At 47.8% G+C, this 57,671-nt stretch carries 40 protein-coding genes and 1 tRNA gene (1 of these 41 running past the window's edge); 31 read left to right on the top strand and 10 right to left on the bottom strand.

All coding sequences use genetic code 11. The features are described 5' to 3' along the window. Positions 1 to 92 carry the 5' end (the start) of a YceK/YidQ family lipoprotein gene (locus tag Xvie_RS13045; RefSeq protein WP_086109746.1) on the bottom strand. 301 nt of this gene lie to the left of the window's left edge, so only the first 92 of its 393 coding nucleotides appear in the window; the start codon lies at positions 90 to 92; its stop codon lies off the left edge, out of view. A gap of 458 nt (positions 93 to 550) precedes the next feature. Here Xvie_RS13045 and Xvie_RS13040 point away from each other — a divergent pair, with 458 nt between their 5' ends. After that, positions 551 to 2,209, top strand: coding sequence for a putative transporter (locus Xvie_RS13040; RefSeq protein WP_086109745.1), 1,659 nt, complete (start codon positions 551 to 553; stop codon positions 2,207 to 2,209). Between the two features lie 406 nt (positions 2,210 to 2,615). Here Xvie_RS13040 and Xvie_RS13035 read toward each other — a convergent pair whose 3' ends face one another. Then, positions 2,616 to 3,872, bottom strand: a complete 1,257-nt coding sequence (locus tag Xvie_RS13035; RefSeq protein WP_086109789.1) for a valine--pyruvate transaminase — start codon at positions 3,870 to 3,872, stop codon at positions 2,616 to 2,618. Positions 3,873 to 3,980: 108 nt separating this feature from the next. Then, on the bottom strand, positions 3,981 to 4,532 hold the full coding sequence (locus tag Xvie_RS13030; protein WP_208612587.1) for a DNA-3-methyladenine glycosylase I: 552 nt from the start codon (positions 4,530 to 4,532) through the stop codon (positions 3,981 to 3,983). Positions 4,533 to 4,739: 207 nt separating this feature from the next. On the opposite strand from Xvie_RS13030, the gene glyQ reads away from it, so the two are divergent. From glyQ to Xvie_RS12980, 10 genes are all read left to right on the top strand, one after another. Further along, entirely contained in the window at positions 4,740 to 5,678 is a 939-nt protein-coding gene (glyQ, locus tag Xvie_RS13025; protein ID WP_086109743.1) for a glycine--tRNA ligase subunit alpha, read from the top strand. A gap of 9 nt (positions 5,679 to 5,687) precedes the next feature. Continuing rightward, a complete protein-coding gene (gene glyS, locus Xvie_RS13020; RefSeq protein ID WP_086109742.1) occupies positions 5,688 to 7,757 on the top strand; it encodes a glycine--tRNA ligase subunit beta in 2,070 nt (689 codons plus the stop codon). A gap of 219 nt (positions 7,758 to 7,976) precedes the next feature. Next, positions 7,977 to 8,053 (top strand) — tRNA-Pro (locus tag Xvie_RS13015). 666 nt (positions 8,054 to 8,719) lie between these two features. Beyond that, positions 8,720 to 10,330 carry a dipeptide ABC transporter periplasmic-binding protein DppA gene (gene dppA, locus Xvie_RS13010; RefSeq protein WP_086109741.1) on the top strand — a complete coding sequence of 537 codons (1,611 nt, stop codon included), beginning with the start codon at positions 8,720 to 8,722 and terminating at the stop codon, positions 10,328 to 10,330. A 145-nt stretch (positions 10,331 to 10,475) separates the two neighbouring features. Next, on the top strand, positions 10,476 to 11,495 hold the full coding sequence (gene dppB, locus Xvie_RS13005) for a dipeptide ABC transporter permease DppB (protein WP_086109740.1): 1,020 nt from the start codon (positions 10,476 to 10,478) through the stop codon (positions 11,493 to 11,495). Between the two features lie 10 nt (positions 11,496 to 11,505). Then, a complete protein-coding gene (dppC, locus tag Xvie_RS13000) occupies positions 11,506 to 12,408 on the top strand; it encodes a dipeptide ABC transporter permease DppC (protein WP_086109739.1) in 903 nt (300 codons plus the stop codon). A gap of 12 nt (positions 12,409 to 12,420) precedes the next feature. Continuing rightward, a complete protein-coding gene (gene dppD / locus Xvie_RS12995) occupies positions 12,421 to 13,401 on the top strand; it encodes a dipeptide ABC transporter ATP-binding protein (RefSeq protein WP_086109738.1) in 981 nt (326 codons plus the stop codon). Further along, the gene (gene dppF / locus Xvie_RS12990; RefSeq protein WP_086109737.1) at positions 13,398 to 14,432 is read left to right on the top strand and encodes a dipeptide ABC transporter ATP-binding subunit DppF; all 1,035 of its coding nucleotides are present in this window, start codon (positions 13,398 to 13,400) and stop codon (positions 14,430 to 14,432) included. Before dppD ends, dppF begins: the two co-directional genes overlap by 4 nt. 203 nt (positions 14,433 to 14,635) lie before the next feature. Next, positions 14,636 to 15,343: a HAMP domain-containing protein gene (locus tag Xvie_RS12985; RefSeq protein ID WP_086109736.1), complete on the top strand. Its 708-nt coding sequence runs from the start codon at positions 14,636 to 14,638 to the stop codon at positions 15,341 to 15,343. 106 nt (positions 15,344 to 15,449) lie between these two features. Then, positions 15,450 to 16,925: an insulinase family protein gene (locus Xvie_RS12980; RefSeq protein ID WP_086109735.1), complete on the top strand. Its 1,476-nt coding sequence runs from the start codon at positions 15,450 to 15,452 to the stop codon at positions 16,923 to 16,925. Positions 16,926 to 17,653: 728 nt separating this feature from the next. On the opposite strand, the gene Xvie_RS12970 is transcribed toward Xvie_RS12980, so the two are convergent. From Xvie_RS12970 to Xvie_RS12950, 5 genes are all read right to left on the bottom strand, one after another. Beyond that, positions 17,654 to 17,860, bottom strand: coding sequence for a 2-hydroxymuconate tautomerase family protein (locus Xvie_RS12970; protein WP_086109733.1), 207 nt, complete (start codon positions 17,858 to 17,860; stop codon positions 17,654 to 17,656). 91 nt (positions 17,861 to 17,951) lie between these two features. Continuing rightward, entirely contained in the window at positions 17,952 to 18,893 is a 942-nt protein-coding gene (gene yhjD, locus Xvie_RS12965; RefSeq protein ID WP_086109732.1) for an inner membrane protein YhjD, read from the bottom strand. A gap of 266 nt (positions 18,894 to 19,159) precedes the next feature. Next, complete coding sequence (locus tag Xvie_RS12960) at positions 19,160 to 23,569, bottom strand: hemagglutinin repeat-containing protein (RefSeq protein ID WP_086109731.1); 4,410 nt, start codon at positions 23,567 to 23,569, stop codon at positions 19,160 to 19,162. Between the two features lie 129 nt (positions 23,570 to 23,698). After that, entirely contained in the window at positions 23,699 to 25,387 is a 1,689-nt protein-coding gene (locus tag Xvie_RS12955; RefSeq protein ID WP_086109730.1) for a ShlB/FhaC/HecB family hemolysin secretion/activation protein, read from the bottom strand. 627 nt (positions 25,388 to 26,014) lie between these two features. Continuing rightward, a complete protein-coding gene (locus Xvie_RS12950) occupies positions 26,015 to 26,533 on the bottom strand; it encodes an Hcp family type VI secretion system effector (RefSeq protein WP_086109729.1) in 519 nt (172 codons plus the stop codon). Between the two features lie 919 nt (positions 26,534 to 27,452). On the opposite strand from Xvie_RS12950, the gene tssB reads away from it, so the two are divergent. The 19 genes from tssB to Xvie_RS12855 all read left to right on the top strand — a co-directional run bounded on the left by tssB (position 27,453) and on the right by Xvie_RS12855 (position 54,937). Then, a complete protein-coding gene (gene tssB / locus Xvie_RS12945) occupies positions 27,453 to 27,950 on the top strand; it encodes a type VI secretion system contractile sheath small subunit (protein WP_086109728.1) in 498 nt (165 codons plus the stop codon). Positions 27,951 to 27,970: 20 nt separating this feature from the next. Beyond that, complete coding sequence (gene tssC, locus Xvie_RS12940) at positions 27,971 to 29,449, top strand: type VI secretion system contractile sheath large subunit (RefSeq protein ID WP_086109727.1); 1,479 nt, start codon at positions 27,971 to 27,973, stop codon at positions 29,447 to 29,449. A 2-nt stretch (positions 29,450 to 29,451) separates the two neighbouring features. Continuing rightward, positions 29,452 to 29,892 (top strand): type VI secretion system baseplate subunit TssE, encoded by a 441-nt coding sequence (gene tssE / locus Xvie_RS12935; protein ID WP_086109726.1) that lies wholly within the window; start codon positions 29,452 to 29,454, stop codon positions 29,890 to 29,892. Next, complete coding sequence (tssF, locus tag Xvie_RS12930; RefSeq protein ID WP_086109725.1) at positions 29,893 to 31,725, top strand: type VI secretion system baseplate subunit TssF; 1,833 nt, start codon at positions 29,893 to 29,895, stop codon at positions 31,723 to 31,725. After that, positions 31,689 to 32,741, top strand: a complete 1,053-nt coding sequence (gene tssG, locus Xvie_RS12925) for a type VI secretion system baseplate subunit TssG (RefSeq protein WP_086109724.1) — start codon at positions 31,689 to 31,691, stop codon at positions 32,739 to 32,741. The genes tssF and tssG overlap by 37 nt, the downstream gene beginning before the upstream one ends. 5 nt (positions 32,742 to 32,746) lie before the next feature. Beyond that, positions 32,747 to 34,042 (top strand): type VI secretion system-associated FHA domain protein TagH, encoded by a 1,296-nt coding sequence (gene tagH, locus Xvie_RS12920; protein ID WP_086109723.1) that lies wholly within the window; start codon positions 32,747 to 32,749, stop codon positions 34,040 to 34,042. Then, positions 34,026 to 34,580 carry a type VI secretion system lipoprotein TssJ gene (gene tssJ / locus Xvie_RS12915; protein ID WP_086109722.1) on the top strand — a complete coding sequence of 185 codons (555 nt, stop codon included), beginning with the start codon at positions 34,026 to 34,028 and terminating at the stop codon, positions 34,578 to 34,580. The genes tagH and tssJ overlap by 17 nt, the downstream gene beginning before the upstream one ends. Positions 34,581 to 34,582: 2 nt before the next feature. Then, positions 34,583 to 35,935, top strand: coding sequence for a type VI secretion system baseplate subunit TssK (gene tssK / locus Xvie_RS12910; RefSeq protein WP_086109721.1), 1,353 nt, complete (start codon positions 34,583 to 34,585; stop codon positions 35,933 to 35,935). Between the two features lie 2 nt (positions 35,936 to 35,937). Further along, a complete protein-coding gene (gene icmH, locus Xvie_RS12905; protein ID WP_086109720.1) occupies positions 35,938 to 36,705 on the top strand; it encodes a type IVB secretion system protein IcmH/DotU in 768 nt (255 codons plus the stop codon). Positions 36,706 to 36,714: 9 nt separating this feature from the next. Then, positions 36,715 to 39,447: a type VI secretion system ATPase TssH gene (gene tssH, locus Xvie_RS12900; RefSeq protein ID WP_086109719.1), complete on the top strand. Its 2,733-nt coding sequence runs from the start codon at positions 36,715 to 36,717 to the stop codon at positions 39,445 to 39,447. Beyond that, the gene (locus Xvie_RS12895) at positions 39,447 to 40,244 is read left to right on the top strand and encodes a Fis family transcriptional regulator (RefSeq protein WP_086109718.1); all 798 of its coding nucleotides are present in this window, start codon (positions 39,447 to 39,449) and stop codon (positions 40,242 to 40,244) included. Before tssH ends, Xvie_RS12895 begins: the two co-directional genes overlap by 1 nt. Then, on the top strand, positions 40,241 to 40,930 hold the full coding sequence (gene vasI, locus Xvie_RS12890; RefSeq protein WP_086109717.1) for a type VI secretion system-associated protein VasI: 690 nt from the start codon (positions 40,241 to 40,243) through the stop codon (positions 40,928 to 40,930). The genes Xvie_RS12895 and vasI overlap by 4 nt, the downstream gene beginning before the upstream one ends. Before the next feature lie 5 nt (positions 40,931 to 40,935). Continuing rightward, complete coding sequence (gene tssA / locus Xvie_RS12885) at positions 40,936 to 42,390, top strand: type VI secretion system protein TssA (protein ID WP_086109716.1); 1,455 nt, start codon at positions 40,936 to 40,938, stop codon at positions 42,388 to 42,390. Further along, entirely contained in the window at positions 42,387 to 46,013 is a 3,627-nt protein-coding gene (tssM, locus tag Xvie_RS12880; protein WP_086109715.1) for a type VI secretion system membrane subunit TssM, read from the top strand. Before tssA ends, tssM begins: the two co-directional genes overlap by 4 nt. Positions 46,014 to 46,099: 86 nt before the next feature. Continuing rightward, positions 46,100 to 47,500 carry a VasL domain-containing protein gene (locus Xvie_RS12875; RefSeq protein WP_086109714.1) on the top strand — a complete coding sequence of 467 codons (1,401 nt, stop codon included), beginning with the start codon at positions 46,100 to 46,102 and terminating at the stop codon, positions 47,498 to 47,500. A 315-nt stretch (positions 47,501 to 47,815) separates the two neighbouring features. Further along, entirely contained in the window at positions 47,816 to 49,660 is a 1,845-nt protein-coding gene (locus Xvie_RS12870; RefSeq protein ID WP_244175638.1) for a type VI secretion system Vgr family protein, read from the top strand. 39 nt (positions 49,661 to 49,699) lie between these two features. After that, entirely contained in the window at positions 49,700 to 50,119 is a 420-nt protein-coding gene (locus Xvie_RS12865; protein ID WP_086109712.1) for a DUF1795 domain-containing protein, read from the top strand. Between the two features lie 12 nt (positions 50,120 to 50,131). Next, entirely contained in the window at positions 50,132 to 54,535 is a 4,404-nt protein-coding gene (locus tag Xvie_RS12860) for an RHS repeat-associated core domain-containing protein (protein WP_086109711.1), read from the top strand. A 21-nt stretch (positions 54,536 to 54,556) separates the two neighbouring features. Next, positions 54,557 to 54,937, top strand: a complete 381-nt coding sequence (locus Xvie_RS12855) for an SMI1/KNR4 family protein (protein ID WP_086109710.1) — start codon at positions 54,557 to 54,559, stop codon at positions 54,935 to 54,937. A 98-nt stretch (positions 54,938 to 55,035) separates the two neighbouring features. Here Xvie_RS12855 and Xvie_RS12850 read toward each other — a convergent pair whose 3' ends face one another. Both Xvie_RS12850 and Xvie_RS12845 read right to left on the bottom strand, forming a co-directional pair. Next, on the bottom strand, positions 55,036 to 55,359 hold the full coding sequence (locus tag Xvie_RS12850; RefSeq protein WP_086109709.1) for a SymE family type I addiction module toxin: 324 nt from the start codon (positions 55,357 to 55,359) through the stop codon (positions 55,036 to 55,038). Between the two features lie 73 nt (positions 55,360 to 55,432). After that, positions 55,433 to 55,831 carry a helix-turn-helix domain-containing protein gene (locus tag Xvie_RS12845; protein ID WP_086109708.1) on the bottom strand — a complete coding sequence of 133 codons (399 nt, stop codon included), beginning with the start codon at positions 55,829 to 55,831 and terminating at the stop codon, positions 55,433 to 55,435. A 97-nt stretch (positions 55,832 to 55,928) separates the two neighbouring features. On the opposite strand from Xvie_RS12845, the gene Xvie_RS12840 reads away from it, so the two are divergent. Next, on the top strand, positions 55,929 to 57,671 hold a 1,743-nt coding region (locus Xvie_RS12840), incomplete at its 3' end, for a CHC2 zinc finger domain-containing protein (protein ID WP_139838857.1).

Raw genomic sequence — 57,671 nt, 5'->3', positions numbered from 1 at the left:
GGGCCGCTGTGTGTCATGATGCTGGAGCAGCCTGTAACAAGTAACCAGCCTATTGTGGTACATAGTAATAGAAACACTTTACAATTTTTCATCGTTTCCATGATCTCAATGAGTTAAGTTGCAATGTCCAGATACTTTATTCACTATTTAACACTACTTTTCCAAAGCAGGACGGGTATAACGCTTTAAAATTGTTTACCCTTAATATTGTTTACTATAGTCAGGTAATATTCAGTTTGCTATAGCACTTATCGTTAAATTTAATAATTTTTTGTGATGTGAATTTAAATCCCTTTTTAAATGTTCTTATTACGAAGGGAGAGTATGTAGAGAGAAAAAACATATAAAAAATAAAAATCTATCCTGAATAAAACCCGTTATATAAAAATGTGTAAAGCATGTGATATGTGGTTTAAGACACATAACTGACTGTTAATTCATGCCAATATTTAATTGATGGTACTACCGATGGTACTGCCATCGTTTTAGGGTTCATGAGGGAAAATGACTCATTTTCCGGATGGCTAACCTTTGATAAAGGAAGCGGGTCATGAGTGATATTGCACTGACAATGAGCTTGCTGGCACTGTCTGCCGCATTAGGGTTGTGGATAGGCAATTGGCGTATACAGGGTATTGGTCTTGGGATTGGCGGTGTTTTGTTTGGCGGGATTATTGTTGGTCATTTTGCCCAGATGTATTCTCTATCTCTCAGTGATGACATGCTGCATTTTATTCAGGAATTCGGCTTAATTCTGTTTGTTTATACTATTGGCATCCAAGTTGGGCCGGGATTTTTTTCTTCTTTGCGGGTTTCTGGCCTTAAATTAAATGGTTTTGCTGTCCTGATTGTCATTATTGGTGGTTTAGTTGCTGCCCTTATTCATAAATTATTTGATGTTCCTTTACCCATTATTTTAGGTATTTTTTCTGGTGCAGTGACAAATACACCATCGTTAGGCGCTGGACAGCAGATTCTGACAGATTTGGGCTCTGAATCTTCACTTGTCAGTCAAATGGGCATGGGATATGCAATGGCCTACCCCATGGGAATTTGCGGTATTTTGCTGGTCATGTGGCTGATACGCCTTTTTTTCAGAGTGAGCATTGAACAGGAGGCCAAATCGTTTGATAACCAAAACAATCAAAGCCGAGAAATACTCCAGACCATGAATATCGCTGTTCGTAATCCAAACTTGCATGGATTAATGATGCGGGATATTCCCTTGCTCAGTAGTGATGAATTGGTATGTTCCCGCCTGAAACGGGAAGGCTTATTGATGGTTCCCCAGCCAACAACAGTGATTCAGAATGGTGATCTTCTTTATCTGGTCGGGCAGCGGGAAGCGCTGAATCAGGTTAGGTTAGTTATTGGGGAAGAGGTTGATGCCTCGCTGTCTACTTCCAGCGGGATTCTTCAGTCGATCAGGGTTGTGGTGACGAACGATGAGGTACTGAGCCAGAGGCTTGGGGCACTCAATTTAAAACAGAAATATGACGTTGTCGTCACACGTCTCAACCGTGCAGGAATTGAATTGGTTGCCAACAATAATGTGAGTTTGCAGTTTGGCGATATCTTGAATATTGTCGGTCGACCTGAAGCCGTAGAGGCTGTCACAAAGCTTTTGGGAAATTCACAGCAAAAACTTCAGCAAGTTCAGATGTTGCCTGTTTTCATTGGGATAGGGTTAGGAGTTTTATTGGGTTCGATCCCTCTATTTATTCCTGGTTTTCCGGCTGCGTTACGCTTGGGATTGGCTGGGGGGCCTCTAGTTATTGCGTTAATTTTGGGACGGATTGGCACTATCGGCAAACTTTATTGGTTTATGCCTCCCAGTGCGAATCTTGCATTACGTGAACTGGGGATTGTTATGTTTCTTGCTGTTGTTGGGCTGAAATCTGGTGGCAATTTCATTAATACGCTGGTGCATGGGGAAGGACTGGCATGGATTGGTTATGGGGCATTGATAACGATAGTTCCCTTGCTGATTGTGAGCCTGCTGGCACGCTTTGTTGTAAAAATGAATTATCTCAGCTTATGTGGAGTTTTGGCGGGTGCCATGACAGATCCTCCCGCCCTGGCTTTTGCTAATGCGATTCATAGCTCCAGTGGGGCAGCGGCGTTGTCATATGCAACAGTTTATCCATTGGCGATGTTTTTGAGGATTATGTCTCCCCAAATTTTGGCTGTTATTTTCTGGGCTTTATGACTTAGATCAATGCGAACTACTTAAGTATAACTCTCTGATTCATTAAATGTGCTTTAGATCACAGAATACTGTGCAATTGCCTTGATTTGACCTTAATTTGAGATAGTAGAGGCAATTTAAAGTCAAAAACTCCTGCTTATTCAATCCATTATAATGTGACTTTTCTGGTTAAATATACGCAGTTCAGGGAAGGTGTAAAAACAAGGATTGTTTTCCTTTCCTATTGTGTGTGTGAAGAATTCTTTTTGGATTCTAATAACTACTGTCCTGTTCTCAGGTAAAAGTCCTCGTTATCATCTTGCTCCCTCCCCCCTAAATGAGGGAGCTTTTTTTTATTTTATTGGTGACAATTTTATTGAAAATCGTCTTAATTGAGGTGGTCTTTCAGGGCTGTTTACGCTGTGGATCAGCGCCCTTCTTCTCTATGCGCTATCTCAATCTCTTCAGATAAAATACGAATGCCTTCTTCGATCTTTTCAATGTCAGGGACATAGTTCATTCGCATACATTGATGGGCATGAGGCCAATTATGTTCCAGGCCTGGGAAGAAGAAATGCCCTGGCACCATCAGCACGTTCCGTTTTTTCAACCGCTGATAAAGCACTTCTGTCGTGATTGGTAAGTTCTTGAACCAGAGCCAGAGGAATATGGCACCTTCCGGTTTATGGATAAGACAGCGATCTTCTGATATGTGGCGACGAATGATTTCAATCACATTATCGACCCGCTGTTTATAAAATGGTTGAATGACGTTTTGTGACAGGCGAAACAGGTCGTTGCGTCTGATCATTTCCAGAGCGATAGCTGGCCCAACTCCGCCGGGGGACAGGCTGATGATGCCATTCATGTTACTGACAGCACTAATGATTTTTTCATTAGCGATGATGATCCCGCAGCGGGAACCCGGCAGACCCAGTTTGGACAGACTCATACACAGAATAATATTGGGATTCCACAGCGGGGTCGCTTCGCTAAAGACAATGCCGGGAAATGGCACACCGTAGGCATTGTCGATCAATAAGGGGATTTGATGTTGTTGAGCCAGACCATCCAAGCGCAGTAATTCTTCGTCGGTAATAACGTTGCCTGTTGGATTGGTAGGGCGAGAGACGCAAATCAGGTTGATATCTTCGGTAATATTCAGGTGATCGAAATCGACGCGATATTTGAATTGGCCGTTGGGCAGTAATTCAATATTCGGTTTATTGGCAACAAATAACCCTTCATCTAAACCTGAATCCGAATAACCAATATATTCCGGAGCCAGGGGAAACAGAACACGTTTCATAGAGCCGTCTTCGGCACGACCAGCCAGTAAGTTAAATAGGTAGAAAAAGGCACTTTGGCTACCATTGGTCAGGGCGATGTTTTGTGGGTGGATTTCCCAGCCGAGCTTTTCCTGTAACTCATGGGCCAATGCCGCTATCAAGGTGTTTTTCCCTTGTGGCCCATCATAGTTGCATAGGGTTTCACTTAATTGACCGTCTAACGCCATGTCAGTCAATATCTGCTGGAAATATTCATCCATCTCTGGGATATGTGCGGGATTGCCACCACCTAACATAATCGCGCCAGGCGTTCTCAGACCTTGGTTGAGATCAGTCATCAGGCGGGTAATTCCTGAATCTTGTGTAAATTTGTTTCCGAATTGCGAAAATTTCATAGTGGCGTTTGCGTCTGTTTTTGTATGAGAAAAAGACACCATACCCCGCTCATTAATGGGGTGCAATGGGGTAAAAGAGGTATTCTGCGTTTTTTAGATACAGGCAATTTATTTTCGGCATAAACAATTTACTAGGTGATCGTTTACCAAACCTGCTGCTTGCATAAAAGCATAGCAAGTGGTGCTGCCAATAAATTTAAACCCGCGTTTTTTCAGCGCCTTTGAAAGTGCATCAGAATTTTCTGTTTTGACAGGAACTTCTGACAAGTTTTGCCAATGGTTAATCTGTGGGGAATCATTAATGAAAGACCAGATAAAAGAGCTGAAATCTTCACCTTGTTCAGCCATTTTCAGGTAAGCGCGGGCGTTGTGAATAATTGCATTGATTTTGGCTTGATGACGCACGATGGTAGGTTCTTTTAGCAGTCGCTCAACGTCCATTTCATCCATTTTGGCGATTTTGACAGGATCAAATTGATGGAAGCACTTTCTATAGCCTTCCCGTTTTTTCAGAATCGTTAACCATGATAAACCCGCTTGTTGCCCTTCCAGACAAATCAGCTCGAAAAGTTGTAGGCTATCTCTCAATGGGGTTCCCCATTCGTTGTCGTGATAGGCCAGATAATCAGGATCGGATGTTACCCAACCGCAGCGAGTTATTTCCTTGATCATAAATCAAATTTCACCTTAGACAGTGGTTAATAAACATACCAATAATAACTGTATAAACATACAAGTAAAGGGAGTCGAATAAGATTTTTTTATACTGCGGCAAAATTGAGAGGTGATCAGTGCTGTATATCTTACATTCAAAGGGTATACTGACCGCTTTCTTTTAAATTCATATGTATCGCGTGCGGATTCAACATGCAAAAGTTTGATACCAAAACCTTTCAGGGAATCATCCTGACACTACAGGACTATTGGGCGCGTCAAGGCTGCACCATTGTCCAACCACTGGATATGGAAGTCGGCGCAGGAACCTCTCATCCTATAACCTGTCTGCGTGCCTTGGGGCCAGAGCCTATTGCAGCAGCTTATGTGCAACCTTCCCGTCGCCCGACTGACGGTCGTTACGGCGAAAACCCAAACCGCCTCCAGCATTACTATCAATTTCAGGTGATCATCAAACCATCTCCAGATAACATTCAGGAACTTTATCTTGGTTCCTTGAAAGCGTTAGGGCTTGATCCGACTGTTCACGATATCCGCTTTGTTGAAGATAACTGGGAAAACCCAACCTTGGGCGCCTGGGGACTGGGTTGGGAAGTCTGGCTGAATGGTATGGAAGTGACTCAGTTCACTTACTTCCAGCAAGTCGGTGGCCTTGAATGTAAACCAGTGACTGGCGAGATCACTTACGGTCTGGAACGTCTGGCCATGTATATTCAAGGTGTGGACAGCATTTACGATCTGGTATGGAGTGATGGCCCGTTGGGTAAAACCACCTATGGTGACATTTACCATCAGAATGAAGTTGAGCAATCGACTTATAACTTTGAGCACGCCGATGTTGATTTCCTGTTTACCTGCTTCGAGCAATACGAAAAAGAAGCACAGGAACTACTGGCGCTGGAAACTCCGCTGCCATTGCCAGCCTATGAGCGTATTTTAAAAGCAGGTCATACCTTCAATTTGCTGGATGCTCGCAAAGCCATTTCTGTGACTGAACGTCAGCGCTATATCCTGCGCATTCGCACCCTGACCAAATCGGTTGCTGAAGCTTATTATGCCTCCCGAGAGGCGCTCGGCTTCCCTATGTGTAATAAGACAATGTCTAACAAGACCGTGTGTAACAAGAACTGAGAGGCCGTCATGACTCAACAGACTTTCCTTGTGGAAATCGGCACAGAAGAGCTGCCACCAAAGGCGCTGCGTTCACTGGCTGAATCCTTTGCGGCCAATTTTGAAACAGAACTGAACAACGCCAATCTGGGTCATGGTGAGGTTAGCTGGTTTGCTGCTCCTCGCCGTTTGGCGCTGAAAATAGTAAATCTGGCGGCAGCACAGGCTGATTGTGAAGTTGAAAAACGTGGCCCTGCGATTGCTCAGGCGTTCGACGCAGAGGGTAAACCAACCAAAGCTGCCGAAGGTTGGGCGCGTGGTTGTGGTATCACCGTTGATCAGGCTGAACGCATGGTAACGGACAAAGGGGAATGGCTGCTCTACCGTGCTCAGGTCAAAGGTCGTGAAGCGAAAGAATTGCTGGCGGGTATGGTGGGCAGTTCTCTGAGTAAATTGCCAATCCCTAAACTGATGCGTTGGGGTGATAAAGAAACCCAATTTGTTCGTCCGGTACATACGGTCACGATGCTGCTGGGCAGCGAAGTGATTAACGGCGAAATTCTGGGGATTAAATCAGATCGCATTATTCGTGGTCACCGCTTTATGGGTGAGGCGGAATTTACCATTGAGAACGCAGAACAGTATCCGGCGATTTTGCACGAGCGTGGTCGCGTTATCGCAGATTACGAAGTACGTAAAGCGATGATCAAGCGTGACGCTGAACAGGCTGCCATGCAGCTGGGTGGTGTAGCTGATTTGAGTGACAGCCTATTGGAAGAAGTGACTTCTCTGGTGGAATGGCCGGTTGTACTGACTGCGAAATTCGAAGAAAAATTCTTGGAAGTTCCTGCTGAAGCATTGGTTTACACCATGAAAGGCGACCAGAAATATTTTCCGGTTTACGACAAAGCCGGCAAATTGATGGCAAACTTTATTTTTGTCACCAATATTGAATCTTCTGACCCTCAGCAAATCATTTCCGGTAACGAAAAAGTTGTTCGCCCGCGTCTGGCGGATGCAGAATTCTTCTTCAAAACTGACCGTAAACAGCGTCTGGAAGACAACCTGCCTCGTTTGGAAACCGTACTGTTCCAGAAACAGTTGGGAACACTGCGTGACAAAACGGATCGCATTCAGGCTCTGGCTGGCTGGATTGCGGAAAAAATTGGTGCAGATGTAAATCATGCGACTCGTGCCGGTTTATTGTCCAAATGTGACCTGATGACCAACATGGTATTTGAGTTCACCGATACGCAGGGCGTGATGGGGATGCACTATGCCCGTCATGATGGCGAAGCTGAGGATGTGGCACTGGCACTGAACGAGCAGTATCAGCCCCGTTTCTCTGGTGATGAATTGCCATCAACGGGAGTTTCCTGTGCCGTAGCCATTGCCGATAAAATGGATACTTTGGCGGGGATCTTCGGTATCGGTCAGCATCCGAAAGGGGATAAAGACCCGTTTGCGTTGCGTCGTGCGGCACTGGGTGTTCTGCGCATTATCGTGGAGAAAAAACTGCCCCTCGACCTCCAGACTTTGGCAGAAGAAGCTGTGCGTTTGTATGGTGACAAGCTGACCAATGAAAAAGTTGTGGATGATGTGGTTGAGTTTATGCTTGGTCGTTTCCGCACTTGGTATCAGGAACTGGGTTACAGTGTCGATACCATTCAGGCAGTACTGGCGCGTCGTCCGACCCAACCCGCAGACTTTGATGCCCGCATGAAAGCCGTGACGCATTTCCGCACTCTGGATGAAGCGGTTTCTCTGGCAGCGGCCAATAAGCGGGTTTCCAACATTCTGGCGAAATCAGAAGAACAGTTGAATGACACTGTTCTGGCTTCTGCATTGAAAGCGGCAGAAGAGATCCAACTGGCGACCCACCTTGTCGTGCTGAAAGAAAAACTGGCTCCTCTGTTTGCCGAAGGCAACTATCAGGATGCATTGGTTGAATTGGCTTCCCTGCGTGAAGTAGTGGATGCGTTCTTCGACAATGTGATGGTCATGGATGAAGACAGGCAAGTCAGGATCAATCGTTTGACATTGTTAAGTGAACTGCGTGAGCTATTCTTGCGTGTCGCGGATATTTCACTGCTCCAGTAATTTCTGATTTATTGGTTTAGTATAAGCTGGTTTAAGTTTGCAAAGCCTTACCTTTTCGGGTGAGGCTTTTTATTGTCTGTAATATTATTGTCTGTAATATTTTTATAGCCTGTAATATATGCAATGACGCCATTTTGGATGGTTTATCGTCAAATAATCACTTATCTTTAAAAAGGTATTGACGGTTTGTGGCTCTGGCAGTAAGATGCGCTTCGTTTTCGGCGAGTAGCGCAGCTTGGTAGCGCAACTGGTTTGGGACCAGTGGGTCGGAGGTTCGAATCCTCTCTCGCCGACCAGCATTCTGAAACCCCGCTCACTAGAGCGGGGTTTTTTCTTATATCCAAAATAAAGATCCTTCAAATTTTTTCTGCATATCACGCCTTTCCTGCATATCAATCAGCTTCGTAACACCATATCGTAACACCATATCGTAACACCATATCGTAACACCATATCGTAACACCATATCGTAACACCATATCGTAACACCATAAATTCTGTGTTAATAAACCAAATTAATAGTAAAAACCGTTAATTTAACAAACAACATGATGAATTTCGCTCTAACAGTTTATATTTTGATCATTTCTCTTGAGTGAATCATCTTCGTATCCTATATATTCCCGCCTTTTCGATAAGCTGAATTGCTCATCATTTACGTAATTGGTCACAAATTCAAAATTATAATCACCAGCGATTAATTCTTTTTATTGGGTTAATTTCCAGTGTATTTGTCTGTTTTTTGTGCATCTCGTCATGTTTTTTAACCATCTTTGTTAATAATTTTTTTCTTTTATGTTTTTCTTATGTTTCGGTTGTTATGTGTGATTATGTTGACGTCCGGCATAACAATTGATTAATTGATAAACGAAAAATAATAAACAAGCTGGGACAGTGGCATTTAGGAAGAAACCCCTGGGCTGGCTAAGATACAAATAAACATCACAAACGGGGTTAACGTAATGACAATCTCCAAGAAAAAACTGTCCGGTTTGTTAAAACTGGGTGTCGGTCTTGTTGCATTGGCTGTAACAGCCGGTATTCAGGCAAAAACACTGGTTTACTGCTCTGAAGGTTCTCCTGAAGGCTTTAACCCACAGCTATTCACCTCTGGCACAACTTATGATGTAACTTCCAGACAAATTTACAACCGTTTGGTGGATTTTAAAGCAGGTTCAACCAGTATCATTCCAAGTCTGGCCGAAAGCTGGGATGTGAGTGACGATGGTAAGGTTTACACCTTCCATTTACGCAAAGGTGTGAAGTGGCAGAGTGATAAGGAATTTAAACCTACCCGTGATTTTAATGCTGATGATGTGATTTTTACTTTTATGCGTCAGAAAGATAAAAATCATCCATACCATCAGGTTTCGGGCGGCAGCTACGAATATTTCATTGGTATGGATATGGGCAATATCATCAACAAAATAGAAAAAGTCGATGATTATACCGTTCGTTTTGTGTTGTCACGTCCTGAGGCACCTTTCATTGCTAATCTAGCGATGGATTTTGCTTCGATTTTGTCTAAGGAATATGCGGATGTGATGATGAAAGCAGGAACTCCGCAGAAAGTTGATCTGAATCCCGTTGGAACAGGCCCATTTCAGCTAGTGCAATACCAAAAAGACTCCCGGATTCTCTATAAGGCATTTAAGGATTATTGGGAAGGGCCAGCGAAAATTGACCGCTTAGTATTTTCTATTACCCCTGATGCTTCTGTCCGCTATGCAAAATTGCAGAAAAATGAATGTCAGATTATGCCATATCCAAACCCTGCGGACATATCCCGCATGAAGCAGGATAAAAACATTGTTTTGATGGAACAGGCTGGTTTGAACGTGGGTTACCTTTCTTTCAATGTTACCAAGAAGCCACTGGATAACGTGAAAGTGCGTCAGGCACTGACAATGGCAGTAAACAAAGACGCCATCATTGAGGCTGTGTATCAGAGCGCAGGACAGAAAGCGAAAAACCTAATCCCTCCTACGATGTGGAGTTATAACAAAGATATTAAAGATTACACCTATGATCCCGCCAAGGCCAAAGAGTTGTTGAAGGAAGCGGGTTTCCCTAATGGTTTTGAAACCGATCTTTGGGCTATGCCATTGCAGCGTCCGTATAATCCGAACGCCCGCCGCATGGCGGAAATCATTCAGGCCGACTGGGCGAAAATTGGCGTTAAGGCCAAGATTGTCAGTTATGAATGGGGTGAATACCTGAAACGAGCCAAAGATGGTGAACCGAAAACGGTCATGATGGGCTGGACAGGGGACAATGGTGATCCTGATAACTTCCTAGGTACTTTGTTTAGCTGTGCCGCTAAAGAAAAGGGTTCCAACTACTCCAAATGGTGTTACAAGCCATTTGAGGACATTATCCAGCCAGCGCGTGAAACTGCTGATATCAACAAGCGTGCAGAGCTTTATAAACAGGCGCAGGTTGTAATGCATGAACAAGTACCCGCATTGATCATTGCTCACTCCACGGTTTATGAGCCTATCCGTAAAGAAGTGAAAGGGTATTTGGTTGATCCACTTGGTAGACACTTTTTCTACAACGTTGATCTCAAATAATTCTTGCTGCTTGGCTGTTGTGATTAACCATCCCCCAGATCTTTCTGTGGGGATGGTTTCGCTTCTCTGATGGGCAAGTCAATTTTTGTATTACACCAAGCGGCCTGAAGAGCCGTAACTGGTATTTAAAAAGAGAATTCAGGATATGCTGCAATTTATCCTCCGGCGTCTGGGATTAGTGATCCCGACGTTTATTGGTATTACGCTGCTAACTTTCGCTTTTGTACACATGATCCCCGGTGATCCCGTTCTGATTATGGCGGGAGAACGTGGTGTTACTGCTGAGCGTCATGCCCAATTACTGACTGAGATGGGGTTGGATAAACCGCTCTGGGAGCAATATTTTCATTACATCAATGGTGTCTTGCATGGTGATTTGGGGATTTCGCTGAAAAGCCGCATTCCTGTGTGGGATGAGTTTGTTCCTCGTTTTCAAGCGACTCTTGAATTGGGCATCTGTGCCATGTTATTTGCCATATCCGTCGGCATTCCGGTAGGGGTTTTGGCGGCGGTCAAACGTGGCTCCATCTTTGATCACACAGCAATTGGTTTGTCATTGACAGGCTATTCCATGCCCATTTTCTGGTGGGGAATCATGCTGATCATGTTGGTTTCCGTCCAGTGGAATTTAACACCTGTTTCTGGTCGAATCGGTGATAGCGTTTTTCTGGATGACAGCAAGCCCCTGACAGGATTTATGTTGATTGATACGCTGATTTGGGGGGAGCACGGTGATTTCACTGATGCAGTGATGCATATGGTTTTGCCTGCAATTGTATTGGGAACGATCCCGTTGGCGGTGATTGTGCGCATGACACGTTCAGCCATGCTGGAAGTATTGGGTGAAGATTATATCCGCACTGCCCGCGCAAAAGGACTGAGCCGCATTCGGGTCATTATCGTCCATGCACTGCGTAACGCTTTGTTACCTGTCGTCACGGTGATTGGCCTGCAAGTGGGCATCATGTTGGCGGGCGCCATTCTGACAGAAACTATCTTTTCATGGCCGGGATTGGGGCGTTGGCTGATTGATGCCTTGCAACGTCGAGATTATCCGGTAGTACAGGGTGGTGTATTGCTGGTGGCGACCATGATTATTCTGGTCAATCTGGTGGTTGATTTACTGTACGGCATCGTCAATCCGCGCATTCGTCATAAGAAATAAGGAACACATGATGACTCAAATAACTGAGCCAGTAGTATCGGGTGCGCCGAAATTAATGACGCCGATCCAGGAATTCTGGCACTACTTTAAACGTAACAAAGGCGCAGTGATTGGCCTTATCTATATTATCCTGATGTTGCTGGTGGCTTTATTGGCGGGATTGTTGGCTCCGCATGGCCCGGCAGAACAGTTCCGCGATGCTTTGCTGAAGCCTCCGGTATGGCAGGAAGGCGGAAGCTGGCAATTTATCCTCGGCACGGATGATGTCGGGCGCGATATTTTGTCCCGTCTGATGCATGGGGCACGCCTTTCATTGCTGGTTGGCTGTCTGGTCGTGGTGATGTCACTCATAATGGGCGTTATTCTGGGGGTATTGGCGGGTTATTTCGGTGGCGTGGTGGATGCCAGCATCATGCGTATCGTCGATATTATGCTGGCTTTGCCAAGCCTGCTGTTGGCATTGGTGCTGGTGGCGATCTTTGGCCCGTCGATTATCAATGCGTCACTGGCACTGACGTTTGTTGCCTTGCCTCACTATATCCGCCTGACAAGGGCGGCAGTACTGGTTGAAGTGAACCGTGATTATGTGATGGCTTCCCAAGTGGCTGGTGCGGGGGCCTTGCGCCAAATGTTCATCAATATCCTGCCAAACTGTCTCGCACCGTTGATTGTACAGGCATCATTGGGGTTTTCGAATGCCATTCTTGATATGGCGGCCTTAGGTTTTCTGGGAATGGGCGCACAGCCACCGATACCAGAATGGGGAACCATGCTGGCAGATGTTTTGCAATTTGCCCAGAGTGCTTGGTGGGTCGTAACCTTTCCGGGGCTGGCTATTTTGTTGACAGTACTGGCGTTTAACCTGATGGGTGATGGGTTGCGTGATGCACTTGATCCTAAGCTCAAGCAGTAGGGGTATTGTGAAATGGCATTATTGAATGTAGACCAATTATCGGTGCACTTTGGGGATGAAGATGCACCATTTCGCGCTGTTGACCGTATCAGCTACCGTGTTGAGCAGGGAGAGGTTGTCGGCATTGTGGGGGAGTCCGGATCAGGTAAGTCCGTCAGTTCATTGGCGATTATGGGGCTAATTGATTATCCGGGCAAAGTTATGGCTGAAAAGCTGGAATTCAATGGTCGTGACCTGACCAAAATTTCAGAAAAAGAGCGCCGTCAGTTGGTTGGTGCTGAAGTGGCAATGATTTTCCAAGATCCCATGACCAGTTTGAACCCATGTTACACCGTCGGTTATCAGATTATGGAAGCCTTGAAAGTCCATCAGGGTGGAAACCGAAAAACGCGGCATCAGCGGGCAATCGACTTACTGGTACAAGTGGGTATTCCTGATCCGGCCTCTCGTCTGGACGTTTATCCGCATCAGTTGTCGGGTGGGATGAGTCAGCGAGTGATGATTGCAATGGCTATCGCGTGTCGTCCGAAACTCCTGATTGCCGATGAACCGACAACGGCTCTGGATGTCACCATTCAGGCGCAAATCATCGAACTGCTGCTGGAATTGCAGCAGCGGGAAAACATGGCATTACTCTTGATCACCCATGATTTGGCACTGGTGGCGGAAGCAGCCCACCATATTATTGTGATGTATGCCGGGCAAGTGGTGGAGATTGGCAAAGCAACGGAAATTTTCCGCGCACCACGTCATCCTTATACACAGGCATTATTGCGGGCATTGCCGGAATTTGCGGCGGATAAATCCCGTTTGGCATCGTTACCCGGTGTCGTACCCGGAAAATATGACCGTCCAACAGGGTGTCTGCTCAATCCTCGTTGCCCTTATGCCAATGAGCATTGCCATCAGGAGGAGCCTCCATTGAAATCAGTGGGAGGACGTCAGGTTAAATGTCACATGCCACTGGATGATGAGGGGAGGCCAACAGTATGAGTACTCAACAAAATCAAGAACAGGAAAAAGCCGCTGTTCCTTTAAAAACCACGGTTCCTTTACTGAAAGCCACTGAACTTAAAAAATATTATCCGGTGAAAACAGGCTTATTCTCGCCTGAACGCATGGTCAAGGCGCTGGATGGTATTTCCTTTGAGCTGGAAAAAGGCAAAACACTGGCTGTTGTCGGTGAATCGGGTTGTGGAAAATCCACATTGGGTCGCCTACTGACCATGATTGAAAAACCGACCGATGGAGAGCTTTATTATCTGGGGCAAGATCTCTTAGTGCCAAATAAAGAAGCAGAAAAACTTCGTCGCCAGAAAATCCAGATTGTATTTCAAAATCCCTACGCTTCCTTAAATCCCCGTAAAAAAGTAGGACAGATTTTGGAAGAGCCTTTGCTGATTAATACTCCACTGACTGCGATTGAACGCAAGGAAAAAGTCTTGCAGATGATGGCGAAAGTGGGGTTAAAGCCGGAACATTATTCGCGTTATCCACATATGTTTTCTGGTGGTCAGCGTCAGCGTATCGCCATTGCCCGTGGATTGATGTTAAACCCAGACGTGGTGATTGCTGACGAACCAGTTTCGGCGTTAGATGTTTCGGTACGAGCACAGGTTTTGAACCTGATGATGGACTTGCAGCAGGAGTTAGGGTTGTCTTACGTCTTTATATCCCATGATCTTTCGGTTGTTGAACATATTGCCGATGAAGTGATGGTGATGTATTTGGGTCGCTGCGTTGAAAAAGGCGATAGAGAAATGATTTTCAACAATCCGCGTCACCCTTATACGCAGGCGTTATTGTCCGCGACTCCTCGCCTGAATCCTGAAATGCGTCGTGAGCGCATTAAGCTGACGGGAGAGCTGCCAAGCCCGATGAATCCGCCTGCGGGATGTGCTTTTGCTGCCCGTTGTCGTCGTGCATTTAGCCCATGCACTCAATTCCAGCCGAAATTAAAACAATATGGCGAACAATTGATCGCGTGCTTTGCGGTCGAACAAGATGAAGGTTCATTAAATTAATAATAGATGGCCTGGGTATAACGTATAAGCATTGCAGTGAAAATATTAGGCATTCGCTTGATTGAGTAATGCTGTTATATCTTGGTCATTTTTCTCTTTTTAATTCATCAAAATAAGACGACCGCAAGTAAAATCAAGTATACTCACCCACATTGTTTGGAAGGTGCTGGTCAGTATTTTTACTATTATTGATTTGGATTGAGATGAAATTGCGCGTCAAACGTTCGTTAACTATTAAACAGATGGCCGCAGTGACAGGAGTCACTTTGGTTGCCGTGGCTATTTTCATCACTATCCAGCTATTTCATCTATTGCAGCAGCGTAAAGATGACTATATCAATCAACTTAACAATGCTGCCACACAGATCAAAACCCCTTTGGAAGAAGCATTGTTGAGCTCAGATCTCAATAAGGCAAAAACGCTGTTGATTGGTTTAAAAACCTCAGGCATCTTGGGCCGGGCAGAGGTGTTATTGCCTAATAACGTTCGGGTGATGAGTCTGGATTTTGCTACTCATCGCCCTATACCTGAGTTGGCAAAGAAGGTCTTTGGCATTCCTGTTGAGGTAAATATTCCCCTCTATGTTGATGGTGTTTTAATAAAAACAGCAGAGTCACAGGGACAGCTTATTTTGCAGGTTGATTCCAATCGAGTTTATCGTTTTGTCTTGAATACACTTGCATTCATGTTGACTACTTATTTATTACTCGCACTTATTCTTACGGTGTCGATAAGCTGGTGCGTAAACCGCATTATCATCCATCCATTGCGTGATATCGCGCGGGAACTGAATGAAGAACAGCCGCCAGTGCCTATGTCCTGCCACAAAATCCATCAGGATGATGAATTGGGATTGCTGGTAAAAGGTTATAATCGTCAGGTTAATAAGCTGAAAACACCATCAAAATGAAACCTTACAAGGTGAATAACGGTCTAATCCTCAATGATAATATCTGGGTATAGAGTATTGCCTTAGATTTCGCAGGATAAAATTAAACAGGTAGGGGTAAGTAAGAATGCTGGGCGACAAAATCGGGTATCTTATTGGTGGTGCAATTCTGGCTACGACTTGTTTGGCACAGGCTGAAACCTTGCAGCCAGATCCGGCTTGGCAACAAGGCAAACTTGAAAATGGATTCAGTTGGCAAATTCTGCAAACACCACAGCGACCTAATGACAGAATACAGCTGCGGTTATTGGTAAAGACTGGCTCCCTGACTGAAAAAAATCTACAACGGGGTTACACTTACCTTATTCCGAAAGTCGTTTTATCCAGTAGTAAAGATTTATCATCGCAGAAATTGGAAAATTTGTGGCGTAACGTGATAGATACTAAAAATCCTTTTCCACCTGCTATTGTTTCATATGATTTCACCCTTTATAGCTTAAGCTTACCGAATAATCGCTCCGATTTATTGCAAGATGCATTGATATGGTTATCTGATATTGCAGGTGGTGCGGTGTTTACACCAGAAACACTGGCACAGGCCATGAAAGGGGATGGATATCCTGTAACGACTTTTCCATCTGATATCCAAGATCCTGTATGGCGTATGCGATTGCAAGGCTCGACGCTTATCGATCATGATCCCGGGATGCCGGTGACAGTGCCTGTGGATATGAAGAAAGTCGAAAATTTTTATCATCAATGGTATACGCCAGATGCAATGACACTGTATATCGCGGGGCATGTTGACAACCGCTTATTGTCAGAGAAGATTAATCGGACATTTTCGTTATTGGAAGGAAAACGGCAGACACCGGTTCCTGTACCAACATTGCTGCCACTGAAAGCGGCAACAATTAGCATAGAGAATGATAAAGCGAAACAAGACCGTCTATCTTTAACTTGGAACCTGAATTGGCTGTCGATTAACGATTCGCAAACTCTGATTCAGTATTGGTTAAATGACCTGACACGTGAAGCGCTTTACCGCTACTTGCAATTAGGGCTTCAAGAAAAGCAGGAAGGTATGCAACTAAGTCTGGATTGCCGTGTGTTATACCAGCGGGCGAACTGCTCATTAAATCTGGATGCACCTACAGACAAGCTGGTGGAATCCACGCTTTATCTGGCTTCTCAGCTATCATCACTGCGTGAAAATGGATTGCCGCAAGAACAGTTTGATGAACTCTATGCTCAGAAGCGGAGCCAGCTCCAACAGCTATTTGCCATATATGCCCGCACAGATACCGATATTTTGATTAATCAACGTCTGTTATCACAGAAAAATAACGTGATAGATATTGCCCCCGAACAATTCCAGCGGTTAAGACAGGCGTTTTTATCTTCTTTGACACCACAGCTTTTGAATAAAAAATTGCAAGAGATGCTGTCTCAAGAAATCTCTTTTATTCTGGTGCAACCAAAAGGTGAAGCGCCGGTTGATGTTAATCAAATCAAAAATAGTTTTAACCAGATTATGAGGCCGGGGCCACTGCCGGAGAAGCCGAAAGAGCCTGAAACGGTGAAAGATAAAGATGGGGCGTAGAAAAGCAAAGTAAAAGTATAAACCGGAGTTGAGGCCAAATTGTTTGATAGTGATTTGGCCATGATTGCTTGGTAGTGTGATAAGGCTTTCGTCAATCTGATAGACTTTGATTAGCTACTTTGGGTCATTGAAGCAGAGTAAATTTATATTAACCGATTGATAAATCACTATTATATGGATTATTTCTTTATTATGACTATTACGGTTTAGTGTATTAATTAACAAAGGAATAACTTCGCTATTGTTTTCTATTATTCTATATTGATAACACTGATCTGAGTCATTAAAGGTAATCAGATACCACTCTTTTAGCTTTGGCAAAAAATCATTGATGAAATGAATTATGGGTTCATTAATATCTTCTTTTTTATATAACTTAATTCCTATATCTGAGATAGATTTGCACTTTAAATACCTTTTCATAATAGTGATACATTTAGCTTTTGAAGCCCCCTGACTCCTCGCATAGCGAGGAGTTAGAAAGTGATCTGGCATTTTGAAAACTTATTTAATGAGTATAAATAAAAATCAGATAAACTAATTTTATTTTCAAGTATGTTTTTTATAAAAATCCAACTGAACTTTTTAGGTTTTTATCCTTGCAGGTGTGGGCGTCATGATTCGCAGTTTAGAGATAGCTATATTCCATAATAAAAAATCAGCCAGTGAATTTAACCAGCTGATTTTGACATGATCATTCTTATCTAATACTAACTGAATTTTTCAGTTCACTTCTTCGCTGCCGCCCTTAACTCAGTAACGTTCTTACCTCCAATTCCCCAATTGTCTGTTTCAACTTCATCAATGATTACAAAGGTTGTTGCGGGGTTTTTTCCGAGTACATCCACCAGCAGTTGGGTTGCACCTTCGATCAGCTGTTTTTTCTGCTCAGCGGTGGCACCTTCGCGGGTAATTTTAATGTTCACAAATGGCATAAAAATGACTCCTTTTTTGGGTGTTATATGACAAGTAATATGACAAATAGGTACAGCAAAAAAACAGTCTTACTTATTGATATATGGATATTTACTCGGTTCTCTTCTCTTCTGAGGTAGCGATCCACGCGGCACAAAACAGCGTCAGGCGAGCAAAGAAATAGAAGAAGGCCATTAAGCCAATCACCGAGCCAAAAGCGGCGCCAGAGGGTGAACTGGCAAGGCGTGGCAGCATCATGGTCATAATGTATTTGATGACTTCAAATCCAATGGCAGCCATTAACGTTCCTTTGAACAGGGCTTTTCTTTCAGGGCGATGACGCGGCAAGATCCACAATATCCATAGGAATAACAAATAATTGGCAGAAATGGAAATAGTCATGCCAATTGATGTCCATGCAGGGCGTAGCCATTCTATACCCTCCAATCCAAGGGCATGGACAATAGTGGCTTGGGCAGAACCTGCAATGGAAGTCAGGGAAAGGGTCATTACCAACGCAAAAAGAAGGCCAAATAGAGAGAAAAAGTCGCGAATATACTGAAAATAGATTTTCTCTTTATCTTCATGATTGCGTTCCCAGATGTCACGAGATTGGGCGAGTATCGCTTCGCGTAAATTACCGACCCAGTTCACACCTGAATAAAGTGCGATAGCCAGGCCTGTCAATCCCACCGTCGTTCTTTGGTTAACTGCCGTGTCTACACTGTTTTTCAGTGTGGTAGCGAGAGCGGGATCACTGATGCTATTAGCGATGCCATTGATCAAGCGGGCCAGCAAATCAGGGTTGGAAGCCAGCACAAAACCCGCGATGGCAAAAGAGAGCATCAGGATCGGGATTAAGGATAGAAATGAGAAATAGGTGATTGCAGCACCAAATTGGCTGCCCATTCGGTCATTGAAACGTTGTGCCGCTCTAATTAAATGAGCGATAAAAGGAATACGGCGGATGGCGTTGCCAATACGAATTGTTACGGAAAGCGCTTTTTTACTGCTATGCAGCCCTTTCTCTAACGGTGTGAAACTTTTCCCCATTTGGATTGTTCCCTTTTTTCATGGTCACTTGGCATTGCATCCCCTTAAATCTGGTCGTGCCTGATATGACTCGCTATGCCACTTTTAAAGATAGCACTTAAGATATATGGCCTTCGATATTATGGACTTGAACGCCGTTCGCAATATATTTAAGTGAAAAAAGAGTAACAGGCAAAATGGAAAAGGCAACTAGTGAGAGGATTTGAAAAAGTACGGTAGCCTCATAATTGGCTACCGTACAGAAGATTAATTGTTGATCATCACGATCAATCTAATTGACGACCCTTAACTTCACTGTGGACAGTGGGAATCTCAGTATTGTGGCTCTCATTTTTCACAAAAGGCACTTTACCGGAGAAAATATCTTTTTGTGCAGAAATGGCCAGACTTGCCATGGAATTTGGCACGTTAATACCTAAGTTTTTACCCTTGTCGTATCCCGCAACAGATTGTTGATTAATTTGTGGGGTATTCAGTGAGACAGTGCCTTGGGTACTGTCAATTTTGCTGCCCACCAAATACGTTGTTCCAGAGACATCCAGATTAACCCCTTGAGTACCGGTCAATGTTGTTTGCTTGCCAACAGCTTCTCGGTCGAGAGTATCGTAATTGCCTTTGAGTTTGCCATTGAAACCCTTGAACGCGGCTTTCAGTTGATCTTTCACACTTGGTGCTTCACCCTCGGTTTTGTCGGTAGCGGCAGTGTTTTCTGAAGAGCCTTCCGTTACGGTAGGAACACTTTCTTTAGAAGGAGCATCCCCTTTGACGGTTTTGCTATAACCCAAGCCAGCATCCAGACCCACATTCAGGCTATGAGTGCTGTCTTTGCGGCTTTCGACATTGAAATTACCACCGACTTTGCCTGTTACCTGATTATTAGCAGTCACATTAGCGCCTTTGAGTGAGGTATCTCCTGCACTGGTCAGCGTGACATTGCCACCAGAAACATGAGCGTTACGGTGAGTGGTTTGATCCAGATGGTTGACGCCGAATTTCAATTCACCGCCAATGTTGTATTTGCTGTCGATGATTTTGTCAGCCGAATCGCTTGCCGCGCCATCGCCTCCTTCATTTTTGCGGGCGGTGGAAGACATGCCACCTTTTGCTTTAGCGCCGACGTTCCAACCATTGGTGTTGGCAGTATCCTGAGCCGAAGTCAGTTCGATTTTTCCACGCTGTGCTGTTAAATCTACCTGTTTGCCAGAAACATTGGCACCTTGTAACGCCAGATTATTGCCCGCACTCAGGTTTACACCTTGCCCACCAGTAAGATTGCTGGTTTTAGCTGTAGTATTGTTTTGAGTGTCGGTGTTATAACCGCCACCGAGGCTACCACTGAAATTCTTACCATCAGGGTTGGTTCCTACGGTCAGGGAAATCTCTCCATTGTAGCCATTGCTTTGTTTCTCATTGCGATTGGTGGCTTGATTGAACTGAATGTTTCCACCTGCATTAACATTGGCTGAACCTTTACCCGCATCCATTGAGGTGCCTTGGTAGCGTGCGTCTCTGGTTACCTGAACATTTATGCCATTTTGGGCGTTGATGCCGCTGGTGACTGCGCTGGTATTATTATTGGATGTTTCCTGATAGCTGCCATTGCCTTTGCCATTGACGGAGATATCTGCCCCCGTTGTGGTATAGACCCGCAAGCTTGCATTGCCAGTAGTGTCAGAGGAATGAGTGTTTTGGCGATTGAGTGCCGCTTCACTGGTATGGCTGCCAGCGGTCAGAGAAACACCGCCTTTATTGGCTTTATATTGTGTACCTTGATCGTAGACATCACCGTTCGTTGTTACTTTGATATCACCAGCCTTGACGTTAGTCACTACGGCACTGGACTGATGGTTATTGGTGTAACGGCTGTTGCCATCCATCGCCAGTTCAATACCTGCATTGGGCAAGCCTGTCTTTGTGATAGCTGTATCCAACTTCTTATCTGCGGCGGCTATGGCTGTTTTTTCCATAGGACGGGTAGTTGCACTGTAATCGGCAGTCCCACTGATCTCACCACCGACCTGTAATTGATTGGTTGAGCTGGATTCTGTGTTGGCCGTTGCTACATTCTTAATACTGCCGGCATTGGCCTGATAGGAGCCTTGTACCTGATGGTTCGTGCCCTGTTGCTTCAACTCCCCCATTGCGTTCAGCTCAAGGTTGCCATTGACTTGGGTTGTAGCCACTTCAGCTGTTGTCCGGCCTTGGGATTTCCCATCGCTGTTGTAGGTTCCGTCAACACCACTACCGAGCTTGTCCATACCGCCAGTGATAAACACACTGGTACGCAGTTTTTCTTGCGAGGTTGAAGTTGATGCGCTGTTTTCTCCGGCCAGTAAAGCAATATTATCCCCAGTGATTCTTGCGTCTCCCTGAGTTGTGACCAATTTTGAGCCAGTTACGGTAACATTTTGGCCGGCATTTATAGTGAGATTGCCACCACTCAATTCTGATGGACGTTGTGTTGTGCTTTCATCCTTCTGTTTATCGGTAACATGCTCAAAACCTACACCAGCACGATATTGTTTATCTTTCATCTCCTTGGCGTAGTACAGCCAGTCAAGGTTGGTTTTTTCCTGTTGGTACTGATTTTTCTCACCATAATTCAGGATATTGATATTACCCGAAGTGTTCAGTTGCAGTTCAGTGGCACTTTTCACCAGACTGTCAACGACATTGATATCTTTATTGCTGAGTAATTTCAGATCTGCATCGGAAATCAGAGAACTGCCGGAAGATTTTTGCTGCTCGTCATGCTCTTGGTTCGTTGTTTTGGTGATATTGAAGACTGTTCCTTTTCTTTCATCCACCTCTTTATAAGTATGGCTGACCGCGTTATCGATAGTTAATTGTCCATCATTGGCTTCAACATAGGCACCTTTTTGGCCTTTGACTTTACTGCCCGTAATGGTGACACCATTCATGCCTTGCAGCATCACATACCCGCCAGCCGTCATTTCGGATATATGATGAGTTTCTGATTTATCGTGATTATCTTTCTTGCTGCCACCAGCAATACCGCCCCAATAAGTTTTATCCTTGTCAAGGCTTTGATCATTAACTAGGGATTGAACAGTAATATTGGTTTTCTGTCCCGCAGAAATAATCAGGTTTTCGCCTGAGTTAATGCGTGTTCCGGCAATGTCAATATTTCCTTTTGCCCTGATACCTAAAACTCCGCCTGAACTTAACTCATTGCCAGTGCTTCTTTGCGTGGTATTGATCTTGTTCCAGTGACCCGTCTGCAATGATGCAGAATGGTTCTTTTTATAGCCTTTCTCTGAGGTCACTTCTGATTCCACCAGTCCCGCCAGCCTCACATCTTTCTTAGCAGATACGGACAACTTATTTCCGGCTTTTATCTTACTACCAAGCACTTCTGCATTGCCTTCACTGGCAGTCAGCTGAACATTTTCATGGGCGTTGATGGTATTGCCTTCGTACTGATATTTTTCATTCTCATCGGTGATATCATACCGCCAAACTACTTTCCCTTGATTATTGATGCTACGGTCAAGTTGATGAAGTTTTTGCCCATCCAGTTTCAGATTGGCACCAATCAGTTCGACATTGTCCCCCTCAATATCGGTTGCCATTACTTGATTGTTTTGTTTGGCAACCAGTGTGATGTTCTTGCCTGCCAATTGGGTACGGGCAACAGATTCACTGATTTGCTTTTTTTCGGTATAAATGTCACTGAAGGTACTGTCGTGATTATCACTGCCGGTTGTGTTTGATGAAGATTGATGCAGGCGTCCTTGAGACAGCACATTATTGCCTGTCAAGGTGATATCCCCGCCTTTTAGAATCGCAGCTTCCAACTTCACATCACCGTAGGATTCAATATCAATGCCATCATCAGCCGTCATTTTACCCTGTAAATTGACGCCGCTTCCTTTCGCTGTGTTTAGCAGACGGATACGCCCAGCTTGCATACTGCCAAAATAATAGCTGTCGAGTGCGCCGGTATTTGCTTGCTGAGGATCCAAAATGCGGCCATCGGCGGAAATTTTGTTATTCCCCGTCGTGATATTGAGATTTTTTGTGGTAATTACTTGACCATTGCTGTCAATTTTAGGTGCTATCAGATTCAGGACATCATTATGGGATAATCCATTATTTCTGATATTCAGGGCATTTTGGTTGTCAAAAGTGCTGAAGCCTTGCAGGATGCCATTTTCCACCAGCGGATTACCGACAACCAGTGATGCCTGATTAGTATTGATAAAACCACAGCCATTACAGGTAATGCCGTTAGGGTTTGCCAGCACATAATCGGCAGCTATACCAAACACTTCTTGTTGTCCAAGCAGAAACGAAGGATTACGGCTAATAACCTCGTTCAGGATCACATTTGCAGCCTGTCCATTTAGGTTGCTGTTGGCTGATAATTCGCCTGCCAATTGTGATGTGCCACCCTCCAGAGCGTTATTAAACACTGCCCCCATGTGGTTGACATTGAAATCCTGATATTGGTTATGTGATAACCCTGATTCGGAAGGCGCAACGATATTTATTACCGCAGCCCCAGTCTCAGATTGGATGATATCCGGGCTGTGTGCGGCATCGCCACCAGGCGTAATTTCATTGGCAAAACTGGCTGAGCAGGTTGCCAAAATAATTGCCATGGATGCGGCGAGTTTGCCCGTGGGAGATAACTTAAATTTTTTACTTTTCATGTAATTACCTTTATTTACTTTTTTATTGTCATGTGCAGTGTCCTGGGGATTATTGTCCTAGAGACAGCTGTTCTAGGAATAATCTCCACAACTTACTGCGGTTAAAAAAACATCAAATGGTTCAAGAAACTAAAAAGTATAAGAAAAGCGGGTTAACAGTTGCATAGGCTCATCCGTGTTCCTATTTTGGTGAGAAAGAAATTTGCCTCGGCTTACTTCAACATCCGCAAACAAGCTCTGATAGCGCAGCGTCAGACCGGCGCTCAAGCCGGCACTGCTTTTCCAGTCATCCTGACTGAGATAGCCTTTAACTTGCCCGATATCCACACCAGCCCGCAGTGCAAGTGAGCCTTTGGGTATGGGGATTGAGTGGGAGAGAGTATTTCTCCAATACCAGCCGTTATCAGCCGATGACACATTTTTACTGAATCCTCGCACGGCACTACGGTCGGTCACATTGAGCCACTCAATACCCGGTAACCCACTTCGACTGTACTGAGCATAAAGTTGGCTATTAAATCGGTAAGGCATGGTAAAGAGGGTGAAACGCTGCTGTAAATTTGCTGACAATTTCCCTTTGGTAAATTGTTTATTCAGATTGGCTGTTGCAGTCTGGGCACCAAACCACGGCATTCCCTGTTCAACACTTATATTGAGAGAAATCAGCCCGGAAGGAATGAGCTGTAAATGGTTAATACCCAGTTCGAGCACACTCAAAGTCTGGCTACTGACGGAGATTTTGGCATCTTTGAAATAGTTGTTGTAATTCTTATAAACAAACTGGGTGTTTAATGTGCTGATTTGCGATTGATTACGATGAAAGACCCAATCGGTACGAATTCCTGTTTGTTGTGAATTCCCGTGCAGTTTGGTTGAATTTATCTGTAAATGCGGATGGCTGGTGTATTGGGAATAGCTGTTGAATCCGCTGAACGTCATAGCTCCGTAAGGGAGTGAATAGAGTAGGGTATAGGCGCGATTGTATTGGGTATCGGGCTTATCAACGGTACTGCTGCCACTGAGGCTGACAAAATCAGATAACCCCAATGGGCTATCAACGCTGGCATTGAGTCGGGTGATCCATTTTCCTGTACTTTTTTGCCCATAATTATCGGTGGTGGTGGTTATTCTCCACGGAGAAGAATGCCGATTATGTAGCTTGACGATAGAACCACCATTGACTGTACCGGGTTGAATATCGAGAGTCGTTTTGTTTGATTGCAGGCGATTAGCCTGATCCAGCCCTTGATCAAGCTGATTCAGATTGAGTGGTTGATTTGACAAATGTGGGAATAGTGTTTGGCTATTAATCCAGCGATCACTCCCTTCTATCGCTTCGACAAAACCTTCAACAACATTGATGCCTAGTTCACCATTCGCATTGGGAGGAATAAATTGTACCCGCGCCGTAATGTAACCTTTCGCTATATAAAGGTTAGTAATTTCCGCCGACAGCTTATTGATGTCATTGCTGGTGATGCAGTTATCGGGCAGAGCACTGAGCGTATTCAGGTCACCCAAAGAGAGTAGAGTAATACCTTGAAGATAAACCCCCTTGATAGCCAGGCAGGGCGGTGCTTCCACCAGCACAGGTGAAACCGTTTGTGGTGAAATGCTATCTGCGCGATTAATCAACCCTTGGTGGCGGTGCTCTTCAATTAATTGGTCTATTTCCCGTGAACTATCCTGTAAGGTTTTCCTTATTTCATTTGTAGAGAAAGTTTCATCCGTAGGTAAAGTAGGGTTAAACGCGTCAGACGATGCGCCTACCTGAAATGAAGTACATAATAAGATTAAGATTGTCGTCCTTTTAATCATGGGAATACCCAAATGATAATAGTTGATGGGAAATGTATCGTGTTGGGTTATGGTTAAACTTCCTAGTTTATTAATTCAGCATTAAAGCATAGAAAATATTTTATGTTGTTCTGATTGTTGGTTGTTTTTTGTTCAAAATTATAATCTGTAGTTATAAATTTACCTTAGTTATTTATGATAATTCATTTTAGTTATGTGTTTCCTTAAGAAAAGGAGGTAAGTCAAATTTAATTTGGGTTTAATTAATATTCAGCATAATAATGAGGAAGAATTGGGAACCTTACGGTGTTTTGACTTTTTCAGTTAAAAATTTTACTTATGGCGCGTTGATGAAAGGTATTGAAGAGGAGGGAATATAAAATATAAGAATAGGCATATTCTTAATCAGATGGCTTAATTGAGTATTAATCATGCATGTAATTATGAATACACCTGTCTTTATTTATTATGAAAATAATTACTACATAAAAATCTGACAATAGGAAAAAATAAGAAAGAAAAATATAAAAGAGAAAAATAGGAATTAAAGTAAATTGGCAGGAATTTTGAGATATATCCGATTGATTCAGCCAATGAATAATATTCATTGGCTGAAAGATTATTACTTAATACTTAATGAATAAGATATTAAGCAACAATTGGGGCACGCCAGTCGTCAGCACCAGAAGTACCAGCAGTAGTGTGTTCCCACTCGATCTTACGGTAAGAAAGAGAAACACGAATTAACTGAGTGAATTCAGATTTTGCTGGATCCTGACAGTGTGGCATTTTGCAGTCGATATCAACGATAGTTGCATCTACCAGTTTAGTAGTGAAGAAATGCTCTTGTTTGCCTTCGATTGAAGTACGGTACCATTTCAATTCTACAGTAGTCAGCATCTCGCCAGAAGCCAGTGCGTTGTAAAGCAGAGGAACTGCTTTATTCAATGCAACGGTAAAGCGGAATGGCTTATGCGCACGCTGGCCAGAAGGCTGTCCTGACTGTGGATCAGTTGGAACAGTTACGATGTGGTCAAATTCTTGAACCAGCATTTCGTCTTCGTGACCTTGAACAAAGATATTACCTACGGATTCAGCAGTGAATGCGCCGGCAGTAATATTGCCCTGGGTTTTACCATTGATGGAAATATAACATGGAGTTGGCATATGAATATCCTATAAAAATTTACCAATATTTAGTGTAAGTGTTCATTCCTTGCGTGATAATTCCATTTATTCATCAAAATGAAATTTTAGCTTGCCAAACACTCGGAGCGAATAATAAAGCTGAAATTGTCTAATGCAAAGACATTTGAAAAAAGCAATATACGCTCTAATTCAATGACAAATAAAAATTTTATAATCATTGCTGTTGTGAGATTTATGGCTGATTTTTTATAAAAAATAAGCCTGTTTAACTGTTCTAAAAATGAGCTTTGATTTTTGATATAATTTAACTTGTTGGTATTTAATGATTTATATTTTTTTGTTTAAGTATTTTTTATGATCATTTGAAAAGTGTTATCTAGATCAAAAAAATGAAAATAAACTGGATTTTTATGATAAACAATTAATCAGATTGGCATGAAAAGTGATATTGACGGTAATTATTAATTACATATTGGAAGGTTATATTTTATTCAGGTTAATATGAAAAATATTTCTTTTTATACAGTTTATAGGTAATGAGGTTGCATACTCTTACAGAGAGTAAAGCCAAATTTTTCTCTATTTTGAAAGAAAAAAATGTTTATAACTTGCTATGGGTTGAGATAAAGAAATTAAAAGCTTGAATAGAGGACTTTATCAATTTGTGTTTAGGCTTTACATCAAAAAAATAAAATGTCAAACTCGGACTTGACGATTTTTCATATCGATGCTATTTCCACGATTGGATAGGATATATCTGATTATTTAACTATATATTGATTTAAAACTATTAGTGCCTGCAAATATAGATATCTTATTCTGCCTATTTTTTAGGGAGATATTCTGTACTTGTTATATAGGTAAACATTGGAATCATTCTCTCACCAATAATGGGTTGTCAGACAGTTCATGGTTGTATTAGCCAAAGGATTAAAATATGAGTAAGAATAGTCCAGGTAGCGTAGCTCCGAAAGAAAGAATTAATATTAAGTACGTCCCTAATACCGGTGACCAGACCGCAGAAGTTGAATTACCTCTGAATCTTCTGGTTGTTGGTGACTTGAAAGGCAAGAGCGAAGATACACCAATTGAAGAACGGCAAACAGTTTCTATCAATAAGAACAACTTTAATGCCGTAATGAATGAGGCAAACATCAACCTGACTTTCAACGTCCCTAACCGCCTCGATGAAAAAAATGAAGAAGATCTGCCAGTTAATCTGGAAATAAAATCACTGAGCGATTTCTCACCAGATAATGTCGCGAAGAAAGTCCCTGAATTAAATAAACTTCTCGAACTGCGTGAGGCATTGGTTGCATTAAAAGGCCCATTGGGAAATATCCCGGCATTTCGTGCTCGCCTGCAATCACTGCTGGATGATGAATCCGTTCGTGAGCAACTCCTGAAAGAACTTGAAATCGTCAATAAAAAATAACTGGTTAAAGGAATTTTTAAATGGCTCAGCACGAAGAAAACAGCACAGCTATTGCTTCTGGCGCAACGACTTCCTTGCTTGACGAGATTATGTCTCAAGCGAGAATGACTCCGGAAAATGACGGCTACTACATTGCGAAACAAGGTGTTGCTGCGTTTATCGGTAGCATTCTGGATACGGGATCTAACGAAGAACCAATCAACAAGCTGCTCGTTGATAAAATGATCGTTGAGTTAGATAAAAAGCTCAGCGAGCAGATGGATGAAATTATGCACGCTAAGCAGTTCCAGGAATTGGAATCTTCTTGGCGTTCGCTGAAAATTTTGGTTGATCGCACTGATTTCCGTGAAAACATCAAAATCAACATCATTCATGCCACTAAAGATGAACTGCTGGAAGATTTTGAATTCTCCCCTGAAATTATTCAGTCCGGCTTCTACAAGCACGTTTATTCCACAGGCTACGGTCAGTTTGGTGGTGAACCTGTTGCTGCCGTCATCGGTAACTACGCGTTCAGCAACACGACGCCTGATATTAAATTGATGCAGTATGTCAGTTCAGTGGGTGCAATGGCTCATGCGCCATTCTTGTCTTCCGTTTCACCTGAATTCTTTGGTGTTAACAGCTTTACTGACCTGCCAGCCATCAAAGATCTGAAATCTGTCTTCGAAGGCCCTTCACATACTAAATGGCGTGCGCTGCGTGAGTCTGAAGATTCACGTTATTTAGGTCTGACCGCACCACGTTTCTTGCTGCGTCTGCCTTATTCCAACGTTGAAAACCCAATCAAGAACTTCAACTATCAGGAAAATGTCAGTCGTGACCATGAGCATTTCTTGTGGGGCAACACGGCATACTTGCTGGCTAGCTGCCTGACTGACAGTTTCGCTAAATATCGCTGGTGTCCAAACATCATCGGTCCACAGAGCGGTGGTGCAGTAGGCGATCTGCCGGTTCACCTGTACGAAGCAATGGGTCAGGTTCAGGCGAAGATCCCAACTGAAGTTCTGATCACTGACCGTCGTGAATTTGAATTAGCAGAAGAAGGCTTTATTACTCTGACCATGCGTAAGGGTAGCGATAATGCGGCATTCTTCTCTGCAAACTCGGTTCAGAAACCAAAAGTATTCCCAAATACCCGTGAAGGTAAAATTGCAGAAACCAACTATAAGTTGGGCACGCAGCTTCCATACATGTTCATCATCAATCGCCTGGCTCACTACATCAAAGTGTTGCAGCGTGAACAGATCGGCTCTTGGAAAGAGCGTCAGGATCTGGAGCGCGAACTGAACATGTGGCTGAAACAGTACATTGCTGATCAGGAAAACCCACCAACTGACGTTCGTAGCCGTCGTCCTCTGCGTGCAGCTGAGATCAAAGTTCTGGATGTTGAAGGCGATCCAGGCTGGTATCAGGTTGCGATGCAAGTTCGCCCGCACTTCAAGTACATGGGTGCAAGCTTCGAACTGTCTCTGGTTGGACGTTTGGATAAGGAATAATCATGGCTGCGCTGTACAGTTGGAACAGAGGCAGCTCTGCCAGTCTGTTTGAGCGCATTCAAGGGAAGAGCTCCGGCTCTTCCCGTCAGTCAAGGATGCGTGCACTGCTTGATTCTATCAGGAAGCATTTGAATGAAGTGCTGAATTCTCGTCCTGGTGCCTGCCAAAGTGCCGTTGAATTAGGGGTCATTGATCTTAATGATGCGACCGCGACATCGGTGGATTTCAAGCAAAGTATCGAATGGGCGATTGAAGAGTGCATCAGAAATTATGAGCCCAGAATATCAGCGGTTTCTGTCAGCGCCATCAATGATGATTCAGATCCGTTGCTGTTGAGCTTTCATATCAGCGCTGAAATCTCTCTGGATGATATTAACGACCTTGTGGAATTTAGCATCCAGTTGGATAACAACCGGCGCTATTGCCTGGAGCGAACTCAATAAATGTCATTTGAAAAATATTTCAGAGATGAGTTGAACTACCTGCGACAACTGGGGAAAGAAGCCGCAGTTGAGCGTCCTCATCTTGCCGCATTTCTGTCAGAACAAGGCTCTGACCCTGACGTTGAGCGTTTGCTTGAAGGTTTTGCTTTTCTGACAGGCAACCTGCGGGCAAAGATTGATGATCAGTTCCCTGAATTGACCCACGGCCTGCTCAACATGCTTTGGCCGAACTATCTGCGTCCAACCCCCAGCATGACTGTCATCGAGTATACCCCCGATGAGAGCGTTGTGACGAAAGCGACACAGGTCAAGCGTGGCACTCAGATTATGAGTCATACGCTGTCAACTCAAGATGATATTTATTCGAACGAAAAATCGGGTGGCAAAAAAGACGATCATGGCCGTTGCACTTTCACGCTCTGCCGTGATGTTTGGCTGTTTCCGCTTTCTATCCGAGACATCTCCGTTAATAACAGTAATGAGACCGGGATTATCGGCCTGAATTTTGCGTCGAAAACGGAGCTGAACCTGCATGAGTTGGAACTGAGTAAACTGCGCTTTTATCTGAGTGGTGATGACTACACCACTTCCCAGCTCTATTTCTGGCTTTGTTATTACTTCAGGAAAGCAGAATTGGTGGTAGGGGACACTGTGATCCCTCTGCCGGATTTTGATTTTGTACCTGTGGGGTTTGAGCGGGAAGATGCATTATTGCCATACCCGAAAAATGCCTATATGGGATATCGCATTTTGCAGGAATATTTCTGTTTCGCAGAAAGCTTCTTGTTCTTTGATGTGAAAGGCTTCCCGGAACTGCCTGAAGATCTCAAGACCAAAGATTTCAAACTGAATTTACATTTTTCTCAGGCACTGCCACCAGAAGCCAAGGTTCGTCATGACACTTTCCGGCTGCACTGTACGCCCGCAATCAACCTGTTCCCAATGGACAGCGAAGCGATTGAACTCAATGGCAGCCAGACTGAATATCCGTTGAAAGCCAGTTACAGCTTTCCTGATAACTACGACATTTTCTCCGTTGATGGCGTAGAAAGCTGGCTAACAGGGGAAAATGGTGAACGCAACCGTGCCCGTATTGGTGAGCGCGTTTATACCCCGTTTGAAAGTTTCAATCACCAAATCGATAACGAAGATGAACGCTCAATGCGTTATTACCGTCTTCGGGTGAAAGAATCGCCTTTCCGCAGAGGGCTGGAACATTTCATCTCATTTGTTCGGGGTGATGAGTCAGATTTGCTCAGGCTCAAGCTGAAAGAAAATGTTTCGATCAGTTTGACCTGTACCAACCGTGAATTGCCTTTAGAACTACGTGTTGGCGACATTAATTATCCTTCAATCGGTAGTCCGTCATTTGCGACATTCCGCAATATCACGCGACCGTCAGTGCCTCTTTATCCTCTGCTGGATGGCGGCTTGCACTGGTCACTGCTGTCAAATATGTCGCTTAACTATATGTCATTACTGGATAAGGACGCTCTGAAACAGGTGCTGCGTACCTACGATTTCCCAAGTATTCATAACCGACAGTCCAAGCGTTCATCGCAGAAACGGCTTGATGCCATTGAGAAGATTGAAACAGAGCCGACAGATCGCCTGTTCCGTGGGCAGCCTGTGCGTGGATTGCGTTCAACACTGTATATCCGGCAACAGGCATTCAGCTCGGAAGGTGAGCTTTATCTGTTCAGTACGATTCTGTCACGGTTTTTCTCACTGTATGCCAGCGTCAATGCTTTTCATATGTTGAAGGTAATCAACTTAGATAATCAGGAGTGTTATGAATGGCCGGTACAGATAGGTCAACACTCGTTGATGTAACCACTGAGCAGGATCCTGCCACACCGCTGGCATTGGACATCTCACGGTATAACTTTTATCAGTTGGTTGAGTTGCTTAACCAGCTGGCGGTAGCGTGGGATAAAACAGGGGAGACAGATCGTCCCGATCTGGAATCTATCCGTTTCCGTTCCAGTGCCAGTCTGGCATTTCCGACTCGTGATGTCATCTCGCTTGCACAATCCAAGAAGGGATACTTCGAACTGGAAGTTTCCTTTATGGGGTTGCACGGCAGCCAGTCTCCGATGCCGGGTTATTATCTGGATTCTCTGGCATGGGAAGATGCTCAGGGGGAAAACCGCCTGACGGATTTTCTCAACCTTTTCAACCATCGTTTAATTACGCTCCTGCATCAGATTTGGCGGAAATACCGCTATTACATCTGTTTCAAGAAAGGTGGGGAAGATAATTTTTCCCAGCGTATGTTCTCTCTCGTTGGATTAGGTAGTGATGTCAACCGCCGGATGCTGAACATCAATCACAGCAAAATGCTGGCGTATGCCGGATTGCTGGCAAGCCCCGGACGCTCACCAGAAGTAATATGCAGCCTTGTTTCCCACTGTTTTGATTTGCAGGACGTTACATTGCACGGCTGGCAATTCAGGAAAGTCACTATTCCGGTGGATCAGCAGAATCGGCTGGGGGGAACCAATAAAGGCCAGAAAATTGGTGATACCGAGCTGTCCGTATTAGGACACAACTTCACTATCGGTTCTTGGGTTGGAGATTATAGCGGGAAGTTTCTGCTCAGTATCAACAACCTGACCCGTGACCGGTTCCTCTCATTTCTGCCTGATGGCAAGAACTATCTCCCATTGGTGATGTTCATTTCTTTTGTCATGCGCAGCCAGTTTGCTTGGGAGTTGCGTCTTGGTCTGGCTGAAAATCAGGTCAGCGGCATGGTATTGGGGGCGAAGCAGAATAACCATCTGGGGTGGACCAGTTTTCTCGGCGAACCGGAAAAGAAACCCTCTGTCACAATTTCAGTTATGGAATAACGACTATGGAAAAACATCAACCAATCCTTTCATTGCGGGTTCTCAATAGTGAACAGCTGGAAAGTGGTAAAGCCGCTAATTGCCAGTTCTCGTCACAGGGCGGTACGGTCGGTAGCAGTGAAAGCCATCTTTGGTCTGTGCAGGATCAACAGGGCAATGTCCATCCATCACAATTCGCCATTAGGTGGCAGGATGGCGCATTTTGCCTGCAAGTACTTGCTGAACCCGTACAGGTCAACAATGCAACCTTGACGCCTGAGTCGAGTTTGATCCTTTTGCAACAAGGCGATCAAATCAAGGTAGGCAATTTGTCGATCAAGATCCACATCAGTTTATCTGAGACAGATCGCGTAGATCCTTCAACGGTGTCTCCGGAATCACTGGTTTCCAGCTACAGCAATCCGTTGGATGCCATGATGGAAGGCGTACCCGCACAAAAATCTGTGTTTGCCCACGATGAAAGCATTGCTCCGACGGTTATGCACCGTTTCAGTGATGATCCGCTGCGGGTACTTGATAGCGAGAGTCTGACTACATTGAAACCTCAGGTTGAGGCTGATGATACGGAACAACTTTTGCCACCGGATCATTACCAATCACCCCCATTTGCTAACCCTATTTCTGATAACCGAGGCAGTGTTATGGATCAGGAGTTCCTTGATTTACCGGATATCGATTCCGATAGGCAGTACGAGAATATGGATGTTGACCATGTCGCCATTACTCCTCTCATGCGTGGGTTGGAAGCTCGCTTGCCTCTGCACGATAGCCAGCAGGCGAATGATTTTCTGCAAGAGATGGGCAAGACCATGAAAGCCGCCATTGAAGGGCTATTGGCTCTTCAGCGCGAACAACATGGATTGCGTGATAAACAACTCCGTCCTATCGAAGATAACCCGCTGCGCCTGAACATGGATTATGACACGACCATGCAGGTGATGTTCTCTGATCAGAAAAGCCCGGTACACCTCTCTGCTCCGGCAGCGGTAGCGGAAAGCCTGCAAAATCTGCAATTGCACTATCAGGCTAACCGAGTAGCCATTTCTGCTGCGCTGGACACCATGCTGGAAGCTTTTTCACCAGAGCAATTGCTTCGTCGTTTCTCACATTATCGTCGTAGCAACGAAGCCAGAAATAAAGATGCATCCTGGGCCTGGGAAATGTACACCAACTATTACCGTGAATTAGCGTCCAGCCGCCAGCAAGGATTCGAAAAATTATTCCGCGAGGTATATGAGCAGGCTTATGACCGCGCATTGCGTCAGGGCTTGGAGGAATCCAGCAATGATACATTCCGCTAGTCGCCATATATGGGCTGTAGGGATTTTATTGCTGTCAGTGATGTTGCTGAACGGCTGTAGCAGTGCATGGAACGCAACAAAAAAAGTAGGCCAGGTTGTCTGGGATCCTTCCACACCGGTAGGTAAACCTGATGAGCAGGCTTCTGTTGCCAACATTACATTGCTGGCCGAGTCCGACATCAACCCCAATGAAAGTGGTGAAGCGGCCCCTGTTGAAATGAATTTGGTTTATCTCAGTGAAGATTCACGTTTTCTGGCTGCCGACTATGACCAGCTTGAAAGCGACAAACTCGAAAAGGCACTGGGGAAAAACTACATCGATCATCAGGATTACACCCTGTTGCCGGGGCAATACAAGCCTCTGGAAGCAATCACATTGGAAAAGAAAAACCGTTACATCGGTGTCATCGTTCACTATGCAGATGCAAATCAATCTGAATGGAAAAAGATCATCCGAGTAAAAGACATCGGCCGCCATTACCACATCTTGGTGCATGTCAGAAACAACGACGTCGAACTTAGAAAAGAGGAGGAGTAATCATGCCAGGTAAAAATCGGGTGATTTGGCACGAAGGGTTATTCATCAAACCACAACATTTTCAGCAACAACAAAAACACATTGATTATCTGGCACACAGCCTTGTTTCAGTATTGACACCTTATGCTCATGGTTTCAGCTCCCTGAGCATCAATGATGATTTGCTCAAACTGGGGCGTATCGGGATTACCGAAGCCAGCGGAATTATGCCTGATGGCACTATTTTTTCTGCGCCCAGCCAAGATTTGCTGCCAAAACCGTTGGATATCGAAAATATCAATGACCTGAAAAGCAAGGATATTTATCTGGCGTTGCCAATGTCCAGCGATACCATTCGGGAAATTGCTGATCGGGATGCAGAAACTCAAAGTGCGGTGCGTTATCGGGAACTTCCTACTGATGTCCGTGACCTCCATACCAAAGGTGGTGATGCCTTTGCCCTCAACCTTGCCCAACTGACGCCAGTTCTGATGCAAGGCTCTGAGGACATGAGTGCTTACACCGCCATTCCGTTGTGCCGCATCAAAGAAAAGCAAAAAGATGGCACCATTATTCTGGATAACGAATTTATCCCGACGTGTTTGTCGATCTTTGTGGCCGACAAACTCAAGCGTTTCATGGTGGAAATTGATGGCCTGCTGACTGAGCGTTCAAGAACACTGGCTAAGCGCATTGGTTCACCGGGTCAGCAAGGGGTGGCGGATGTCGCAGAATTTATGATGCTGCAATTGCTCAACCGCGTTCAGCCGTTGTTCAACCATTATGCAAAACAAACCGTTCTGCACCCACTGTATTTATATACCGAGCTACTCCAGACTTGTGGCGAATTGAGAACATTCACCGATGCAAGCCGCCTGCCAGGGAATGTCTTGGCGTATGACCACAATAACCTGACAGACACCTTCCAAGATGCGATGCACGCAATTCGTGATGCGTTGAACGTCGTTCTGACTCCGCGTGCAACTTCGATTGCACTGAAACAGAACGAAGGTGGTATTCGTGTGGCAACGCTCCATGACAACGATCTGTTGCGCAAAGCAGAATTCGTATTGGCAATCAGCGCCAGCACACCGCAGGAACAACTGCGTCGTCAGTTCGTCCAGCAAACCAAAGTTACCTCGATGGAAAAAATCCGCGATCTGGTCAGCGTTCAGTTGCCGGGCGTACCACTGATTGCATTGTCAGCGGCACCCCGCCAGTTGCCGTACCACTCTGGATATACCTACTTCCGTCTGGATCAGAAGAGTCCGGCATGGAAAGAGATCCAGCAGGGAAATTCCATCGCGTTCCACGTATCAGGGGATTTCCCTGACTTAGATATGCAGCTCTGGGCTATCAGGGGCGGTAAGGAATAATCATGAGTGATATCAATGTTGACAGTCTGTCGCTGGAAAAGTCTGAAACGTTGAAAGCATTTCAGCGTCAGTACCAGCTACCGTTGCGTGGTGAAAGTCTCAACCCAATGATCGATGCCGCCACCCCCTTGCTGGGGATGGTTTTGCGTTTACAGGACATGAATGATCAGGCACTTCCGGACAAGCTTTACCAACAGGTTGTTACTGATATCCGAGCCATTGAGCAGTTCCTGCAAACCAAAGGTTATGAGCCGGGCGCGATTGTTTCATTCCGTTACGTACTGTGCACCTTCATTGATGAAACTGCGTTGGGGCACGGCTGGAACAGTCAGAATGGCTGGTTGAAGCAATCACTGTTGGTTCACTTCCACAATGAAACCTGGGGAGGTGAGAAGGTCTTCGTATTGCTCGAACGTTTGATGGGTGAGGCTCAGCGTTACCAGCATCTGTTGGAATTTATTTATCTCTGCCTCTGTCTGGGGTATCGCGGACGCTACAAAGTCAGTGCCCAGAAAAGTGATGACTTTGAGCGCTTGTTCCGTCGCCTGCAACAACAGCTTCACTCACTGCGCGGAGATGCGCCGCCGACCACGCTGTATGTCAACGTCAACGAGAGTGATGCGCGTTATCGCCTGAGCAGACGATGGACTATCAAGCACCTGTTCTGTATCGGCGTGGGCTTGCTTGTGGCTATTTACGGCTTTTATGCCATTCGCCTCGGCGATCAGACCCAAGACATATTAAAGCAGCTAAGTAACTTATTGAGATAGGAAGTCGCCATGATCCAGATTGATCTGCCCACCCTTGTAAATCGTTTAAACCCGATGACCCGCCATGCACTGGAAGCGGCGGCGGCATCTTGTGTCAGTCAGCAACAACCAGAAATCACAGTTGCGCAACTGCTGCTGCAAATGATCGATACGCCACTCAGTGATGTGCGCTTGATCCTAAATAAAGTGGACATTGATAAAGATCTGCTGAAAGAACAACTCGATCAGGTAATGACGCACCACCAATCTATTGTGCAGACTTATCCAAATTTTTCCCCAATGCTGGTGGAATGGTTACAGGATAGCTGGCTGCTGGCTTCCACAGAGATGCAGCACGGTGAACTGCGCAGTGGCGTTATGCTGATTACATTGCTGTTCAGCCCTCTGCGTTATCTGGCACCACAAACCGCGCGCCTGCTGGCGGGTATCAACCGCGAGTTATTGCGCCAAAACTTTGCTGAATGGACAAATGGCTCGGCAGAGCATCCTTTTGCTGTCAGCGATAAGGATGGGCAGGGCGTACATCCAGCAAACAGCGATAGCCTGTTGGCACGCTTTACCCAGAACATGACTGAGCAGGCACGTCAGGGCAAGCTTGATCCGGTTTTGTGTCGTGATAATGAAATCGATCTGATGATCGACATTCTTTGCCGTCGCCGCAAAAACAACCCCATCGTCGTCGGTGAAGCGGGGGTGGGTAAAAGTGCCCTGATTGAAGGTCTGGCCTTGCGCATTATTAACGATCGCGTACCGGATAAATTGCGCAACAGCGAACTGATGACTCTGGATCTGGGAGCATTGCAGGCAGGGGCAGCGGTAAAAGGTGAATTTGAAAAGCGCTTCAAAGGCATCATGGCTGAAATCAGCCAATCCCCGAAACCAATCATCCTGTTCATTGATGAAGCCCATACCCTGATCGGTGCAGGCAATCAGGCAGGTGGCCTGGATATCTCCAACCTGCTAAAACCCGCTCTGGCTCGTGGCGAACTGAAAACCATCGCAGCCACTACATGGAGCGAGTACAAAAAGTATTTCGAAAAAGACGCAGCGCTGTCCCGCCGTTTCCAACTGGTGAAAGTCTCTGAGCCGACAGCAGATGAAGCGACAGTTATCATGCGCGGCTTGCGGGCCATTTACGAGCAGGCACATGGCGTACTGATTGATGATGAAGCACTGAAAGCCTCGGCGGTATTGAGTGACCGTTATCTTTCTGGCCGTCAACTGCCGGATAAAGCGATTGATGTACTGGATACCGCTTGCGCTCGTGTTGCCATTAATCTGACTTCACCACCGCGTCAGATCTCTTCATTGACAACCGAATTGCACCAGATGCAAATGGAAATCGACGTGCTGGAAAGAGAGCAACGCATGGGGCTGAACGTTCATGCTGAGCGATTGGAAGAATTGCAGAACCAGCAGACAGAGGTTCAGGCACAGCTCACCGTGTTGGAAAGTAGCTGGCAACAACAGCAGGAGTTGGTGAAACAAATTATCGAACTGCGCAGCCAGTTGCTGGCTGATGATGTGCCAGTTGAAACAGAATCCGAAACTACTGAAAAAGTGGTTGAAGAGCTCGTGGAAGAAAAGCCTGAACAGACGGCTGAAAATGCAGAAGAAAATGAAACCATTGAGCATGAGCAAGCTGAGTCTGCGGTTAATGAAGAGCAATCTTTGATCGAAAAACTGGCGGTTCTCAATGCACAGTTGGCAGGGTTACAGCAGAAGCAAACACTGGTTTCCCCACACGTGGACAAAACCCAGATTGCAGCGGTAATTGCCGAGTGGACTGGCGTGCCATTGAACCGCTTATCACAAAGTGAACTGTCCATCGTCACTGAACTGCCTATCCACTTGGGACAAAGCATCAAAGGGCAGGAAATGGCGATCCAGTGCTTGCACAAACACTTACTGACCGCTCGTGCCGATTTGCGTCGTCCGGGACGTCCTCTTGGTGCATTCCTGTTGGTAGGGCCAAGTGGCGTCGGTAAAACCGAAACTGTCCTGCAAATTGCGGAACTCATGTTTGGCGGCCGCCAATACCTTACCACCATCAATATGTCCGAGTTTCAGGAGAAACACACTGTTTCCCGACTGATTGGCTCACCTCCGGGCTATGTGGGATACGGCGAGGGTGGTGTGCTGACCGAAGCCATTCGTCAGAAGCCGTACTCTGTCGTTTTGTTGGATGAAGTGGAAAAAGCACACCCTGACGTACTGAACCTGTTCTATCAGGCTTTCGACAAAGGGGAGCTGGCGGATGGAGAAGGGCGCATCATCGACTGTAAAAACGTCGTGTTCTTCCTGACTTCAAACTTGGGCTACCAAACCATCGTAGACAATGCCGAGCAGCCAGGGCAGATCAACGACCTGCTGTATCCGGAACTGGCGGCATTCTTCAAGCCGGCACTATTGGCGCGTATGGAAGTGATCCCTTACCTGCCGCTGGGCCATGAAACGCTGAAAACCATCATTCAGGGCAAACTGGCTCGACTGGATACCCTGCTGACTCAGCGTTTCAACGCAGAAGTCACCATCAGCGATGAAGTATCAGAAGAAATCCTGCAACGCGCTACCCGCGCGGAAAATGGTGCCCGTATGTTGGAGTCCATCATTGATGGTGCACTGTTACCACCGGTTTCATTACTGTTGTTGCAGAAAATGGCTGCGGGTACACCAATCAAGGCTATTCGCTTAACTGTGGCTGAACATGAATTCCATGCAGAGGTTGAGGAGGCAGAATAATGAAACAGCGGCTGAAAAGCGCGTTAGCGTTATTGGAAGATGACACTATAGGGCAACTGGTTGACCATTTTTTACAGGTCAGCCATAGCTCGCGTTTTGATGCCCTGTTAGTTTTCCTGCTTAACATCAATGAAAACAGGTTGGAATGCTACAACTTGCCGGAGCCTCAGCAAACCAATTCGCGCCGGTTGCAAGTGGACATTGATGACGTCAATAACCCGCTGATACAGGTATTGCGCAAGGGAACCCCAATTGTTTGGGATTCCCTTAATCACGGGGCACGCATTGACGACCCCCATTTCCGCACGTTTATTGCAGAGCTGCCGCATAACTGTGGGTTATATGGCACGCCTCTGTTTGACTGCAATGGGCAGGCTTGCGGTGTGATCGCCATCTTTGCCGAAAATGTCCTCTCTTTCACCAACAATGAAAACATGTTCGGCATTTATTGCCATGTTATGCAGCATCGCCTGAAAAAATTGCAGGAACTTGAACAACTACGCGGACAATTACGCCAAATCCGCCAGGTATTTCAGGTTCAACGCCAAAAAGAAAAACAATTGGATGAACTGCTTGCTTCCCTGAGTGAATCTAAAAACCCGGCGGCGGTCAGCAGTATCTCCGTGGATTACAGTCATATCGATAATCTGCCAAAGGCCATAGAAGAATTTGAAAGCGCCGTGTTGGTTCAACGTCAGCGTCAGTTTGGCAATGATACCAGACTGATCGCGCAAAGTTTGGGAATTCCCCAGAGGACGTTGGTTTACAAACTGGCTAAATACGGGTGTAGATTATGAATATTGTTTTAATTATCAGCTCATTGCTCGCTTCATTGACAGGGAACCCGAAGTTTGCGGAAGTGGCAAAATCAACGGAAGCGGTAAAATCAACGGAAGCAATCGCGGTAGTAAAGGAAGAGCAAAATTTAGATGAATTGCATAAATGCCGCTTTGAGCCGTCTCCTCTTATCCGGCTGGCATGTTATGACAGGGCGTTGAATAACCTCAAGTTCAAAACTGTACAAATTCCTATCGAAAATATGGGGCCTTCATGGCGGAAAGCGATGGAGCAGGAGATGAAACGCACCGATTACTCCACCAGCTTCATTATGACGCAGGGGGAAAACGGTGCGGCACCGATCATCCTGACTACGCCCGCAGTAGGGGTACTGCCTCCACGCCCTGTATTAATGCTGAGTTGCATTGACAGTATCACCCGTTTGCAGGTGGCGCTGCCTAAGCCTGTGGAATCAGGGGCTGTTACCGTAACAACCGATAAAACCGAATACCGTACGGAATGGTTTGTGCGGGAACATGGTTATTTATGGGAATCCAGCCGTGGTTTGCCGGGTATTGAGGAAATCAAGCGCCTGATGGACAGCGACCGGATGAGCATTACGGGCAGCAATGGTAGCCAGATAACCTTTAACATTTCTCAGTTGGAGCAGGCCGCGAAGCCATTACGCGCTGCCTGCCGTTGGTAATCGACATGGACATCAGAACACAATTCGACTGGTTCGGCTCCCTACTGGCCCCCCTGTCCGACGAACAGATTGGCAAGGGACTGGGAGACAGCGAACCTGCATGGGAATACATTGACGGCGAGATGATCAAATTTGGCTCACTGTCACATGGCTCGCTGGATGTTGAAGAGATCCAGCGTCAGGCCTTGCAACTGCTAAGCGAAAAGAGCAAGGACTTCCGGCTGGTGGTTCATTTGCTGCGTACCCTGCAACATGCCGGCAACTCTGCTGAATTGATCCTTGCACTGGAATTGCTGACCGAGTATGTCAAAAACTACTGGGAGAAGGCTTGGCCAACCAAGCCACAGTTAAAACGCCGGTTGGCACAGCAAGTGCTCAAGCGTTTTGACTCAGCCCAGGGCAGTTTTATTGAGCAGGCGAGCAAAAGTGAACGGGATGATGCACAAGGGGCATTCGCACATCTTGCTCAATGCTGGCATACCAATGAAGCTGATCTCGCCAAAGAAGTTGACCAACTGCGCATTCGTTATAACCGTCAGTCAGAAGCTGTACCTCTGGAGACAAAACCGGCTCCAGTCAAGGTATCAACATCCACAGCTGAATCTCTGGCACAAGCGCCCCAGAGCTATGAATCTGCACCAATGCCAGAAGTAGACGTCAACAGCTCGAGTGAAAAAGCATGGAAGCAGACCCTGATAACCGTCGCAGATTTGCTGTGTGAGCGGCATCCTGAATCGTCAGTGGGTTATTCTCTGCGTCGCCACGCGGTATGGCACACCATCACCACGGCACCGATGGCGAATGCAACAGGAAAAACCCCGTTGGCACCGACTTCCGCAGATCGCACCGCTGACTATTTGGCAAGATTGCCGATGGCAGACAACAAATTGCTCCAACAAATCGAGCAAAGCCTGACGCTTGCCCCTTATTGGCTGGATGGTCATGCCATTGCCGCACAAGCTGCATTGCAATTGGGTTACGTAAACGTCTCGTTGGCCATTCGCGACGAGCTGAGTGCGTTTCTGGAGCGATTGCCCGTACTGAAAACCCTAAGTTTTTCTGACATGAGCCCGTTTATTTCTTCTGAAACCCTCGACTGGCTTGCACCTGAACCAGTAGCAACGGGCAATGGCTCCGTTTCTGCTGATCAGGAGGTTATCTGGCAATGCTTCCAGCAACAGGGATTAGAAGCAGCCCTGAAAATGCTGGAAGAGCATCAGCAACAGTTAACTGAGCCACGGGATCAATTCTATGGCCAACTGCTCAATGCCCAATTGCTTGCAGAAGCTGGCATGACAGCACTGGCTCAACAGCATTACCGGAATTTGTTACACACGGGGCAACACATGCAACTTACTCAATGGGAGCCGAGCCTGTTGGCTGCATTGGCTGAAAAATTAGCTGAAAAACTCCCTTCTCCTTCTAAGGATACGGCTTCAAACAGGAGCGTTAACCCATGAAATGGCCCTCTTTGTCATCTTTGGCACCATTGAAATCAGCCTTGCCGGCGCTGGCGAAGTTTAAGTCCCTGCCACGGCTCAAGGCATTGATGACGCTGATTCTGGCGCTTATCCCCTGCTTGCTCCTGATTGCGATCTGGTGGTGGGGCCCAGAATGGAAACTCCGCAACGACTATCCGCTGGAAAGCCTCGCGGCACGCTGGTTGGCAACCGCCATCATCATCATGATGGTGTTGTTCTGGATCGGCATGAAAGCGTGGCGTCGCTTGCGGACACTGGAAAAACTTAACCTTGATGTTGAACTGAAAGTGGTTGATCCGGTACGGGTAGATATTGAACATCAAGATCGCTACCTTGACCACTGGAAATCCCAGTTGCAACGCCATCTGGACACCTATAATTACCTGTATGAACGCCCGTGGTACATGGTCATCGGTAGCCAGAAAAGCGGTAAAACCTCACTGATCAAGGAAGGCTATAAGCTGTCCGAAATCGCGGCACCGGAATATTTGCGTCAGGACGGAGAATTACCCCTGATGTTGCGTTGCTGGTTGGGGGAAAAAGCAGTCATCATTGATCCGAAAGGTCAGTTGATTGACCAGCCAATCCCGCTTAACAGCGACAAACCACAAATCAACAGCCGTCTGTGGGAATCGTTACTGAACTGGTTGACTGAAAACCGCCAGCGCCAGCCACTCAACGGGATTATTCTGACCGTGGATACCCTGCGCCTGCTGACCGATAACCGCGAACAGCGCGAACGTTATGTGAGGGAGATCCACCAGCGTCTGCAAGATATTCGTCTGACCTTCCACAGCCAGTTGCCGCTCTATCTGGTAATGACCAAAATCGACCTGCTGCACGGCTTTGAGGCAATGTACCAGTCACTGGATCGCAAACTGCGCGACCAGATTTTGGGGGTGACATTCAGCCTCAATAACCGCGATGAGAAAGCGTGGCATAGTGAACTGGAGCAGTTCTGGAAACAGTGGATGAACAACCTGAATACGGCGATGCCGGACATGATGCTGAACAATGTGGATGCTAACCAGCGCAGTGCCCTGTTCAGTTTCACCCGTCAGGTTCAGGGCTTGTACAGCTACATTGTCCAGATGCTGGAAGATATTCTGTATAACGACGAACATCAACGTTCAACCCTGCGTGGCGTTTATCTGACTTCGGCACATCAGGTGGGGCAGATGGATGACTTGTTCACCCAATCTGCCTCGGCTCAGTATCACTTGGGCTCCCAAGCGTTCCCAACCTGGCCGGCGGGCGACACGCTGCCGTACTTCACCCAGTCCCTGTTTGAAAATGTCTTGCTGGCAGAACCGAATCTGGCGGCTGAAAACCGGATCTGGCTGAGCCGCAACCGTCGCCAGTTGTATACCTTCTCTACAGTCAGTGCGTTGGTCATCGTAGCAATGTGGGGTGGCTGGCATTACTTCTACCAGAAAAATTATCGGGCGGGTGAGGAAGTATTGGCACAGGTGAAAAATTTCCTGTCTGTTCCACCACCGAAAGGGGATGACCACTATGGCAATCTCCAACTGCCGCTGATGAACCCGATCCGTGACGCAACATTGGCTTACGGTAACTATCGTGAGCATAAATCTTTCCTGACCGACATGGCGCTGTACCAAGGCGATCAAGTCGGCCCGTATGTGGCAAATACCTATCTGAAACTGCTGGAGCAACGTTTCCTGCCATCCCTGATGCTGGGACTGCTGGATGATCTGAATCAGGCACCAGCAGGCAGTGAGGAAAAACTCGAGATCCTGCGTGTGATGCGCATGATGGAAGATCAGAGTAAGCGTAACAACGGACTGGTAGCCCAGTATATGCGTGAGCGTTGGAGCAAGGAATTCCTGGGCCAGCGAGATGTGCAGGATGCGTTACTGACTCATCTGGATTACGCCTTGGATCGTACCGATTGGAAAGAAAAACGTGATAAAGGCGAACAGGATGCTATTGATCGCTTCGCGCCGTTTGTCAAACCTATCCATCAAGCCCAGCAGGAGCTGAAAACACTTTCCGTCAAGCAGCGGGTGTACCAGAACCTGCGTATCAAGGCACAGGATGCGTTGGCCGCGCCGATCAACCTGCGCGATCAGATTGGCCCGAGCTTTGACAGCGTGTTTGTTGCCAGCAACGAAAAACGGCTGGTTGTTCCGCAGTTTCTGACCCGTAACGGCTTGATGGATTATTTTGTCCAGCAAGGCGAGCAGCTGGTGGAACTAACCGCAATGGATAGTTGGGTGCTGAATATAGAACAGAGTAATAAAGAGAAGTACAACGAGGCGGGAGCATCACAGAATAACGACAAGAACAAGAGCCACGACGATTATAGTCAGGCAGATCAGGATATGATCAAGGATGAAATCACCGAGCTGTATCAGGCAGAGTACACCGCAACCTGGCGGGCGGCGATGAACAACCTCGAAGTACGTGACTTTGATGATCTGCCGCAGGCTATCAGTGCCATCGAACAGGTGATCAGTGGTGAGCAGCCTATTAAGCGAGCGTTGCAAATCCTGAACGATAACACCAATCCGCCGGCGGTAAGCAGCTCGCTGAGCGACAAAGAAAAACAGGTGTTGTTGAAGAAAGAAGACTACAAACTGTTGAATAGCATCAGCCATGGCTTTGCCGCGGAAACCGGCGTACTGATTGAGCACGGTGACAAAGGCAGCACGCTGCAAAGTGTCTACCAGAAACTGATGGCGTTGCACCGTTACCTGCTGGCGATCCAGAACTCGCCGGTGCCGGGTAAGGCCGCACTGCAAGCGGTACAGATGCGTCTGGACAAGAATAACAGTGACGCCATTTTTGAAGTGCAGCAAATGGCGAAGAACCTGCCGGAACCGCTGAACCGTTGGATTGGTGACCTGGCTGAGCAGGCATGGCGTGTAGTGATGATGGAAGCCGTGCGTTCGCTGGAAGTGGAATGGCAAGACACTGTAGTCAAACAGTACCAGACCTATCTGGCGGGCCGCTATCCATTCAACCCCAATGCCCGCGAAGAAGTGCCATTGAGCGAGTTTGATCGTTTCTTCCGGCCGGACGGGACACTGGATGCCTTCTATAAGCAGAGCCTGAAACCGTTTGTGGAAAATAACCTGACCATAGGCACTGACGGCAAGATGCTGATCCGTCCGGACGTGATGAAACAGCTGGAAATGGCAAACCGCATTCGTACCACCTTCTTTACACCACAAAATGGCCTCGGTGCCCAGTTTGCCGTTGAACCGGTGAGCCTGACCGGCAACAAACGCCGTGCCTTGCTGAACCTTGATGGTCAGCTGGTGGATTACTCCCACGGGCGCAGCAACGTGGCACGTCTGATCTGGCCAAACTCAATGCGTACAGGCACAGAAAGCAAGCTGACCCTGATGCCGGCGAAAAGCAATCAGGCACCGCGCTCCATCAGCTTTAGCGGCCCATGGGCACAGCTGCGGCTGATTAACAGCGGCAAGTTGACCAACGTCCAGCCGGGCTTCTTTGACGTGCGTTTCAGTGTTGATGGCGGTGATGTGACCTACCGCATCTATATGGACGAATCGGACAACCCATTTGCGGGCGGGCTGTTCAGTCAGTTCAAACTGCCAGACACCCTTTATTAATATGAAGACCTTCTATTAAAGGAAAGTACCTCAATTAACCACCCCCTGCCTTCGGGCGGGGGTTTTTTTAAGGAGAAAAGCCAGATATGAGCGGACACCCTGAAAATCTCATCATCCGGGCGGGCGGCAGTCCGCTGAACCTGCCGGAATTTGCCGTTATCCGCGATGAAATCAACAAAACCAGCCACCCTGCACAACCGGAAGTGAACTGGCCGTTGGTGGAATCCCTGTCCCTGACGATATTTAAAACCAACGGCGTCGATTTACAGACGGCGATTTACTACACACTGGCACGAATGCAACTGAACGGACTGGCAGGGTTCACCGAGGGCTGTGAACTGCTGGCGGGGGTTATTGTCAGTGAATGGGACGCCCTGTGGCCGCCACAACCGCAAGTGCGTACTGACCTGCTGGAGTGGTTCCATTCCCGTACAGGCAGTGCGTTGCGTCAACAGGATTTTTCTGCCAGTGACTTACGGATGATTTACCGCGCTGAACGGGCACTCCAGCTGATTATCGACCGGTTGCAGCAATCAGACCTGAAACGCCTGCCGCGAGTGGAAAATTTGCTGTGGTTTTTCCAGAACGCAGCGAAAAAACTGGAAAAGCCGCGGCAGGCCGCCAAACCGGCATCGCAGCCGGTGCAGATGCCGCCGCTGGTTTATCTCTCCCAGTCAGAGACGGAGCCGGATATGCCACCTCCGCCACCACCACCGCGTCATGATCCTCAGCCAACGGCCGATAATAACCAACAGAGGGTAAGGGTACAGTTTCCCGAACAACCGCCGAAGGGATTAAATGCGTGGCAGGGCTTTGGCCTTGGTGCCTTGTTGGGCGGGTTGGTGTTGGTGGGGAGCTGGTTGTTGTTCTACAAGCCGTTGCAACAACAACTCAATACCATTACCGACCAACCGGCGGGTGCCCGGCTGGCGTGGCTGTACCAGCCCGAACTGGAACGTTATCAGAACCAGTTGGATCGGTTGGCGGAGAACTCGCCACTGGTGACGTGGGAAAACGCCCGCACGGTGACCGAAACGGCGGAGCAACGTTGGCCCACGTCACCGGACCAGCGGAATATCACCCGTCAGTGGGAGCAGGCGATGACTGCCCGAATTGACAGCGTGCCCCTGAAAGGCAGCTGGAATGCGACCCGTGACCAGCTTCAGCAACTGGCGGACAAAATTCTGTTGCAGGAGCGTACCCGTGGCAGCTTCACACTGTCTTATCTGAAAACGGCCATCTATGACATTCAGCGCAACCACGGCAGTGAAGTTCCGCTGGAAGAACTGCTGCGTCAGTTGAGCGTCTATACGGCAAAAGGGGACACCGTGCCGCCGGTATTACTGAAAAATATTGATGAACGTTTTAACGCCCTGCTTGGCCGTTATGACCGGCTGCGACAGGCGACAGAAAATCCGGGCAAAAACGGGGCCGAACGCCCGACCAAACACCATGAACAAGCCGTCACTACTGACGGTGGGTATTAATCAGGGAGACAGACCATGTCAATGAAAAAGAGCATTGCGAAACTTAAGAAAGGGCAGGCCCTGATTCAGCAGGGACAGCAGGCCGCCCAAATGGCCCAGCAGGCGGCGAGTGGGTTGGGGGGCTTGGGGAAAAGCGTGGGCGGCGGTTTGACAAGAACGCCGGGGATAGTGCCGGGCGGGGGCTTTGGCGGTGGCGTGGAGGGCACCAAAGCCCCGATGGCTTCCGGCCAGAACTCTTTTGTCGGGCAGGGACTGGCTGAACGCGCGGCCAGTGGTCAGCATGCTGCGACCAAAGCGCTGCAAAAAGCCGGAGAAATGCTGGGTGGCGGGGGCGGTGCACCGAGCGGGTTGCAATTTACCCTGACAGCAGGCGGTTTGCCGCCGCAGACCTTTGTCGTCACCGACTTCGCCCTGACAGAAGGCTTTTCCCAGCCGTTCCACCTGAATGTGGGGCTGGCCAGTGCCGACCCGGCCATCGATTTTCCGGCGGTACTGGACCGCACCGCCACCCTGACCATCCTGCAGGAAGGGGTTGAGCAGCGCAGCATCACGGGTATGGTAGCTCGTTTCGAGCAGGGTAACACCGGGTTGCACCAGACCACTTACCAGATGACTATCTGCCCTGACCTGTGGCGCACGACCTTACGCCAGAACTCACGCATCTTCCAGCAGCAGGACATTGCCACGATTGTCACCACCATCCTGAAAGAGCACGGCATCCGTGACGTGGTGTTCAGCCTGCGCCATCCGCATCCTGAACGGGAATTCTGCGTCCAGTATCAGGAAAGCGACTTTGTGTTTCTGCAACGGCTGACAGCCGAAGAGGGCATCTTCTACTTCTTTGAATGCGGCAGCGGGCGTAACACGCTGGTGTTTGCCGATGATGCCGGCTCCGTTCCGCCGGGCATTGTTGTCCCGTATCAGCCGGGGGAAGCCAGTACACTGGGTGAGCCTTCGGTGGGCAGCCTGACATGCAGCGCACAGGTGCGTCCGGCACAGGTAGAGCTGAAGGATTACACCTTCAAAAACCCGGCCTGGGCGGCAGAATTCCGCGCGCAGATGAAGGAAGAAACCCTGCAGGAGATGTACTACGAGCACTACGACTATCCGGGACGCTTTAAAGACGAGGCCCACGGGGAAGCCTTTACCCGTTACCGCCTTGAAGCCCTGCGCAACGACGCGGTGATGGGACAGGGCAGCGGCCATGCCATCGCGGTGCAACCGGGTCGATTGTTCACCCTGACCAACCACCCGCGCCCCGACCTGAACCAGCCGTGGCAGGTGGTGAGCGCGAGCCACACCGGCAGCCAGCCGCAGGCACGGGAAACCGCGTCCGGCGACAGCGGCACCACGCTGCACAGTCATTTCAGCTTTATCCGCCATAACCAGAGCTGGCGTCCGACCCCGCTGCCGAAACCCACCATTGACGGCCCGCAAATCGCCAAAGTCGTGGGACCGGCGGGGGAAGAAATCTTCTGTGACCAGTACGGCCGCATTCGCCTCCAGTTCCCGTGGGATCGTTACGGGCGCAGCGATGACCACAGCTCCTGCTGGATACGGGTGACCCAGCCGTGGGCCGGCCAGGGCTGGGGCATGCTTGCCATCCCGCGTATCGGCCAGGAAGTGGTGGTGGACTTCCTGCACGGCGACCCGGACCAGCCCATCGTCACCGGCCGCACCTATCACGCCAGCAACATCCCGCCGGGCGGGCTGCCGGGCAGCAAAACCCAGATGGCCTTCCGCTCCAAGACCCACAAGGGAGAGGGGTATAACGAACTGCTGTTTGAGGATGCGAAAGGCAGTGAAAAGCTGGCGATGCATGCGCAGAAGGACATGAGTACGGAAGTCCTCAATGACCGGTCGACCCGGGTGGTGCATGACCACACAGAAAGTGTTGGCAACAATCAAGCCATTACGGTGCGTAAAGATCGCCACAAAGAAGTCATAGGCACGGAGGTCAGCAGTATCGGGACACGGCAGGTGACGGTGGAGAAAACCAGTGTGCTCAGCGTGAAGGGCGCCATCACCATTCAGTCCGTCGAAGACGGTATTTATATCGGCAATACCAAAGGCAGTATTTCTATCGATAAGGATGGCAACATCCACATTACGGGCGAAACGGTGATTATCAACGGCCAGAAAGTGATCACCCTGAACTGATCCCGTTAACCCTGTTAAAAAAGTGAAAAAGGAAACACGATGAACGCACAACCTTACCAGATGAATGAAGGCACCCTGACTCTCCCTGCCCACTGGCGCGATGAAACCATGCAGGTTTTTGTCCTGCCGGATGACAGTGGGGTCAATCTGGTGATTAACCGGACACCTGTGCCACAAGGCACAGACCCGGCGGCCTATTATGAACAAACCCTGACCCAATTTGCGACCCACCTGCCGGGTTATAAAGAGCATCAACGCTTACACATGACACTCAGTGGCGAAGGCGCATGGCGGCTGGATTACCACTGGCAAAGCCCGGAAGGGGAAATGCACCAGACGGTGGTATTGCAAATCCGGGGCAGCCAGTTACTGGCCTTTAATCTGACGTCACCGCAACCCTTTGAAGAAGGGCAACGCAACGCGTTACTGGCGGTGATCACCAGTTTTCAGGCCGTGTGACAGGAGGTCATCATGGGACTGGGTGACGAAATCGTAACGCGGATTGCCCGTGTGGGAGCAACCCATGCGGTGGGCAGAGCCATGCCCCCCTCACAGCCCCGCGGCCCGGCAGCGGCGCGTGAGGGCGATATTATCCAGCATTCGAGTTTCTTGGGTGCACTGGCCGGCGTTGTTGTCGGCGCATTGATCGGTGCCGCCGTCTTTGCGGCGGCCTCAGCACTGATAGTGGGGACGGGGGGGTTAGCCACGGCGGCGGTACTGGCATTGGGTACAGCGGGTACTATCGCACTGGGCGGGTTTATCAGCGATGTCAGTTCGGCGGTGGCCAATATGGTGGACAGCATCGGGCCTCCGGATGGCGCGATAAGCAAAGGTTCACCGAATGTCCTGATTGAGGGCAAGCCGGCGGCCCGGGCGACCGTGGATTTAGCCACATGCAGCAAGCACCCGCCACCGCTGATCGCACAGGGCAGTGAATCGGTGTTTATCAATGGCGAACCCGCCGCGCGGAAGGATGACAAGCTGGTGTGCGGCTCGACGATCAAGAGCGGGGCGAGCAAGGTCTTTATCGGCTCCGGTCAGGGCACGTATCTGGAAATCGAGGAAGAATTTTCCGGCTGGCAACGGGCGTTATTGATCGCCGTGGAATTTATTGTTCCCCCCTCGCGTGGGCTGGCAAAAGGTATAGGAAAGCTCTTTACCAAAGCAGGACAGAAAGCTGTTGTAAGGGGAGCATTTAAGGGCGCGAAAAAAGTCGGGGAGATTGTCCGGGGCAAAACACTCAAGTGCGCCAAAGCCGCTTTTAAAGAAACCAAAGGCGCAAAACGTTACTGGGCCAGTACGAAAAAATTCTTTACCGGTGATCCGATTGACGTCACCACCGGGGCGCTGTTTGACCAACGTACTGATATTGACCTGGGGCAGACGATACCGCTGCTTTTTACCCGTAGCTGGTCGCCGGGGCTGCGGGGATGTCTGGGCGAGAACTGGTTCGATAATTTCTCGGAATGCGTCCTGGTGACGGGAGACCGGATAGAAATCCTGACCACCGAAGGGGCTTCCCTGCATTTTGCCCTGCCACCGGGCGTTGACCATAGCATCAACCCGGAGCATCCCGATTTTAGGCTAAGCCGGGAAAAGTCCGGGTTTGTCCTGACCGAGCGCAATAACCCGGTTCGCAAGTATTTTTCGTTGCAAATACTCACTGAAAAAGGCACCCCCGCCAGCGGGCAAACATGGCGGCTGACTGAACACCGTGACCGCAATGGCAATGCCGTGCGTTTTCACTATAACGGCACACATCAACTGAAAAAAGTCACCCACAGCGATGGCCCGGAACTGGTGTTGTCCTACCGGGAAGATGGCCTGCTGGAAGCGATCCGCCGCACTGACAATGGGCTGAATGACGTGATGGCACGCTATGCCTATCATGACAATGGCTGGCTGTCCGAAGCGGACAGTGCCCAGCAATTTCACCTGTTCTATGACTATAACGCACAGGGGCTGATTAGCCGCTGGTCGGATGGCGACCAGACTGCCGTCGATTATGCCTATGATGCACAAGGCCGTTGTATCCACAGCGTCGGCAGTGGCGGGTTCTACCCGGTGCAACTCACCTATCAACCGGGCATCACCCGTTCAATGACGCCCGAAGGGCACACCACAAGCTGGTATTACAATGACCAACAACAGGTAACCCAGGTCGAAACCCCGTGCGGTCATGTCACGCGTTATGACTATGATGAATGGGGTAATCTGCGCCACCAGATTTTACCGGAAGGGCAAACCCTGACATTAGATTATCTGGCGGATACCGGGCTGGTGACCGCCTTTACCGATGCGACCGGCGCGACATGGCAGTATCACTACGATGATTTAGATCGGCTTATCAGCATGACCGATCCGCTGGGCCGAGTCTGGTGGCAGCAATATGACAATCACGGTCATGCGGAATGCTTTATTGCACCGGATGGCAGTAAAACCACGCTGACGCGCAATGAATTCGGGCTGGTGATTGTGGCAGAGGACACGGAGGGGCACAAGCGGTCGTGGGAATATGATCCCCAGAAGCGGCTGACCAAACTGTTTGATGAAGAGCACCGCAGCCTGCGGCTGGGCTACGACAGCCATGACCGCTTGCAGCGGCTGGTCTCGGGGGGCGGCGCGCTGTGGCTGTGGGAATACGATCGCCATCATCGGCTGGCTTTAAGCGATCGCCCGAACAACAGTCTGGAACGTTTTCGCCATGACCGCCACGGCAACCTGACCGGGTGGACGGATGCGCGTGGCGTGCAATGGCATATCGAATACGGCCCGTTTGACCTGCCAGTAGGACGTATCGACGGGGAAGGCCACCGCTGGCAGTACCGTTATGATCTTAACAGCCTGCAACTGTTGGAAGTCATTAACCCGCAGGGAGAAAGCTACTGCTACACACTGGATGCCGACGGGCGGGTGATCACTGAAACCGACTATGCCGGCACGCAGTGGCACTATGCCTATGATGGCAATGGCAACTGCACTGAAAAACGGGATGCACTGAACAATATCACGCGTTTTGAGTACGATGCCGCCAGCCGCATGACCGCCATGCACACCCCCGAAGGCACGACCACCTACGGTTACGATATCCTCAGCCGTTTACTGGCAGTCACCGCACCAGACAGTGAACCGCTGACCTTTGAATACGATGATAAAGACCGCATTGTGAAAGAAACGCAGGCACACGGCGACATCCAGCGGGATTACCCGGACAGCGCCACCGTGGAAAGAACACTGCAAACACCGGAGGGTCAATGCTGGCAGGCAAAAACCGAAGCCAATAAGGTGGGCGAGCTGAGGCTGTTAAACCTCAACGGTGCGCATACACTTAACCTTGAACGGAACGAAGACGGTCATGAATGGCACCGCCAGTCGGATAAAGGCTTTATCCTGCGGCAAGAGCATTCCTTAATGGGGCAGCTGACTGCACAACGTGCCGGGTGTAATACTGAGTTTTTTGAAGCCCATGAAGTGGCTGATATTCCCCTGCCGACACTGGCAGGCTTAGACCGGGAATATCGCTATGACGCGGCGCTCAATCTGGTGGCCGCAAACGATGATCGGCAATGGCTGCGTTATGTGGTCAACGGCAACGGGCAGGTCACTTCGGTCAGTGACGGCGAACGCCTGCGCGAGCATTATCAGTACGATGCCTGTGGCTACCCCTCCCGCCGTTTTGATGGCCTCAACGAGATAGACGGGGAACGGCTCTACCAGAAAGGCCACCGGTTACGCCAGCTGGGTCAGCATCTGTTTGAGTATGATGATGCCGGGCGGATGACCGCCATGCAGCTGTGGCAGGAGGGGCACCGCCCGCAGCTGACCAAGTTTAGGTGGAACAGCCAGAACCAGCTTACCGGGGTACAGACGCCGGGCGGCCAGCAGTGGGACTATCGCTACGATGCCTTCGGGCGGCGTACCGAAAAAGCCTGTGAGCGGTCAGGTGAGCGCACCACCTACCTGTGGGACGGGGACGTGCCAGCGGAGATCCGCGAGTACCGGCATAATCGCTTATACAGCATCCGCCATCTGGTGTTCGACGGCTGGCAGTTGCTGGCCCAGCAGGTGCAGTTTTTTACCCTGAACCCGGAAAACCGCCATGAGCTTATCGCCGGAAACATTCAGACCCAGTACGCGGTGTGTGCCCCGACCGGGGAGCCGCTGGCGTTGTTTGATGAAAGCGGGCACCGGGTCTGGCGCCAGCCGCCGCAGAGTTTGTATGGCTTGCGTTTAGGGGTACAGGGCGAAAATGCCGAACTGAATCCGGGGCTGAAATATGCCGGGCAATGGCTGGATGAGGAGAGCGGGCTGGTCTATAATCGGTTCCGGTATTACTCGCCGGTAGCCAGTTGTTATCTGACGCTTGATCCCATTGGGCTGATGGGTGGAGAAAACTTGTATGCCTATGTGCAAAATCCAACTGGCTGGATAGATCCATTAGGATTAGCATGTAACAACCCTAATGGATATAAAGCAGGGGATGTAGACTTACATGGCAATTTGTCTCCGGGCGTAAATCGAGCACCAGGTCACAGTAATACTAAAGCTGATGATCTTGTACAGAGTCACCATCCAATACAGGATCATTGGGCTAAGAAACGCATCAAAGGTTATAAAAGGAATTCAGCGCCTGCCACATTATTACATTCATCTTCGGGAATGCCACATGCTCAAATCAGTGCGGCACAAAGAACAAGACGAGCAGGATCCGGAGGATGGGACAAAACGCTAAAAGAAGAATTCAATATAAGTTATAGAGAGATGATTGATGCTGGCGTACCGAAAGCTCAAGCAAGGAAGTCTCTTGGTGATGCTTATAAGTATTTTGATGGGCTTAGGGGCGCTAATAAAAACAATCCATTCTTTGATATTTAGGTTTATCAAGAGGAAAATTCCATGAATAAAGAAGATGTTTTAGAAAGATTAGATTTTATTGAAAAAGAAATGGATATTAAATTACCCCATTACTATAGGAAATTTTTGTCCGAAGAAATTCAAGATAAGCCTTATATTGAGATAACTGGGAAAGAACAAGAGAATATCTATGTTTATAATTTCGATTATGTCCTTGAAAGGAATAAAACATATACTATTCAGGATGTTGAGAGGAATTATTTTTTAATTGGTCAAGATGGTGATCTTGGTTATTTTATTTATGTAGAAAAAGGTAAGGAAAGTGATGTTATTTATAGCCTAGACTTGGGGGCTTTAGGTAGCGTCGATATGGAGGAAGATGGGGATAAGGAAGCCGATAATATTTATAATTTAGGAATATAAATATCTAGACATCAGCCAAGATAATGAATTAAATCTATCTTGGCTGAATAGTTTATATCAAATGAATTTTAGTGGATGAATATGTATCAAGAAGTAACTCAATATTCCACCTTATAATCCCCAATTAGTTCCCGCATCCTGAGTTTAATCTCGCTAAGCTGATTTTGCTGGCGTTCGTATTGTTGCTTAATGGTGCGGGTCTCGTCGTTGTCAGGAATGAGCACCAGACAGCCCTCCATAATCTTGACGGTGAGTGTGTCACCAATCTCAAAGCCCGCCTGTTTAAGCCATCTGCCCGTTAAATTTATCGCGGGTCGGGGGTTCGGCCTGCCATTTTGCGGCACGTATCCCACGGTGTAATAACGTTCGGTTTTGGCGGCTTTATTTACCGCCCGGTTTTGCTTAGAATGCGCCTTAGCCATCATTCAACTCCTTATTAGTTGCTTGTGGTGAGCATTCTGGTCGTGCTCCAACACGGTCAGAATGCGTTAAATCTCAGCGTGTGATATTGATTGCCTGTTTAATCTTCTCTTGGGTGATTGCCATGTCCAGAATGCGGCAAATCACATCCTGATCTTCTGCTTTTAACCCGTCAACCTGCTTACATAACTCTTTTAGCCGCTTGTTTTTAATCTCAAAAACGGGAGCGGTTGCCCCTTCTTCACCCAGCAGTAAATGGTCAATACTGACTTCCAGTAACTGCGCCAGTTTAATGATGTAATCAAACTGGGGCTTAACCTGCCCCTGCTCCCAGCGTCCTACCATCCGGGGCTGGATATCCAGCAAATTAGCCAGTTCTATCTGTGTAAGCTGTCTGGCCTTGCGCAGCGTGGCAAGGCGTTTACCAAAATCAGTCATAAATGAACAAAGCCAGTTAATGTGTTTGTTCATCATGATAAGTGTCCTTTTTTAATGTTGGGCTTGAAAGTATTATATTGACCTGTATTATATAGGTCAATAATGACCTTGACGCATTTTAAAGGATTAAGACATGGCTCGCATTCCCGAAGCAGAGTTGCAGCACCTGAAATCCGCCGTCCCTTTAGTGGCTATCATTGAGCAGCAGGGGCGGAAGTTGATCCCACGTGGTAAAGACAGGATCGTGCTGTGCCCGTTCCATCAGGAGAAAACGCCCTCGATGGTGATCACGCCGTCGAAAAATCTCTATCACTGCTTTGGTTGCGATGCGGGCGGATCAGTGCTGGACTGGGTCATGAAAACGGAGAATCTGAGCCTGCGTCATGCCTGCGAACGGTTACGCGCCATGCTCGGCAGCAATCCGGCGGTCGAGCCGCTGGTTGTATCGTCAGAGCTGCTGCGGGATGCGGTCGGGCAACAGGCGCTGCGGTTACGGGTGGCGGAGTTTTATCACCATACACTGCTGAATGCCCCGGAAGCACAGGCCTATCTGACTAAACGGCGGCTGAATCACCCTGAGTTAGTGGCACAGTTTAAGCTGGGCTTTGCCAACCGCACGCTGGGGTATCGCTTGCCCGCCCGACAACTGAAAGTCGGGGCGGAGATCCGCGCGCAGCTTCAGACGGCCGGGTTGTTGCGTGAGAGCGGGCATGAACACTTCAGCGGCTCACTGGTCATTCCGGTGATCGGTCTTAATGGCGAAGTACAGGAAATGTATGGCCGCAAAATCATTGATCGCCTGCGGGCCGGGACGCCCAAACATATTTACCTGCCGGGGGCGCACCACGGCGTCTGGAATGAAGCCGCCCTGATGGCCTCAAAAAGCCTGATCCTGTGTGAATCGCTGATCGATGCGCTGTCGTTCTGGGTGGCCGGGCACCGCCATGTCACAGCGGCTTACGGTGTGAACGGGGTTACAGCCGATCACTGGCAGGCCTTTGCACAGTACGGGATTAAGCAGGTGCTGATCGCCTTCGACAATGACAGCGCAGGCAATGAAGCCGCGGTGAAACTGGCCGTAGCACTGGCCGCCAAAGGGATCACGCCATTGCGCGTGGTGTTCCCGTCGGAGATGGATGCCAACGGTTATCTGTGTCAGGTCGCCGAGCCGGAAAGTGCCTTTGCCCTGCTGCTTGAAAGCGCCGTACCCATGCAGGATGTGGCTGGCATCGTTGCGGTTGAGCATCAGACGGCTGATCCCGTCACGGTTCCCGAACCTACTTCTGCTTTAGTGGCTGAACCCGCCCCCAACACCACACCGGGGGTTGTCTGTGAACCCGGCGAGAATGGCGAGCTGCTGATATCGGTCGGCACACTGCAATGGTGTCTGCGGGGAATGGGCGCAATCAAAGCCGGTGCCGCCGCCATGAAACTCAATGCGCAGGTGCTGGACAGGCAAAGCGGGGTGCTGTTCGCGGATGGGGTTGATCTGATGAGTGCCCGCAGCCGGAACAGTTATGCCAGGCTGGCGGCCACCGAACTGGGTCTGGCAGACGGGGCACTGAGGCGTTCGCTGGGGCAGGTGTTGCTGGCTGCCGAACAGTGGCTACAGCAGGCGGCGAACCCGGCAGCAGCAGCGCCTGAGCTGAACGAGGCTGAACGGGAGGCGGCACTGGCTTTGTTGCAAGATCCGGCGCTGGTCGGGCGTATCACCGCTGATTTAGCCGCCTGTGGCGTGGTCGGTGAATCAACCAATCTGTTAGCGGGCTATCTGGCGGCAGTGAGCCGAAAGTTACCCAAACCCTTAGCCGTCCTGATCCAGAGCAGCAGCGCCGCAGGTAAGAGCAGTCTGATGGATGCCGTCTTGAATCTGATC

The sequence above is a fragment of the Xenorhabdus vietnamensis genome (genome assembly GCF_002127535.1).
Classification (GTDB): Bacteria; Pseudomonadota; Gammaproteobacteria; order Enterobacterales; family Enterobacteriaceae; genus Xenorhabdus; species Xenorhabdus vietnamensis.
This window is presented reverse-complemented; position numbering and strand designations above follow the sequence as displayed.

What these genes read in the sequence shown, in the direction of transcription:
- Xvie_RS13040 (WP_086109745.1), top strand. Translation starts at nt 551, where the DNA reads ATGAGTGATATTGCACTGACAATGAGCTTGCTGGCACTGTCTGCCGCA.
- Xvie_RS13035 (WP_086109789.1), bottom strand. Translation starts at nt 3,872, where the DNA reads ATGAAATTTTCGCAATTCGGAAACAAATTTACACAAGATTCAGGAATT.
- glyQ (WP_086109743.1), top strand. Translation starts at nt 4,740, where the DNA reads ATGCAAAAGTTTGATACCAAAACCTTTCAGGGAATCATCCTGACACTA.
- glyS (WP_086109742.1), top strand. Translation starts at nt 5,688, where the DNA reads ATGACTCAACAGACTTTCCTTGTGGAAATCGGCACAGAAGAGCTGCCA.
- dppA (WP_086109741.1), top strand. Translation starts at nt 8,720, where the DNA reads ATGACAATCTCCAAGAAAAAACTGTCCGGTTTGTTAAAACTGGGTGTC.
- dppB (WP_086109740.1), top strand. Translation starts at nt 10,476, where the DNA reads ATGCTGCAATTTATCCTCCGGCGTCTGGGATTAGTGATCCCGACGTTT.
- dppC (WP_086109739.1), top strand. Translation starts at nt 11,506, where the DNA reads ATGACTCAAATAACTGAGCCAGTAGTATCGGGTGCGCCGAAATTAATG.
- dppD (WP_086109738.1), top strand. Translation starts at nt 12,421, where the DNA reads ATGGCATTATTGAATGTAGACCAATTATCGGTGCACTTTGGGGATGAA.
- dppF (WP_086109737.1), top strand. Translation starts at nt 13,398, where the DNA reads ATGAGTACTCAACAAAATCAAGAACAGGAAAAAGCCGCTGTTCCTTTA.
- Xvie_RS12985 (WP_086109736.1), top strand. Translation starts at nt 14,636, where the DNA reads ATGAAATTGCGCGTCAAACGTTCGTTAACTATTAAACAGATGGCCGCA.
- Xvie_RS12980 (WP_086109735.1), top strand. Translation starts at nt 15,450, where the DNA reads ATGCTGGGCGACAAAATCGGGTATCTTATTGGTGGTGCAATTCTGGCT.
- Xvie_RS12970 (WP_086109733.1), bottom strand. Translation starts at nt 17,860, where the DNA reads ATGCCATTTGTGAACATTAAAATTACCCGCGAAGGTGCCACCGCTGAG.
- yhjD (WP_086109732.1), bottom strand. Translation starts at nt 18,893, where the DNA reads ATGGGGAAAAGTTTCACACCGTTAGAGAAAGGGCTGCATAGCAGTAAA.
- Xvie_RS12960 (WP_086109731.1), bottom strand. Translation starts at nt 23,569, where the DNA reads ATGAAAAGTAAAAAATTTAAGTTATCTCCCACGGGCAAACTCGCCGCA.
- Xvie_RS12955 (WP_086109730.1), bottom strand. Translation starts at nt 25,387, where the DNA reads ATGATTAAAAGGACGACAATCTTAATCTTATTATGTACTTCATTTCAG.
- Xvie_RS12950 (WP_086109729.1), bottom strand. Translation starts at nt 26,533, where the DNA reads ATGCCAACTCCATGTTATATTTCCATCAATGGTAAAACCCAGGGCAAT.
- tssB (WP_086109728.1), top strand. Translation starts at nt 27,453, where the DNA reads ATGAGTAAGAATAGTCCAGGTAGCGTAGCTCCGAAAGAAAGAATTAAT.
- tssC (WP_086109727.1), top strand. Translation starts at nt 27,971, where the DNA reads ATGGCTCAGCACGAAGAAAACAGCACAGCTATTGCTTCTGGCGCAACG.
- tssE (WP_086109726.1), top strand. Translation starts at nt 29,452, where the DNA reads ATGGCTGCGCTGTACAGTTGGAACAGAGGCAGCTCTGCCAGTCTGTTT.
- tssF (WP_086109725.1), top strand. Translation starts at nt 29,893, where the DNA reads ATGTCATTTGAAAAATATTTCAGAGATGAGTTGAACTACCTGCGACAA.
- tssG (WP_086109724.1), top strand. Translation starts at nt 31,689, where the DNA reads ATGGCCGGTACAGATAGGTCAACACTCGTTGATGTAACCACTGAGCAG.
- tagH (WP_086109723.1), top strand. Translation starts at nt 32,747, where the DNA reads ATGGAAAAACATCAACCAATCCTTTCATTGCGGGTTCTCAATAGTGAA.
- tssJ (WP_086109722.1), top strand. Translation starts at nt 34,026, where the DNA reads ATGATACATTCCGCTAGTCGCCATATATGGGCTGTAGGGATTTTATTG.
- tssK (WP_086109721.1), top strand. Translation starts at nt 34,583, where the DNA reads ATGCCAGGTAAAAATCGGGTGATTTGGCACGAAGGGTTATTCATCAAA.
- icmH (WP_086109720.1), top strand. Translation starts at nt 35,938, where the DNA reads ATGAGTGATATCAATGTTGACAGTCTGTCGCTGGAAAAGTCTGAAACG.
- tssH (WP_086109719.1), top strand. Translation starts at nt 36,715, where the DNA reads ATGATCCAGATTGATCTGCCCACCCTTGTAAATCGTTTAAACCCGATG.
- Xvie_RS12895 (WP_086109718.1), top strand. Translation starts at nt 39,447, where the DNA reads ATGAAACAGCGGCTGAAAAGCGCGTTAGCGTTATTGGAAGATGACACT.
- vasI (WP_086109717.1), top strand. Translation starts at nt 40,241, where the DNA reads ATGAATATTGTTTTAATTATCAGCTCATTGCTCGCTTCATTGACAGGG.
- tssA (WP_086109716.1), top strand. Translation starts at nt 40,936, where the DNA reads ATGGACATCAGAACACAATTCGACTGGTTCGGCTCCCTACTGGCCCCC.
- tssM (WP_086109715.1), top strand. Translation starts at nt 42,387, where the DNA reads ATGAAATGGCCCTCTTTGTCATCTTTGGCACCATTGAAATCAGCCTTG.
- Xvie_RS12875 (WP_086109714.1), top strand. Translation starts at nt 46,100, where the DNA reads ATGAGCGGACACCCTGAAAATCTCATCATCCGGGCGGGCGGCAGTCCG.
- Xvie_RS12870 (WP_244175638.1), top strand. Translation starts at nt 47,816, where the DNA reads ATGCTGGGTGGCGGGGGCGGTGCACCGAGCGGGTTGCAATTTACCCTG.
- Xvie_RS12865 (WP_086109712.1), top strand. Translation starts at nt 49,700, where the DNA reads ATGAACGCACAACCTTACCAGATGAATGAAGGCACCCTGACTCTCCCT.
- Xvie_RS12860 (WP_086109711.1), top strand. Translation starts at nt 50,132, where the DNA reads ATGGGACTGGGTGACGAAATCGTAACGCGGATTGCCCGTGTGGGAGCA.
- Xvie_RS12855 (WP_086109710.1), top strand. Translation starts at nt 54,557, where the DNA reads ATGAATAAAGAAGATGTTTTAGAAAGATTAGATTTTATTGAAAAAGAA.
- Xvie_RS12850 (WP_086109709.1), bottom strand. Translation starts at nt 55,359, where the DNA reads ATGGCTAAGGCGCATTCTAAGCAAAACCGGGCGGTAAATAAAGCCGCC.
- Xvie_RS12845 (WP_086109708.1), bottom strand. Translation starts at nt 55,831, where the DNA reads ATGATGAACAAACACATTAACTGGCTTTGTTCATTTATGACTGATTTT.